This window comes from Ferroplasma sp. Type II, assembly GCF_000496155.1.
In genome coordinates this window covers 1,619-45,657 of the sequence record NZ_KI542687.1, presented here as the reverse complement: position 1 = coordinate 45,657, position 44,039 = coordinate 1,619, and the positions used below count along the sequence as shown (strand labels likewise).

General features: G+C 37.1%; 48 protein-coding genes, 2 tRNA genes and 2 pseudogenes. 26 read left to right on the top strand and 26 right to left on the bottom strand.

From position 1 onward, the window contains the following. The first annotated feature begins 38 nt into the window (after positions 1-38). Positions 39-311, top strand: coding sequence for a topoisomerase DNA-binding C4 zinc finger domain-containing protein (locus AMDU4_RS02065; protein WP_290703911.1), 273 nt, complete (start codon positions 39-41; stop codon positions 309-311). Further along, on the top strand, positions 286-1,155 hold the full coding sequence (locus AMDU4_RS02060; RefSeq protein WP_290703908.1) for a presenilin family intramembrane aspartyl protease PSH: 870 nt from the start codon (positions 286-288) through the stop codon (positions 1,153-1,155). Before AMDU4_RS02065 ends, AMDU4_RS02060 begins: the two co-directional genes overlap by 26 nt. On the opposite strand, the gene purH is transcribed toward AMDU4_RS02060, so the two are convergent. After that, positions 1,152-2,654 carry a bifunctional phosphoribosylaminoimidazolecarboxamide formyltransferase/IMP cyclohydrolase gene (gene purH / locus AMDU4_RS02055; RefSeq protein ID WP_021786314.1) on the bottom strand — a complete coding sequence of 501 codons (1,503 nt, stop codon included), beginning with the start codon at positions 2,652-2,654 and terminating at the stop codon, positions 1,152-1,154. The genes AMDU4_RS02060 and purH overlap by 4 nt on opposite strands. A 162-nt stretch (positions 2,655-2,816) precedes the next feature. On the opposite strand from purH, the gene AMDU4_RS02050 reads away from it, so the two are divergent. The 4 genes from AMDU4_RS02050 (at position 2,817) to AMDU4_RS02035 (ending at position 6,567) form a co-directional block, all read left to right on the top strand. Next, positions 2,817-3,209 carry a hypothetical protein gene (locus tag AMDU4_RS02050; protein WP_021786313.1) on the top strand — a complete coding sequence of 131 codons (393 nt, stop codon included), beginning with the start codon at positions 2,817-2,819 and terminating at the stop codon, positions 3,207-3,209. A 26-nt stretch (positions 3,210-3,235) separates the two neighbouring features. Then, positions 3,236-3,736: a DUF5680 domain-containing protein gene (locus AMDU4_RS02045; RefSeq protein ID WP_021786312.1), complete on the top strand. Its 501-nt coding sequence runs from the start codon at positions 3,236-3,238 to the stop codon at positions 3,734-3,736. Between the two features lie 69 nt (positions 3,737-3,805). After that, positions 3,806-5,221 carry an RNA-guided endonuclease IscB gene (iscB, locus tag AMDU4_RS02040; RefSeq protein WP_290703905.1) on the top strand — a complete coding sequence of 472 codons (1,416 nt, stop codon included), beginning with the start codon at positions 3,806-3,808 and terminating at the stop codon, positions 5,219-5,221. A 131-nt stretch (positions 5,222-5,352) separates the two neighbouring features. Beyond that, complete coding sequence (locus AMDU4_RS02035) at positions 5,353-6,567, top strand: methionine adenosyltransferase (RefSeq protein WP_021786310.1); 1,215 nt, start codon at positions 5,353-5,355, stop codon at positions 6,565-6,567. A 4-nt stretch (positions 6,568-6,571) separates the two neighbouring features. Here AMDU4_RS02035 and rimI read toward each other — a convergent pair whose 3' ends face one another. The 3 genes from rimI to AMDU4_RS02020 are packed head-to-tail and all read right to left on the bottom strand — an operon-like array spanning position 6,572 to position 8,447. After that, positions 6,572-7,030 carry a ribosomal protein S18-alanine N-acetyltransferase gene (gene rimI, locus AMDU4_RS02030; RefSeq protein ID WP_021786309.1) on the bottom strand — a complete coding sequence of 153 codons (459 nt, stop codon included), beginning with the start codon at positions 7,028-7,030 and terminating at the stop codon, positions 6,572-6,574. Positions 7,031-7,069: 39 nt separating this feature from the next. Beyond that, a complete protein-coding gene (locus tag AMDU4_RS02025; protein WP_021786308.1) occupies positions 7,070-7,471 on the bottom strand; it encodes a DUF1634 domain-containing protein in 402 nt (133 codons plus the stop codon). After that, entirely contained in the window at positions 7,455-8,447 is a 993-nt protein-coding gene (locus AMDU4_RS02020; RefSeq protein WP_021786307.1) for a sulfite exporter TauE/SafE family protein, read from the bottom strand. The genes AMDU4_RS02025 and AMDU4_RS02020 overlap by 17 nt, the downstream gene beginning before the upstream one ends. A 339-nt stretch (positions 8,448-8,786) precedes the next feature. Between AMDU4_RS02020 and argF the strand changes: the two genes are divergently transcribed. Further along, entirely contained in the window at positions 8,787-9,839 is a 1,053-nt protein-coding gene (gene argF / locus AMDU4_RS02015; RefSeq protein ID WP_021786306.1) for an ornithine carbamoyltransferase, read from the top strand. A gap of 4 nt (positions 9,840-9,843) precedes the next feature. Beyond that, positions 9,844-10,701, top strand: coding sequence for a carbamate kinase (locus AMDU4_RS02010; protein ID WP_290703902.1), 858 nt, complete (start codon positions 9,844-9,846; stop codon positions 10,699-10,701). A 127-nt stretch (positions 10,702-10,828) separates the two neighbouring features. On the opposite strand, the gene AMDU4_RS02005 is transcribed toward AMDU4_RS02010, so the two are convergent. The 3 genes from AMDU4_RS02005 to acs all read right to left on the bottom strand — a co-directional run bounded on the left by AMDU4_RS02005 (position 10,829) and on the right by acs (position 14,712). Further along, a complete protein-coding gene (locus AMDU4_RS02005) occupies positions 10,829-12,016 on the bottom strand; it encodes an MFS transporter (protein ID WP_021786304.1) in 1,188 nt (395 codons plus the stop codon). A gap of 111 nt (positions 12,017-12,127) precedes the next feature. Beyond that, entirely contained in the window at positions 12,128-12,784 is a 657-nt protein-coding gene (locus AMDU4_RS02000) for an acetate uptake transporter (protein ID WP_021786303.1), read from the bottom strand. Positions 12,785-12,786: 2 nt separating this feature from the next. Next, positions 12,787-14,712, bottom strand: a complete 1,926-nt coding sequence (gene acs, locus AMDU4_RS01995; RefSeq protein WP_021786302.1) for an acetate--CoA ligase — start codon at positions 14,710-14,712, stop codon at positions 12,787-12,789. Between the two features lie 383 nt (positions 14,713-15,095). Here acs and AMDU4_RS01990 point away from each other — a divergent pair, with 383 nt between their 5' ends. Further along, positions 15,096-15,422 carry a hypothetical protein gene (locus AMDU4_RS01990; RefSeq protein WP_021786301.1) on the top strand — a complete coding sequence of 109 codons (327 nt, stop codon included), beginning with the start codon at positions 15,096-15,098 and terminating at the stop codon, positions 15,420-15,422. 39 nt (positions 15,423-15,461) lie between these two features. Here the strand turns inward: AMDU4_RS01990 and AMDU4_RS01985 are convergent, their stop codons facing one another. Next, complete coding sequence (locus AMDU4_RS01985; RefSeq protein WP_021786300.1) at positions 15,462-16,607, bottom strand: cytochrome P450; 1,146 nt, start codon at positions 16,605-16,607, stop codon at positions 15,462-15,464. 114 nt (positions 16,608-16,721) lie between these two features. Here AMDU4_RS01985 and AMDU4_RS01980 point away from each other — a divergent pair, with 114 nt between their 5' ends. Both AMDU4_RS01980 and AMDU4_RS01975 read left to right on the top strand, forming a co-directional pair. Then, on the top strand, positions 16,722-17,498 hold the full coding sequence (locus tag AMDU4_RS01980; RefSeq protein ID WP_021786299.1) for a GtrA family protein: 777 nt from the start codon (positions 16,722-16,724) through the stop codon (positions 17,496-17,498). A gap of 1 nt (position 17,499) precedes the next feature. Then, the gene (locus AMDU4_RS01975; RefSeq protein WP_021786298.1) at positions 17,500-19,353 is read left to right on the top strand and encodes a hypothetical protein; all 1,854 of its coding nucleotides are present in this window, start codon (positions 17,500-17,502) and stop codon (positions 19,351-19,353) included. On the opposite strand, the gene hemB is transcribed toward AMDU4_RS01975, so the two are convergent. The 3 genes from hemB to AMDU4_RS01960 all read right to left on the bottom strand — a co-directional run bounded on the left by hemB (position 19,283) and on the right by AMDU4_RS01960 (position 22,052). Beyond that, positions 19,283-20,251, bottom strand: coding sequence for a porphobilinogen synthase (gene hemB / locus AMDU4_RS01970; protein WP_021786297.1), 969 nt, complete (start codon positions 20,249-20,251; stop codon positions 19,283-19,285). The genes AMDU4_RS01975 and hemB overlap by 71 nt on opposite strands. 123 nt (positions 20,252-20,374) lie before the next feature. Beyond that, complete coding sequence (gene queC, locus AMDU4_RS01965) at positions 20,375-21,094, bottom strand: 7-cyano-7-deazaguanine synthase QueC (protein ID WP_021786296.1); 720 nt, start codon at positions 21,092-21,094, stop codon at positions 20,375-20,377. A 22-nt stretch (positions 21,095-21,116) separates the two neighbouring features. Then, positions 21,117-22,052 carry a D-glycerate dehydrogenase gene (locus AMDU4_RS01960; protein ID WP_021786295.1) on the bottom strand — a complete coding sequence of 312 codons (936 nt, stop codon included), beginning with the start codon at positions 22,050-22,052 and terminating at the stop codon, positions 21,117-21,119. Between the two features lie 102 nt (positions 22,053-22,154). Between AMDU4_RS01960 and AMDU4_RS01955 the strand changes: the two genes are divergently transcribed. Beyond that, positions 22,155-22,817 carry a DedA family protein gene (locus AMDU4_RS01955; RefSeq protein ID WP_021786294.1) on the top strand — a complete coding sequence of 221 codons (663 nt, stop codon included), beginning with the start codon at positions 22,155-22,157 and terminating at the stop codon, positions 22,815-22,817. A 31-nt stretch (positions 22,818-22,848) separates the two neighbouring features. Further along, positions 22,849-24,087 (top strand): MFS transporter, encoded by a 1,239-nt coding sequence (locus AMDU4_RS01950; protein ID WP_021786293.1) that lies wholly within the window; start codon positions 22,849-22,851, stop codon positions 24,085-24,087. Here the strand turns inward: AMDU4_RS01950 and AMDU4_RS01945 are convergent. Further along, a complete protein-coding gene (locus AMDU4_RS01945; RefSeq protein WP_021786292.1) occupies positions 24,084-24,683 on the bottom strand; it encodes a 2,3-diphosphoglycerate-dependent phosphoglycerate mutase in 600 nt (199 codons plus the stop codon). The genes AMDU4_RS01950 and AMDU4_RS01945 overlap by 4 nt on opposite strands. 452 nt (positions 24,684-25,135) lie before the next feature. On the opposite strand from AMDU4_RS01945, the pseudogene AMDU4_RS14115 reads away from it, so the two are divergent. Next, positions 25,136-25,366: pseudogene (locus tag AMDU4_RS14115) on the top strand (zinc ribbon domain-containing protein); the annotation flags it as partial. Here AMDU4_RS14115 and AMDU4_RS01940 read toward each other — a convergent pair. Beyond that, a complete protein-coding gene (locus tag AMDU4_RS01940; protein ID WP_021786291.1) occupies positions 25,301-25,480 on the bottom strand; it encodes a hypothetical protein in 180 nt (59 codons plus the stop codon). The pseudogene AMDU4_RS14115 and the gene AMDU4_RS01940 overlap by 66 nt on opposite strands. A 49-nt stretch (positions 25,481-25,529) precedes the next feature. Here AMDU4_RS01940 and AMDU4_RS01935 point away from each other — a divergent pair. Beyond that, positions 25,530-25,758, top strand: a pseudogene (locus AMDU4_RS01935) (IS1634 family transposase); the annotation flags it as partial. Positions 25,759-25,766: 8 nt separating this feature from the next. Here the strand turns inward: AMDU4_RS01935 and AMDU4_RS01930 are convergent. From AMDU4_RS01930 to AMDU4_RS01915, 4 genes are all read right to left on the bottom strand, one after another. After that, positions 25,767-25,997 carry a hypothetical protein gene (locus AMDU4_RS01930; RefSeq protein WP_021786290.1) on the bottom strand — a complete coding sequence of 77 codons (231 nt, stop codon included), beginning with the start codon at positions 25,995-25,997 and terminating at the stop codon, positions 25,767-25,769. A 50-nt stretch (positions 25,998-26,047) separates the two neighbouring features. Next, the gene (locus AMDU4_RS01925; RefSeq protein WP_021786289.1) at positions 26,048-26,269 is read right to left on the bottom strand and encodes a hypothetical protein; all 222 of its coding nucleotides are present in this window, start codon (positions 26,267-26,269) and stop codon (positions 26,048-26,050) included. Then, the gene (locus tag AMDU4_RS01920; RefSeq protein WP_021786288.1) at positions 26,266-27,120 is read right to left on the bottom strand and encodes a hypothetical protein; all 855 of its coding nucleotides are present in this window, start codon (positions 27,118-27,120) and stop codon (positions 26,266-26,268) included. Before AMDU4_RS01920 ends, AMDU4_RS01925 begins: the two co-directional genes overlap by 4 nt. Before the next feature lie 253 nt (positions 27,121-27,373). Next, positions 27,374-27,448 (bottom strand) — tRNA-Arg (locus AMDU4_RS01915). A 91-nt stretch (positions 27,449-27,539) separates the two neighbouring features. Between AMDU4_RS01915 and AMDU4_RS01910 the strand changes: the two genes are divergently transcribed. Then, a complete protein-coding gene (locus tag AMDU4_RS01910) occupies positions 27,540-28,250 on the top strand; it encodes a J domain-containing protein (RefSeq protein WP_021786286.1) in 711 nt (236 codons plus the stop codon). A gap of 1 nt (position 28,251) precedes the next feature. Here AMDU4_RS01910 and AMDU4_RS01905 read toward each other — a convergent pair whose 3' ends face one another. The 3 genes from AMDU4_RS01905 to AMDU4_RS01895 are packed head-to-tail and all read right to left on the bottom strand — an operon-like array spanning position 28,252 to position 31,031. Then, positions 28,252-29,481: an MBL fold metallo-hydrolase gene (locus AMDU4_RS01905; RefSeq protein ID WP_021786285.1), complete on the bottom strand. Its 1,230-nt coding sequence runs from the start codon at positions 29,479-29,481 to the stop codon at positions 28,252-28,254. Between the two features lie 6 nt (positions 29,482-29,487). Continuing rightward, entirely contained in the window at positions 29,488-30,261 is a 774-nt protein-coding gene (locus AMDU4_RS01900) for an S-methyl-5'-thioadenosine phosphorylase (RefSeq protein WP_021786284.1), read from the bottom strand. 41 nt (positions 30,262-30,302) lie between these two features. Continuing rightward, complete coding sequence (locus AMDU4_RS01895) at positions 30,303-31,031, bottom strand: asparagine synthase C-terminal domain-containing protein (protein WP_021786283.1); 729 nt, start codon at positions 31,029-31,031, stop codon at positions 30,303-30,305. A gap of 120 nt (positions 31,032-31,151) precedes the next feature. On the opposite strand from AMDU4_RS01895, the gene AMDU4_RS01890 reads away from it, so the two are divergent. Continuing rightward, a complete protein-coding gene (locus AMDU4_RS01890) occupies positions 31,152-31,571 on the top strand; it encodes an adenylyltransferase/cytidyltransferase family protein (RefSeq protein ID WP_021786282.1) in 420 nt (139 codons plus the stop codon). Between the two features lie 272 nt (positions 31,572-31,843). Then, entirely contained in the window at positions 31,844-33,106 is a 1,263-nt protein-coding gene (locus tag AMDU4_RS01885) for an ATP-binding protein (RefSeq protein ID WP_021786281.1), read from the top strand. Positions 33,107-33,128: 22 nt separating this feature from the next. Here AMDU4_RS01885 and AMDU4_RS01880 read toward each other — a convergent pair whose 3' ends face one another. After that, on the bottom strand, positions 33,129-33,512 hold the full coding sequence (locus AMDU4_RS01880) for a prefoldin subunit beta (protein WP_021786280.1): 384 nt from the start codon (positions 33,510-33,512) through the stop codon (positions 33,129-33,131). Next, positions 33,506-33,739: a KEOPS complex subunit Pcc1 gene (locus AMDU4_RS01875; protein WP_021786279.1), complete on the bottom strand. Its 234-nt coding sequence runs from the start codon at positions 33,737-33,739 to the stop codon at positions 33,506-33,508. Before AMDU4_RS01875 ends, AMDU4_RS01880 begins: the two co-directional genes overlap by 7 nt. A gap of 197 nt (positions 33,740-33,936) precedes the next feature. On the opposite strand from AMDU4_RS01875, the gene AMDU4_RS01870 reads away from it, so the two are divergent. Then, positions 33,937-34,437, top strand: coding sequence for a DUF1453 family protein (locus tag AMDU4_RS01870; RefSeq protein ID WP_021786278.1), 501 nt, complete (start codon positions 33,937-33,939; stop codon positions 34,435-34,437). Here the strand turns inward: AMDU4_RS01870 and AMDU4_RS01865 are convergent. Together AMDU4_RS01865 and AMDU4_RS01860 are read right to left on the bottom strand one after the other, a co-directional pair. Then, positions 34,431-35,066: an endonuclease III domain-containing protein gene (locus AMDU4_RS01865; RefSeq protein WP_021786277.1), complete on the bottom strand. Its 636-nt coding sequence runs from the start codon at positions 35,064-35,066 to the stop codon at positions 34,431-34,433. The genes AMDU4_RS01870 and AMDU4_RS01865 overlap by 7 nt on opposite strands. 94 nt (positions 35,067-35,160) lie before the next feature. Further along, a complete protein-coding gene (locus AMDU4_RS01860) occupies positions 35,161-35,763 on the bottom strand; it encodes a MarC family protein (RefSeq protein ID WP_021786276.1) in 603 nt (200 codons plus the stop codon). Between the two features lie 145 nt (positions 35,764-35,908). Between AMDU4_RS01860 and AMDU4_RS01855 the strand changes: the two genes are divergently transcribed. Continuing rightward, complete coding sequence (locus AMDU4_RS01855; protein ID WP_021786275.1) at positions 35,909-37,048, top strand: NAD-dependent epimerase/dehydratase family protein; 1,140 nt, start codon at positions 35,909-35,911, stop codon at positions 37,046-37,048. Here the strand turns inward: AMDU4_RS01855 and AMDU4_RS01850 are convergent. Then, the gene (locus AMDU4_RS01850; RefSeq protein WP_021786274.1) at positions 37,035-37,757 is read right to left on the bottom strand and encodes a sugar phosphate nucleotidyltransferase; all 723 of its coding nucleotides are present in this window, start codon (positions 37,755-37,757) and stop codon (positions 37,035-37,037) included. The two genes, AMDU4_RS01855 and AMDU4_RS01850, sit on opposite strands and share 14 nt — an antisense overlap. An 84-nt stretch (positions 37,758-37,841) precedes the next feature. Between AMDU4_RS01850 and AMDU4_RS01845 the strand changes: the two genes are divergently transcribed. The 3 genes from AMDU4_RS01845 to AMDU4_RS01835 all read left to right on the top strand — a co-directional run bounded on the left by AMDU4_RS01845 (position 37,842) and on the right by AMDU4_RS01835 (position 39,583). Continuing rightward, positions 37,842-38,777 (top strand): TIGR00269 family protein, encoded by a 936-nt coding sequence (locus AMDU4_RS01845; RefSeq protein ID WP_021786273.1) that lies wholly within the window; start codon positions 37,842-37,844, stop codon positions 38,775-38,777. A gap of 36 nt (positions 38,778-38,813) precedes the next feature. Next, a tRNA-Ile gene (locus AMDU4_RS01840) sits at positions 38,814-38,888 on the top strand. 23 nt (positions 38,889-38,911) lie between these two features. Further along, positions 38,912-39,583 carry a hypothetical protein gene (locus AMDU4_RS01835; RefSeq protein WP_021786272.1) on the top strand — a complete coding sequence of 224 codons (672 nt, stop codon included), beginning with the start codon at positions 38,912-38,914 and terminating at the stop codon, positions 39,581-39,583. On the opposite strand, the gene AMDU4_RS01830 is transcribed toward AMDU4_RS01835, so the two are convergent. Next, positions 39,580-40,224: a hypothetical protein gene (locus AMDU4_RS01830; protein WP_021786271.1), complete on the bottom strand. Its 645-nt coding sequence runs from the start codon at positions 40,222-40,224 to the stop codon at positions 39,580-39,582. The genes AMDU4_RS01835 and AMDU4_RS01830 overlap by 4 nt on opposite strands. A gap of 217 nt (positions 40,225-40,441) precedes the next feature. On the opposite strand from AMDU4_RS01830, the gene AMDU4_RS01825 reads away from it, so the two are divergent. The 3 genes from AMDU4_RS01825 (at position 40,442) to AMDU4_RS01815 (ending at position 43,839) form a co-directional block, all read left to right on the top strand. Continuing rightward, the gene (locus tag AMDU4_RS01825) at positions 40,442-41,014 is read left to right on the top strand and encodes a hypothetical protein (protein ID WP_287950733.1); all 573 of its coding nucleotides are present in this window, start codon (positions 40,442-40,444) and stop codon (positions 41,012-41,014) included. Further along, complete coding sequence (locus tag AMDU4_RS01820) at positions 41,011-41,769, top strand: nucleotidyl transferase AbiEii/AbiGii toxin family protein (RefSeq protein ID WP_021786269.1); 759 nt, start codon at positions 41,011-41,013, stop codon at positions 41,767-41,769. The genes AMDU4_RS01825 and AMDU4_RS01820 overlap by 4 nt, the downstream gene beginning before the upstream one ends. Positions 41,770-42,084: 315 nt before the next feature. Further along, complete coding sequence (locus AMDU4_RS01815; protein WP_021786267.1) at positions 42,085-43,839, top strand: prolyl oligopeptidase family serine peptidase; 1,755 nt, start codon at positions 42,085-42,087, stop codon at positions 43,837-43,839. The last annotated feature ends 200 nt before the right edge of the window (positions 43,840-44,039 follow it).

Here is a 44,039-nt window from a genome sequence, read left to right as displayed (position 1 = left end):
ATTGATCCCACTGCGAGTACAACAAAAAGAAGCTTTCAGTGGGCAAATGCCCCTCTGACGGAGGAGATCTGATAATCAGGCAGTCAAGGTACGGGAAGCGTTTTCTTGGATGCTCAAATTATCCAAAATGCACCGTTACATACCCACTTCCGCAGAAGGGGATCATAGTGCCCACAGGTGAAATGTGCCAGTACTGTGGTGCACCGCTGCTTGTAATGGTAAATGGAAAGAGAAAATGGAAGTTTTGCCCCAACATGAAATGTGAATACAACAGGAAGGATAAGGTTGAAAAAAACAAATCAGAGAATTAACAGCGAGCTATTCGGGATTATACTGTTCGTGCTTTCCACGGCATTTGCACTTTACCTGTCCTTCAATTTGAATCAGGTTCCGGGAATAGCTCAGGAATCAAAGGGAATATCGTTCCTGTTTGTAATTTATTATATAGTTTTCATTGTCATATTTACAGCTGCAGCACTGTACATAATAAAAAGGCATGCACAGGTAATGAAGGCAATATTTATTGTATTAATCCTCTATATGATTTTCCTTGTATCATCCATAATTGCTGGCATAGTCTCAGTAAATCTACCGGAATACTATACAATAATAACAGTAATAACAGGATTCTTTGCATATATGCTCATATTCAGAAATGAATGGTATATAACGGATGCTGCCGGCCTTATCATGATTTCAGGTGCAGCAGGCATACTTGGAATACTGTTAAGGCCAGATATTGCAACAGCATTGCTTGTCGTCTTTGCCTTATATGATTATATCTCTGTTTACAAGACAAAACATATGGTCACCCTTGCCAAGGCTGCAGTGGACAACCAGTATCCCCTCATGTTTACATTGCCCTCTAACAGGAATATGAAAATAAAGGATTTGACATTCGACAACCGTGGCACACATTCAGTAATAATGCTGGGATTCGGGGACATGGCAATACCGGAGATACTCATAGTCTCATCGGCAATATACAATCCTCTTCACATTGCACTTTTTGCACTTCTAACCCTTGCAGGTGCAATCGGAGCCCTTGTGTTTTTATTTTTCTTTAACCACGGAAAGCCTGCCCCTGGGCTTCCATATATCAATACTGGAGTAATAATAGGTTTTCTCATTGCCATTGCAATAATAAGGATTTAATGCAGGAAAACCCTCTTACCTGTGAAATACAGCGGTATTTTGTATTCATTGCACCGTTTAATTACATCCTCATCCCTGATGGATCCTCCGGGCTGTATGATGGCATCTATACCATTTTTATAGCATTCAATCACAGAATCGTCGAATGGAAGGTATGCATCAGATGCCAGAACAGACCCCTTGACATTGGTTCCTCCACGCTCGATTGCAATTTTTAATGCCTCGATCCTCGATGTCTGCCCTGCACCTATGCCCACTGTCGTCCTGTTCTTCGCAAGAACCATGGCATTGCTCTTTGTATGTGCAACAACCTTCCATGCAAATTCGAGGTCTTTCAATTTTTCTTTGCCCGCTTCAGTACCGGATTTCAATTCCAGTTTTCCGTACCTGTAATCCAGCCTTGACTGCACAAGAACTCCGCCTGATACAGAGGAAATAGCCTTTTCAGGATCCTTCTCCATAGAGCATTTCAGTATCCTCATGTTCTTTTTCTTCTTTAAAAGATTTAATGCATCGCGGTCATATTCCGGAGCTATCAGAACCTCAATGAATTTTTTCTGCATTTCCCTTGCAGTGTCCATGTCCAGCTTCCTGTTCAGTGCAACCACAAATCCGTATGCCGATTCAGGGTCTGCATTGTATGAATTTATAAATGCTTCCTTCAATGTGTCCGCACTGGATATTCCGGAAGGGGTCCGGTGTTTCACTATAATAGATGTAATGTCGTCAAAATCCTGAACAGTTTCCAGTGCTGCATTTGCATCCAGTATATTGTTATACGAAAGTTCTTTCCCATTGAGCTGTATGCCATTGGGTATTCCATATTTTTCATTGAGTTTGAACATGTATGCCTCCTGATCCGGGTTTTCACCGTATCTGAGGTCTGACCTCTCATAACCATGTATGAACAGTTCCTCGGGCTGGCACCCATTCAATTTCCTGTAAAGCCTGTTATATATCTCTATATCATAGTTTGCAGATCTTGAAAATGCCCGGAGTCCAAGCAACTCACGGATTTTCATGTCTATTTCCCGGTTTTTCAATAATGCATTTTTTACCATACTGTAATCATCTGGATGTGAAAGCACTGCAACATTTTTATAATTCTTTGCTGCTGCCCTTATGAGTGATAATCCCCCTATGTCTATGTTTTCTATCATTGCCTGAAGATCTCCTGACTTGGAAGCTTCCACAAATGGATAAAGGTTGCATATAACCATATCAAAATCTTTGTACCCATATTTTGATAATTGTTCATTGCTCTCACCGTCCCTCTTTGAAAGTACTCCTGAAAATATGGCAGGATGCAGTGTTTTCACCCTTCCACCAAGAAGATCGTCAAAACCGGTAAGCTGGGAGGAATTGTTTGCACTAATATTATTATCTTTCAGGAATTTCACAGTACCCTCAGTACCATAAATTTCATCAATGTAATTTCCTATTGAACTTAAAAAATCTACCAGCCCAGTTTTATCATAGACACTTATAAGAACTCTCATAGAACCCTATTAAAAAATGTCTTAAATATTTATTGCAGGAAAATATGGCAATTTAAAAGCCTGTATAAAAAGAGCACATGCAGAATATAATTTTGCTTTCCTGTTGATATCTTTTCTGTCGTTATTCAAAGCCCTTTTATACCTGATTCTAATAGTTTGCCTATGGAAATATTCAAAAAGGAAAGAATTCTTGACACTACCAAAAGCCTGGATGATCTGGTTAAAGCGTTCTCAACCTATTTAACTAACAATGGGTGGAGGGTACAGAGCAACGTAGAATCTGAGAAGGCGATTTTACAGGCACAGAAGTTCGGAATTCTCAGAGGCTTGATAGCAGCTAACAGGGCATTAACCTTTGTATTCACCTCAGATGGTTCGCAAGTTAAAGTAGAAGTTGGTGTTGGCAAATTGCTAGGGGATATTGCAGTAACCGCAATAGAAGTAATCCTTCTTTCTGAAATATTTATCATTGTTGATGTCCCGGAAATAGCATGGTCAGACCATGTGGAGAAGGAACTATTGAATGAGCTGCAGAACATTGCAACACAACAATAATATTATTGATTTAAAATAAACTAAAAATGTTATCTGCCATATCACCATGCACATCCATGGATGAGGAGGATGTTATTAAATTTCTAGGTGAAGCCAGGATAAAAGGATATGCGTCCGGAAAACCCTATTCTCCAGGCAGAATAGAAGGATTCAAGGAATTTTCATATGCAGATGGAAAACTGAAATACACAGATATGTATTCCGGTTCTATTTTCTTTATCGGTCAGGAAACCATATTTGACAATAATACTCCGGTATGGGGCATGGTATATTACGGCGGAATTCTAAATGATGATTATGATGCCGGTGAAGTATATGACTTTCTTAGAAAGGCTTTAAGGGATATTCCAGAGGATCTGCCATTGAGAGGAAAAGAACTTTTCTCTGGCACTAAATTTGTATACAAAAATTCAGTACAGGGCGATATCTGGCATTTCATTGGCTATGAGGAAATTGAACATATGGAAAATACCATCTATGAACTGCATTATTCTGGAGGATATATCGAGTCAACTACCCCTCCCTAACGGAAGGGCATGTCCCGTGAGGAACAGCGCAAGAGTTGATTAGGGGGCTTTAAAAACATGGAGAAAAACATGAAAGAAAGGCAGAAGTTAGATCGGAGAGATACATACACACCTGCGGATGCTCCACAAGTCCGTGGCAACTGTGATCATACATTAAACAGAGAGGAAACTCTCAGTGTGCATGGTTTAAAAACCCCTTCTAACAACCCCGATGTGAAACTACAGTCAGGCATGACTGGACATGACCTGAGGGTTCCCGTCATAAACATGCGCAACGAACCTTTAATGCCGACAACACCAGGAAAGGCGAGAAAACTTTTAAAACATAACAGGGCAAGGGTGATAAGTTCCAATCCATTCACTATTCAGCTCCTCTATGCAACTGGAGAGACAAAGCAGCCAGTAACATTAGGTATAGATGCAGGATATAAGCACATTGGATTCTCTGCAGTCACAGAAAAAAGAGAATTGATCTCAGGAGAAGCTGTCATAAGAACGGATATACCGAAACTGAACGTGGAGAAATCCATGTATCGCAGGAACAGGAGAAACAGGCTGTGGTACAGGCAACCACGGTTCATGAACCGGGGAAATAATAGTAAGGGATGGTTTGCACCTAGCATAGATCATAAACTACAGACACACATAAGACTGATTGAGAAACTGAAGAGGATCCTTCCCGTATCCAAGGTTATTATTGAGGTTGCTTCATTCGATCAGCAGAAGATGAAGAATCCTGAGATAAGTGGGATAGAATACCAGCAGGGAGAACTTCAGGGATATGAAATCAGGGAATACCTCCTTGAAAAGTTCCATAGAAAGTGTGTGTACTGTGGAAAGACCAATGTACCCCTGGAGATTGAGCATCTCACACCTAAATCCAGAGGCGGTTCCAATACAGTAGACAACCTTGCCATCTCATGCCATGAATGCAATCAAAGGAAGAATAATTTAACAGCAGAAGAGTTTGGATATCCTGAAGTGAGAAAAACGGCATCGATGCCATTGAGAGATGCAACATTCATGAACACCGTAAGGTGGAAACTCACTCAGCTTACGGAAGCAATACATACATTCGGGTACATAACAAAGAAGAACCGCATATCCCCTGGGCTGGATAAGAGCCATGCCAACGATGCATTTGTGATTGCTGGAGGAACCACGCAGGCAAGATCCACTGTTTTTAATGTAACACAGAGAAGGAGAAATAACCGTTCTCTTCAAATAAACAGAAAGGGATTCAGGCCATCAATAAGAAGGAGAAGATACCCCTTACAACCCGGTGATGTAGTGGAATTCGGGGAGAGCAGATACGGCGTTGTTGGGGTTCATAGTTATGGAAATTATGTAATAATAAGGAATGGTGAAAAGAAGATGGATGTTAACATAAAGAAGGTAAAGTTGGTAAAATACGGCAAGGGACTGAGGTTCACTACCCAATTCCTCCACAAGCTATTGCATGGGATCTCTTTGGGGGGGAGTTAGATGAATATGGGAAATTAAATTTACGGTTAGGTACTATCCATAAAAATGATTCATGGTAATATTTATCAATAATCAGTAATTTCTATATCCTGTAGACAAAAGGTTTAAAAACATATATCCATGTGAGCCTTATGGAGTCACAATTAAAAATTGAAAGAAATATCCAGGTAGAGGCAATAAAGCAGAGCCCTACAATGAGCAGGGAAGTTGAAATTGTGGAGAGAAAGGGAATTGGCCATCCGGACAGCGTTGCCGATGGAATTGCCGAATCAGTAAGCAGGGCACTGAGCAAATATTATTTAAAGCAGTACGGCAGGATACTGCACCATAACACAGACCAGGTAGAGGTAGTTGGAGGACAGGCCGATCCAAAATTCAAGGGGGGAAATGTCCTTGAGCCAACATACATTTTATTGAGCGGGCGTGCAACTGCATCCGTTGGGGATGACAGGATACCGGTCAAATCACTTGCAATAAAATCCGCTAAGGATTATTTGAGAGACCATTTTCCAGATCTTGACATAGATTCGGATGTCATGATAGATTCAAGGATAGGAAATGGCTCTGTTGATCTAAGAGGGTTGTACGATACAAGAAAATTTAAGGCAAACGACACATCATTTGGGGTTGGATTTGCTCCATTCACAGATACTGAAACACTTGTTAAGCTTACAGAGAAATATATTAACGGTGACCTAAAAAAATCATTGCCTGCAATCGGCTATGATATAAAGGTTATGGGATTCAGGAAGGGAAAAACAATAAACCTCACAGTTGCAGCGGCATATGTGGACAAATACGTCAAAGACGCCTCTGAATATAACTCAATAAAGGATGAACTGGTAAGCAAAATAAAGGACAATGCTGTAAAATACACAGACAACGATGTGCAGGTATATGTAAATACCGGAGATATAAAATCAGACAGTGTTTATTACCTTACAGTGACAGGACTGTCCATGGAAAACGGCGATGACGGATCCGTGGGAAGAGGAAACAGGGTAAATGGAATAATTACCCCATACAGACCCATGAGCATGGAGGCAGCAGCAGGGAAAAACCCAGTAACACATGTTGGTAAGTTATACAATGTATTGTCAAACCAGATAGCAGACCAGGTAGTGAGCGAAGAGGGTGGAGACATAAAGGAAGTACTTGTCAGGATAGTTTCCCAGATAGGAAGACCTGTTGATGAGCCCCATGTGGCCTCACTCCAACTTATCTACGAAGACAATGTGGATCCATCAAAGCATAAAAACAACATCAGGGCAATAGCCGATGAAAAATTGGCACATATGGACAAATTGACACAGATGTTTGTTGATGGAAAAGCAGAAGTATTTTAATTTTTTATATTATTTTCCACATAAGGTATGCATCGGAGAGATCCGAATAATAATTTTTTAAAGTAGAAATAATGGAAAAGCCGTTCTTTTTGTAGAACTTGATTGCATCCTCATTGTCTGTACGCACCTCCAGCCTTATGGTGGAAAGCCCTGAACCCATCATGACATTAAGTTCCTGTGTCAGGAGCATTTTTCCAATTCCTGAACCACGGAATTCCTTTTTCACCGCAAATAAAAGAATTCGTCCTTCCGTTCCAGAATATTTTGCCCCTATGATAAAGCCCGAAACAGAGTCAAAATTATCGTATACTATGAATGCCTGTGGCCATGCCCTGTAAAGGTCAAGTATCAGGGATTTTGTATAATATTCTGACAGGGAACACTTTATTATATCCATTATGGTTTCACTATCCCTTATCTCGAATCCCCTTGCGTAACCAAAAAATGAGTTACCTGCGGCCATACTGCCATATATTGGTATAAAATATTATAATCTTTCCAATCACACTATGAATCTTGGTATAACCAGCATTGCAAAGAATAAATTGAATAGAACAATTGATGCCATTCCAACGTAAAGGTAGTTTTTGTCCTCAAGAAATGAAAGCCATCCTATGAATACCACGGTAATAGGGGTAAATATCAATACCCAGAGACCAACTGTTATGAAATAAAGCCCATCAATTTCCGAAAGTCCTGACAAAATTTTATTCAGTGAAACGGATCTTGAATCAATTCCGTGCGCAAGTGCATAATGATAATCGGACATCTGCGCAAGTGTGTATCCGTCTCCACCGTTTTTTGCGAATAATAGTATAACGCCTACTATAATAAATGACACACTTATCATTACACCTGCTTTAAGGAAATAGCTTATTATTATTTCATCATCGTGATTTTTCATTATTATCCCTCCACTCTTTTCTCTTAGAATTATAATACAGTAGAGATATTAAGACTATGGATATTATAATTGATATAAAGAACTGTATCATCAGTGAGAAAGTTATAATGAAATTTATCAGGTGAAGTCCCTTGAATACCATATCAAACCCGAGGAAAGACAGGATTGCAAAGAATATCCACCTTATATTTTCATTTGAAATCTTCACAAGAACCTTTGCACCGAAAAATGCGCCGATAAGTACACCTATTGCAGTGGCTGCGGCTATGAACAGATTTATATATCCCTCATACCAGTAAATGGAACTTCCAGTTGCTGCTGTTATTCCTATCATGAAATTGCTGGAAGTGGTTGTAACTTTCATGGGAAGATTCATTGCCCAGTCCATGCCCAGTACCTTTAATGCTCCGGAACCTATTCCCAGGAGCCCCGATACAAATCCTGCGAAGAACATTACTATTTCTCCCAGCCACCATCTGATGCCATGGTATTTTATTGTCTTTCTCAGCCTTTCGTCATAATAGGATCCGGTTAACTGAAATAATTTAGTGCTCCAGTCTGGTTTTGTCTCCGGTGGAATCTCCTTTCCTATTTTTTTTATTGTCGGTATTAATGAAAATAAAAGCACAAGACCAAAAATAACATAAACACTCCATATGAGTGAATGTTTATCTATAAAAATCAATGTCAGTGAGCCTACTATTGCACCTGTGGTGGTGGCAATTTCCAGTCCTATTCCTATTTTTATGTTAGCTATTTTTTTCTTTGTATATGCGCTTGCAGAACCGGCAGATGTTGCTATGGTTGATATAAGGCTTGCTCCAGCAGCAAAAATAAAAGGAATGCCGTAGAATAAAGTTAGAACAGGAACTAAGACGGTACCACCACCTAAACCTGTTAATGAACCGATAAATCCAGCAATAATAGAACCGAATACTATCAGGAGAAACTTCAACGCTATTAAAATTAAAGTCATTTAATCTTTATTACTTTACCATATTTATCGTTTGTTGATAGTAATTATGTTTATGATATGTGTGAAAATGTTCCAGTTATCTGGTTACTTATCCGTGAAACATTTATTTTAGGCAAGGCACTGATGCTCCTGGGAATATTCGAAATCAATTCGACAGAATTACATCGAGAAGTTTTTATTCCATATTTTCAGGAAGCGACCATAAAACTTACGCTGATCAGGAAAATAACTGAATGAATCACTGAAATCAAAAGACCTGGAGTACCTGAATGGCAGTGGGGTCTCATAAAGACAAAATTCAAATAGGAAGGATATTCAAAATTCATCTGGTCAGAATGTATGTTCCCATCCAAAAAAGAAATGTACGAGAACAGGATAGACACCTATGTCCTCAACCTTGAGAACATAACAGGCGGGTACGGTATAGTACACTGCATGACCGCCGCTATGGAAGTGATTAAAATGGCAAGATCGTTTTTGACATTGAAAGATGTGGATTCGGAAGAATTTATAGGAATGGTAAACAGAGCGTTGTATTATAAATCAATGATTGGTACAAAGAAAGCTGTAGTTCCAATATTGAAGGGAAAATATGCAGGACTTCTATTTGAGAAACCCTCAACAAGGACAAGGACTTCCTTTGAAGTGGCGTCTGAAAGAATGGGTGCACATACATTATATTTGTCATCAGACCAGATACACCTTTCAGGGGGAGAACCAGTAAAGGATGTTGCAAGAATGCTTGGTGGATGGCTGGATATACTTGTAGCCAGGGTTTTTGCACAGTCCACATTAACTGAACTTGCGAAGTATTCAGGGCTTCCGGTGATAAATGCATTGAGTGATTCCGAGCATCCAACACAGATGATATCTGATTTCCTTACGATAATGGAAAAGAAAAAAAATTTTAAGGGGTTAAAAATGACATTTATAGGAGACGGAACTAATAATATAACAAATTCTCTCATGATGACGTGCTCCATGACCGGAATTAATCTAACAATAGCTACCCCGGATGGCTACCAGCCGGATGCATCATACAAATCTGTAGCCGAAAAGATTGCTGCGAAGCAGGGCAGCACAGTAACTGTGACCCATGATGTTGCAGGAGGAGCAAAAGGATCGGATATACTTTATACCGATGTGTGGGTCAGCATGGGTGAGGAGGCACAAAGGCAGCAGAGAATTAAAGATTTCCAGGGATTCCAGATCAACAGTGATGTGCTGAAACTGGCAAAACCCGATGCAATAGTAATGCACTGCCTTCCGGCTGAGAGGGGACTTGAAATAACAGATGATGTCATAGAGGGAAAACAATCCGTGGCATGGCAACAGGGTGTCAATAAGATATACGGTGCTGCAAGCAGCATTGAATGGGCAATGAGGGATTGATACTGTGGACCGTATAGTGATAGCCCTTGGTGGCAATGCACTAGATACTGGAAAATCAAGCATAATGGAACAGATAGGAAAAGCCTCTGAAACATTTATCAGATTGTCAAATGTCATAAACAGCAATGAAGCCGTGATAACCTACGGGAATGGGCCACAGATAGGGGAAATATACCACAAAACATCTTATCCTCTGGACATAAGCGGAAGCATGTCACAGGGACTCCTCCTGCACATTCTTTCCATGGCATACAATCCACTCCAGCTTTCAGGAAAACTCAAAAAGAGCGCTGTTCCTATTCTGACACATACTTTTATTGATAAGGATAAATACACATTAAAACCAATCGGCCCTTTTTATGACCATAAAATTGATGATTCCTATGCCATGGAAATTAACAAGGGTTACAGAAAAATGGTGAAGTCCCCTGAACCCACAGGCATAATGGAAATAGATTCAATAACATATTTAATGTCCAATGGCTATTTACCACTTGCTGTTGGGGGAGGAGGTGTCCCCGTGGAGAAATTAGATACAGGATATGCAGGCTTTGAAGGTGTCGTTGACAAGGATTTGAGCTCATCCCTCCTTGCAAACCAGTTAGCGGCAAAGAAGCTTATCATTATTACAGATGTAAATAATATATACCTGGACTTCAAAAATAAAATCGACCCTATCAACAAAATAGGCTACAGTGAATTACTCTCTTATTACAATAAAATAAACTTTGAAGAAGGTACAATTAAGCCAAAAATTCTTGCTTCACTTAAATTCATAGAAAACGGTGGAGAAAAGGTCTATATTACATCTATTGACAATATAGATAATATGGAAACTGGAACAGTCATTGAAAAGGGATAAAACAAATTAGGGTCCTCCAACATCTGAGGTGATGTTTAGAGTAAATAAAATCCAGATAATCCTGATATTATTGAAATCAAGTTTAATGATGAAGGATGTATGTTATGAAAGTCCGGTGGTTCATTGATTATTTTATTAATGCTTTGTTACTTCCCATTAAATCGTTATCTTTCCAGTATTTTTTTATTATTATAGATAAGGAAATTACAATTGGTATTATAAGTATGGCAAAGGTTTTCTCGAAACCTATGTATGGTATTATTGCTGCAAATATCAGGGGTATAACCATAAAAAGGCTCATATTATATGCATAGTAATAGGAATTTACTGCATTCCTTTCCTCGATTGTAGACCCTCTTGCAATTTGTACCGTTGATATTGGGAATATGGAACCATGAGGTATGCCGAGAACCATCATAAGGATCAGAAAATCTGTATAGTTCGGAAGGAATGGAAAGAGTGCAAGGGCAACAATTGTAATTCCTGGAGCAATTATCAATGGTATCCGGAGATTTCTTATAGGTCTTATACTCAAATATATTCTTGTGAATAGTGAAACGGTAAAAAAGAACACAAATGGAAGATAAGCCATATAACTGCTCACGTGAAACCTTGTTTCCGCAAATATTGCAAGAAATACGGTCAGTGCTGCGAACGGCACATTATAGGTTGTAATGGTAAGAACAGATGAAATGAAACCCTTATTATGCCATACATATCCACCATGCGTTTCCTTTTTGTTCTCTGGGAATTCCATGAAAAACGATGTTATAATCCCTATAATGCCAAGAGGAACAAAAAATAAAAAGAGCGTTCTGTAATATATTATGGTAAGTAGATAAGTCTCCAGTGAAGGTCCGAATACAAGGCTGAAGCTTAGTCCAACAGCATATATGCCAAGCAATCTTTCCCTGCCCCTTTCATTGGGATATAATGAAGCGGAGGTTATTATATTCGGCAATATTATGCCATATGCAATTCCTATAAGGAAAGATATTATAAAGACGCTGACATCCCCGGATAAATAATACAGTAAAAGAAAGCCTGTAAGTGCAAAATTGGCTATAATAAAAATTTTTTTTCTGAGCCCAGACTTCAAGAGTGGATTCAGAAACGCTGTTGCCAGCACAGTGCCCAGATATATGATTGCGGTCACCAGTGCAGTGGCAATATATGAGAAGTTAAGGACATATTTGGAGAAGAGTGGCACAGTGGTGACAACCATGTTATTGGTAGACCTCATCGATATTCCCATGAGTATTAACACTGTTGAATAGAGAATGAATAACTTTTTGCCTGCCACCTGATTATTCATGTATGATTAGTGCTTGATTTTATTTATATGATTTCTTGTCAGCTAGAAGAACATTTAATCTTCTGTGAAGGGAATGGAATTCCCTGTGTTAAACGTTAAAAAAAAATAAAATTATTTTTTAAACAGAGCAGGTCCTAATGGAACTAAGCCTTCTTTTACAGAATTACTGACTATGGCAAAGCTTGTGTAAACTGCAAAGAATGCTGTCAGGAATCCAAACACCCCTCCCAGGCGGGTCAATGTGGTAGATGAATAATATGCTCCGAACCCAAGCATAAAGAATGCAAGCCACAGAAACAGAAATGTGAGATTCAACGACAGGTTCAATCTAATAGCACTGGCCCACATATATAGTGTAAACAGTCCCCATAATATCAAAGCAATACCGAGGGCGGTTGCAGGTATGGTTATTATTTTCATTGAGGCAAATAAGACAAGGAATCCATAAAATAACCAGAATGACCCATAACTGGTGAAGGCAGTGAAGCCAAATGTATTTCCACGACGCATTTCAAATGCCCCTGTGAGCAACTGGGCAAATCCTCCATAACTAAAAGCCAGTGGCATTACCACTGAAACTGCAGCTACTGAAAGTATCCCAGCATTGACAAAGCTTAGCAAAAAGGTTGTAAATCCGAATGCCGCAAGCCCTAATGGTGCAGGATCAGCCAGAAACGATTTATTTATCTGATTTACATTCAGGGGGTCTTCTGTCTTAATTTTATTTATTGCTACGTTCTCATTTTTTATGTCTTTATTGTTTTCCATGATTAATCACCTTCCTCCTTTTTTATTATTTCAACAGCTTTTTTTATTTCCTCAACTGATGCTTCGTTTTCAAGGGTGCTTATATCTCCCGGAAGCTGATTCAGATAAACTGCCTTTATGACCCTTCTCATTATTTTCCCAGATCTCGTTTTTGGAACAGCGTCTACTATATGTATCTCCTCAGGAACCATAATTGGGCCAAGGTCCGCCCGCACCCTTTTTTTAATGCTGTTTATAACCTCAACGCTTTTTTCATATCCATCCTTCAGGGTTACAAAAGCGATTATTGTATCACCTTTTACAGTATCTGGCTTTCCAAAAACTGCTGCCTCTGCGACCTCTTTCATTGCAACGAGTTCATCTTCCACCTCTATGGTTCCTATTCTGTGCCCGGAAACCTTCAAAACCTCATCGCTTCTCCCCAGTAACCAGTAATATCCATCTTTGTCCTTAATTGCATAATCACCCATCAGATATTGTTCCGGGAATTTAGAGAAGTACACATCCATGTATCTTTTCTCATCGCGGTTCACAGTGAGCATTAATCCAGGCCATGGTTTCCTCAATACTATATATCCTTTCTCCCCATCTTTGACCTCTTTTCCATCATCACCATATATTACTGGGTCTATTCCAGGCATTGGAAACGTTGCCGAACCAGGCTTTAGATCTGGTAAACCAAGATGTGCTGAGGGGGCAATGGTAAAACCACCGGTTTCTGTCTGCCAGTAAGTATCTATTATGGGGCATCTGCTTTTACCTATGACATCATAATACCAGTGCCATGCTGCAGGATTTATGGGTTCGCCAACAGTTCCCAGAGTCTTAAGGGAAGAAAGGTCATGAGATAGGGGGTATTTCTCTCCGTATTTCATTAAGAGCCTTATTGCTGTGGGAGATGTATATAATATATTCACACCATATCTTTCTATAATGTCCCACATACGGTCGGGCTTAGGGTAATCTATAGCCCCTTCGTACATTATTGATGTCATTCCCAGAAGAAGCGGAGCAAAAACAATATAACTGTGCCCGGTTATCCATCCTATATCAGCTGCACACCACCAGCGATCTTCGTCCTTTGGATTAAAGCCCCATTTTAGCGTGTTTGCAACCCATACAGGATATCCACCATTACCATGTACTATTCCCTTGGGCTTTCCTGTAGTGCCTGATGTGTAGAGAATAAATAGGGGATCACTGGAATCAAGTTCTTCCGGTTTCACGTATCCATCCTCAAGAATTTGATCATAGTAATAATCCCTGCCAGATTCCATATTTATTTTGTTATTGGCGTTTTTCACCACTATTACATTATCCACGCCCTTACTGAGATCAATTGCTGCATCCACTATTTTTTTCAGTTCTATAATTTTACCCTTTCTGAATCCCCCATCGGCTGTGATTACAGTTTTTGAATTGGAATCATCAATCCTCTGTGCAAGTGCTTCTTCACCGAATCCGGAGAATACGACATTGAATACTGCTCCGATTCTTGCACAGGCAAGCATGGCTATTGGAGCCTCCAGTATCATGGGAAGGTATATTGTAACCCCATCCCCTTTTTTTATGCCAAGGTTAAGCAGTGCCTTTGCAAATGCATTCACACGTCTGTACAGACCGTAGTATGTAACAACTTTTTCCTCCCCTTTTTCTGGAACCCATATATAAGCAACCTTATTTCTCTTTTCATTGTTGGCATACCTGTCCAGGCAGTTATATGACATATTGGTTTTTCCATTTATAAACCATCTGTAAAATGGCTTCTTTGAGTCATCAAGAACCTTATCAAAGGGACTGAACCAGTCTATGATTTTGGCTTTCTCTTTCCAGAAGCTTTCAGGATTTTCCAGCGATTCCTTATATTCCTGTCTATATCTGGCGAGGCCTACCCGATATTTTTCATCCATGGGCAATGTTTCGTTCATAATAAAATATACACTTATACATTATTTAAATATTTCTATAGTATTATAAATACGTCATATGTCTATTTATTCATACTAAAAATGCTAGTTTAACTTTTTAAACTATACATAAAATTACCATTTTGTCGAGCTTTCTTTAATTTAGCAGATTTAGAACTTTTAATGGAAAGACAGTGTATTTCTAAATTAATATGCCTTAACAATCGTGAATTTTTAACCTATATTAAATAAATGCAACAACTAAATCTTATATCGACATTTGATATATAAGAAATTTGTATTTATCCAATATGATAATATTTCAATAGTGTGATAGTATAGTATACTTTGGAAATGTTTAAATATTATAATGAAATACTCTTATGCTTAAGGAGGTGTTTAGTATGGAAACTGAAAATACTCAGATAGAAAGAAAAATGCCTGCCAAAAAGGAAAACAGATATGATTTCCAGAAATCTGACATAGAAAAGGAACCTATGGTCAGAATGGAGGAAATTGCCAAACAAATATCTGTTACATGGAAAAATGCCAGTCTAAGGATTGCAGATGTGAAGAGGCTTATACCATATCTTGCTGCCCAGGCTTTTGTCCAGACAGGGGAATCCGAGGATGACATACTGGATTATATAGACGGATATTTCAAGCCTGCGCTACTTGAATATGTATACAGCATACGCAATTCAGCCAAATTCAATCTAATTGAGAATTAAATTTTATTGAGTTTTTTATTTGCCGGTTCATCCCGGTATCTAATTTTCATTTATTTTTAAATTAAGTTTTCTGAAACCATACATTATATCACTGTCTATCCGGTCATCTGGAGAGGGCTTTATGATACTGTATGAAGGCACCGCCTTTGAAAATTCCTCTAGTGCTATTCTTGCTTCCAGCCTTGCAAGTGGTGCCCCGAGACAAAAATGCACACCATGTCCGAAGGCTATGTGCCTTTTTTCAACCCGGTGCGGATTGAATGCATCCCCTTCCCTGAATATCTCCTCATCCCTGTTTGCAGAACCAAGGTATAATGCCAGTATGTCATTTTTAATAATCTCCACTCCACCTATCTCTGTATCTATTTTAGAATATCTCCTGGTTGATTGCACCGGTGACCGGTATCTCAAGGTTTCTTCCACAACCCATGGTATAATGGAGGGATTCTGTCTCATTTCGGGGTATATGCCTGGATTTTCATATAATGAGAATATGGCATTTGTTATGAGATTTGTTGTGGTTTCATTTCCTGCTACCAGAAGCAGAATTGCAAATCCGGCAATTTCCATGTCGGAGAGTTTTCTGCCGTCCATTTCAATGGTGGACAGTCTCGATATAAGATCGTTCTTATCAGAGTTTCTGTCAATCTTCTTATAGAAATAATCCGCCATCTGATTCTGTGTTTCAATATCAGGTCCCCTGCCAAGAGATGTGGCAAGCTTATCCGACCAGTCACGGAAGAATACGGAATCCGACTCAGGCACACCCATCATCTCTGAGATAACCGTTATGGGCAACAGGTATGAAAGATCTGAAACTATGTCTGAATTATGTTTTTCAACAATTTCGTGGACAAGTTTTCCCGCAATTTTCCTTATACGGGGTTCAAAGAGATCTATGCTTCTGGGGGTAAATGCACCACTGACAAGGTTCCTCAAAGTTGTATGCATTGGTGGATCCAGAAGGAGAATGCTTGGTGTTGTTTTCTCATTAAGCAATTCTGCCAGTTCCCCACCCAGAAGGTCCCTGAACTGTGATGAAAAGTTCTGATGGTCTGAAAGAATTCTGGAAATATCACTGTATTTGAAAATGTGTATCATATTCCCCTCTCTGAATACCGGTGAATTCTGCCTCATTTCACGGTACCATTCAAATGGCTCTTCTTTATAAGTGGGTATATGCATGATTTAATATTGCCATTTCATATATTATATTGCTCATAAAGAAATTGAGGAAATTATCCCTGAATTTTTTATTTAATCAATAAAAATAAAAAGGATTGTACTATCACTTTATAAATGATTCAGAAATATTACAATGGCAAACCGTCATACGGCGATGATTTTGACTATATCCTCATATCACGCATGAAGCTGGATAAGGAGACATCAGACAATATCCTCCATGATGTTTACTCCAACAATTACGACATGGCATTACTGTTTGGCAGACAAGGAATTATTGCGTTCATCTATGGCATACTGATAAAACTCTCACTTTCGGTCAAAAAGGGGAAAATACTTCCATTCGGCACAATTTACTCGAAAAATGCCTATGATTATCTTCTTTCAAAAAATATTATCCCAGACATGGAAAAAAATATGATACTGGGAAATGTGCTTCTAATAAAAAACCGCAGCTTTCAGTACAAATCATTCTATACGAATCTGAAATGCACTGAAAATATACGCTTTAAGGATTTCCTTGACCTCACAATTAAGCGGGGAAATATGTTCAAATATGTTATTGTAGGGATTTCTGGGGTGTTTGTTAACGAGGGCATGCTATTACTCCTTCATGTCCCACTTGGACGGGTTTTGAGCATCATACCTGCAATAGAGGTTTCAATCGTCTATAACTTTGTTTTGAACAATAGATTTACATTTCACGGAAGGGGCCATTTTTACCTGAGGCTCACAAAATACAATTTATTCAATCTCATAGGCTTTGGCGCTAACCTTGGCGTTTACTATTCCGCACTGTACTATAAAACCAATATATATGTAGCAGATTTCCTTGGCATACTGGTGGCGTTCATAATAACATATACAACTGCCACCATGATAGTGTGGTAATATGGAAAAAACAGAAAGCATGGAAAGAATACAGCGTATTATAATAAACGAAACAGCGACAGTTCTTATTATTTCCGCTTTTGCTGCGTTCGGACTATTCGGGTATCTTAACATTTTTGCCATAGCTCTGGAAACCACATTGCTTGTATTTGCATTCATATTGCTGCTCATATCCAACCTCAATGGCAGATATAAATTCAACCCATTGTACATCCAGGCCTTTGTATATTCTACCATGCTGGAGGCTGATCTGGTAATCATGATGGCTATTTCCAATCCATTTTTTAAGTATACCCTTATTGCAGTAGCAACCATATCCCTCATATTTGCTTCCTATAAGTTCTATAAAGACCCTTATTCCTACGATATCTTAAGAAATATAGAAAACAGGGTAAAACAATTATACATTATTATAGCAGCTGCATTCCTTATAGCTGTATCAGCAATAGCCATGCTAGCAGTATTTGCGCCCACAGATGAATTTCTGATAGACCTCTACTCCGCAATGCAATTCATGCATGGGTTAAATCCATACAATCCTGCAACCACAGCTGGCGTGTTTCTTTACTTCAAAAGCTTCAATATGGATCTGAATGTTACGCCCACAATGTACGGGAAAGACATAACTCTTCTGGGATATCCTTCACTGGCATTTCTGATTTACATACCATATGTCTATGTGGGAAAATTTGCAAACCTTATAATCTCTGCCGTGGCTTTCATACCATTTATTATTATATATAGAAAATTTAATGACAAAAAGATGGGGCTGTACGCCATGCTGGCACTGCTTGTCAACGTAATATTCCTTTACAGTGCGGCATTTTCACTGGTCGGGCTTGTGTGGGTTGTATTCCTGATGGCATCATATTACTTCAGAAATGAGCCAACGTACTCCGGGATATTTTTTGGACTGTCCCTATCTGCAAAACAGTTTCCTGCACTGATTTTTCCCTTCATGTTTTATATGATCTACAGGGAAAAAGGCATTCTTGAAGCCATTAAATGGACTGTGTCAGCATTCCTTATATTCATGCTAATCAATGGTTATTTCATTATAAGGTCTCCAGCACTCTATTTTAAAGACATACTTTCTCCAGAAATAATGAAGCTCATAGGAATAGGATTCGGGCCATCCCAGCTTTCATTCCTTAATTTTGTTCATATTCCACCTCAACTGTTCACTATTATTATGGTGCTTTCATTAGTGGCATTTTTTGTTCTATATATTAGACATTATGACACCTTGAAATTTGATCTCTTTGTATTTCCTGTATTGATACTTTTATTTAATTACAGGCTTCTCATAACCTATGTGGCTTTCTGGCCTCTTATATCCATAATATCCATAGAGGACATAGATTATGGCAGAAAACTTTCCATTAACAGGAAAATTATCAGGCACTATGCAACCTATGCTCTTGCCATACTGATTGCTATCCTTGTTGTTGGAGCCTATTTCGGGGTGCATCCGGAAGAAAATGTGAAAGTTAATTCTATAAGCCTTGATTTGTTTCATGGAAAGGTAAAAAAGATATTTGTGAGTGTTGCATATACGGGCAAAAAATCCGAGAATATATATTTCAGGGGTATAATAAACGAAACCAGCTATAACGGGCTGCTGTTCAACTATTCGGGAAATAAATTAATTCCGGGTGCCACAACAAATATAACACTTTATCCGGTACGGGGTGAAACAATTCCCGATAATATTACCATCGATCTGATTGCATACAATGGCACAATACAGGGGTCATCAACATACAGCATATACCAATGGAAGGTTATGCCCTACCATGATTTGCTATATAATCCTCCGCAAAATAAGTTATCGCTAAATCAGAGCCTGCCCTGAATAGTGCAATTAAAGCCTCGTTTATGGCATCCGGAGCCAGGCTTCCTGATAATACCGCATTTTTTATCATGCTGTATTCCCCGCTAACCATATATGTTGCCAGGGGTTTTTTATAGAGTTGTTTTGCACGGTAAATCACGTCAAGGTAAAATAAAGCAGGTTTTACCATTATTATATCTGCCCCTTCCTTTATGTCAAGGCTTATTTCATTCATGGCCTCATCTCCATTTCTGTAATCCATCTGGTAGCTCTTTCTGTCACCGAATTGTGGGGCGGAATCGGCAGCATCCCTGAAAGGCCCATAGAGATTGGAGGCGAATTTGGAGCTGTATGCCATAATAATTGTATTAATGTATCCACTGGTGTCCAGGGCTTTGCGTATGGTTCCTACCTGGCCGTCCATCATTCCAGATGGAGCAATGATGTCCACGCCCGCTTCGGCATAGCTTATAGCCTCTTTTCCATAGATATCAAGTGTTTTATCGTTGTCCACATATCCATTGGATATTATTCCACAGTGCCCAGTATCCGTATACTCGCACAGGCACAAGTCGGCTATAACATTCAATTTTGTATTGGCCTTTGCTGATCTGATGGCTTTCTGTACTATGCCATTATGGTCATAGGATGCTGTCCCTGAGGAGTCTTTTTGTGCAGGAATTCCAAAAAGTATGATATTTTTCACACCTATATCCTCTAAATGCCCTATATATTTTTCATATTCCTTCAATGAATATCTGTATATGCCTGGCATGGATTTTATTGCAGTTTTACTTTTTGCTGTCTCATCCACAAACACAGGCATTATGAGCTTGTCAGGATTTATGGAGGTTTCGGTGAAGATATCCCTTATATTGCTATTTAATCTGTATCTTCTCATTCGTTCAACTGGAAACATAAGCATAAATATGGTTAATTGCTAATTAAATATTTTCAATTACGATAAGAGTATATAAAACAGTATAAAATTGGCTGGAATTAAATCAATATCATTTCATTTTTGAAATAAAGCATTCCAGGATTAGAGTTTTCCATTCAATTTAAGATATTTTTCATAGAATTCCGGATATGCCTCATATTCTACATCGTCGAAATCATTTGCTTCCATGAACCCTTTCAACCGCAGTATGCAGGAATCACATTTCCCACATGCCTTTTCTCTTCCATTGTAACATGACCATGTAAGATGATAAGGAACTCCAAGTTTTCTGCCCAGCCTTACTATATCTGCCTTTGTTAGGTATTGTAAGGGCACCCTTATCCTGAATCCCTTTTCTATGCCATATTCAGTGCCAAGATTCAGGGTTTTCTCCATGGAGTTAAAGAATTCGGGTCTGCAGTCCGGGTATCCGGAATAATCTATTGCATTTGCACCTATAAAGATAGAAGAAGCCTCTATGGTTTCCCCGTATGCAGCTGCAAGTGCCAGAAATGTGGTATTTCTTGCCGGAACATAGGTGACCGGTATTTCCTTTTCAATATTTTCCATATCCCGTTCAGGAACTTTTATGTTATCGGTGAGTGCAGATCCACCTATTTGCTTCATATCCATGCTAATTTTCTTGAGTTTCAATCCATAGTGCCTGCATATTTCCTCAGAGCTCCTTAATTCTCTTATATGTCTCTGGCCGTAATCAAAGCTCAAAGGATAAACAGTGTAACCACTATCTATTGCATATGCCAGTACAGTCGGAGAGTCAAGCCCACCTGAAATTAATACAACAGCCTTTCTGTTTTCCATGGAGGATAATTATGGAAAGGTATTATAATTTATATAGAGGTTCCCTGCCATTGAGCACATTTACCAGGTTTGTTACAGCAGTTTCAGCCATTTTGTCTCTGGTTTCATATGTTGCACTTCCCAGGTGTGGCGTGGCAACAACATTGGGAAATGCGAGAAGTGGGTTTGAATTTGTCACGGGCTCACTTTCGAAAACATCAAGGGCAGCTCCCCTAATAATGCCCTCTTTCAATGCCCTTGCCAGATCGTATTCGTCTACAATTTTGCCTCTTGTGCCATTTATGAGAAATGCTGTTTTCTTCATCTTTGATAATTTTGCATAGTCAATAAAATGGTATGTTTCCTCGTTCAGGTCAAGTGCTATTGCCACATAATCTGATTGGGAAAGCAGGGAATCAAGACTGGTGAAATCAGCAGCAACATCATGCCTGTGCCTGCTATAGTATATAATATTCATATCAAAACCGGATGCCCTTTTAACAAGGGCTTTCCCTATTCTTCCCATGCCTATTATTCCCAGTGTTTTTCCATGTATTTCGCTGCCAAGCATGAATGTGGGATTCCATCCTGCTTTCCAGCCATTTTCCCGGATAAGGTTATTTCCTGATACAATATTCCTGGCAACAGCAATCATAATCCCAAAAATTAGATCTGCTGTGGCATCTGTAAGAACCTCAGGTGTATATGTCACCATTATCCCCCTTTCCCTGGCGTAGTCAACATCTATGTGGTCATAACCTACGCTATAAGTGCTTATGACCTTTAATTTTCTTCCTCTGTCTATTATTTCCTTATCTATTTTTTCATTAAGTGTTATGAGCATCCCCTCAGCATTTTCTATGTTAGAAAGTATCCATTCCCTCATATCACCCGTTCCAGGAAAAAATTCGACTTGAATATTCTTCTCACTGGCAAGATAATTTCCGGGTATATGTCTTGTGGCAATAACGTTGTACATAGAACAATAATTAGCAAAGGCAATAAAGAATTTTCCATGGATTAATTATTTATCTTTTATTAACGTAAAGATTAATTATATGGTATAAATGTACCTAATAAATTGAGCTTACTTACACCAATTACAATAGAACTTGTTAAATTCGTTGAGATAATAATCATTAAAATGGGGCTTTTAGGTGTATTTTTTCTGATGCTCCTTGAAGGAATGTTATTACCGGTCCCATCTGAGGTTGTCATGACGTTTTCTGGATATCTGGCTTTTTATGGATTACTTGATCCATTTGGATCGTATTTTTCTGTTATACTTCTTCTACTTGCAGGTTCTATAGGTGATCTTATAGGGGCATGGATAGCATACTGGATTGGAAAATATGGCGGAGACCCCTTCATATTAAGATATGGCAAATACTTCTTCCTTAAAAGTGATACTATTGACAGAACAAAGATGTGGTTTAACAGATATGGTGACATCTCAGTTTTCACAACAAGATTCTTGCCTGTCCTCCGTACTTTTATATCAATACCTGCAGGAATAGCTACCATGGACTTCAGGAAATTTTCACTGTATACACTCACTGGTGATATTATGTATAATATTGTCCTTATATATCTAGGAATATTATTTGGGTCTAACTGGAAAGTTCTTCTGAAGTACTTTACAGAACTTTCATATGTGGGTGGGGCAGCATTTATGGTGGTTATAGTGTATTTTATATTCAGAATTCTAAAGAACAGGAATAAGGGCATAAAGTTAGACAAATAAATAATATACTAATAAACACTATAGGAATTATATGTTTTCTGACTCTGCAAACATAGTAAATAAGTCTTTTCGTTATTTGCTTATTTCAAGAGCAATGAGGAGTTCAGCTCTAATATTTGTTACTCTTGCCCTTCCTTTATATCTTCACTTCCTTCATTTTTCTCTAATTTTCATAAGTCTGATTTATATTCCAATAATATTATTTAATGTAGTTCTTGTATTGATTCTGGGCAGACTCGGAGATACTATAGGATATTCCAAAATACTGTTTATCAGTGAAGCATTTCCAGTTGTAGGCCTATTGATGCTCTCCATATCCACTAATATATATATCATAGCAATAGGTGCTATAATAGCAGGAATAACCGGTGGGGCAGGTGGAATGAGAGGGGCATTTTCACCTGGCATGATGGCTTTTGTCGCAAACAATTATCCTGGAGAGAGTGAGCGTGTTGACAGGATTTCCCTCCTTACAGCCACGGCATCCTTCTTTTCGATCTTTGGCGGATTATTCATGGCACTATATGGGTTCATATCGAACATAATAGGCGTTCTTGGATTTTACCGGCTTTTCTTCATAGTATCATTTCTGCTCATTCTTGGATCACTTATAGCCCTGTCAAGGCTACATGAGTACAGAAGGCCGAAAAAAACTACCAGAATAATGAAAAAAGCCAGTTTCAAGTATCTTATACGGATTCTACTGCCAAACAGCGTAAATGCCGCCGCCATCGGAATAGCAATGCCCCTGCTTCCCCTTTTCTTTGCATTAAAATTCCATATAGATCCGGGGATGATTGGGTATATATATACTGTGGCATACATCTCCACGGCAATAGGTTCCTTTGTTTCAGGCAGATATATTAATGGCAACATTGATTCTCTCAAAATGGCATCTATAGCACATATACTTCAGGGAGCCTTATTTATTGTAATAGCCTTTACACCTTTTCTGCTAATTGCCGCTGCCATATATGTGGGAAGAATGGCAGTAGCCGGAATAGGCGCCCCAATGAGAGGTGCAATAAACGTTAGAGGCATAGATAAGGAAGATTATGGTACTTCCACATCACTACAGGGAGTTTCAGGCAGAGGCTCTCAGCTCACAACGGGTGCATCCGGTTATCTTATGGATATTAATCTTGCATTTCCATTGATAATTGGGGGTAGTATACAGGCCATTGGTGGAGTCCTTTACTACGTTATGGTTAAAACCTGGCATCCTGACAAAAGTTCTGGTGGCAGAAAACATCATGCAAAAGTAAATTAAGAAAATACGGATTTTATTTTTTCATCTAGGTTTATAGCACCAAGGCATAATAATTTCATAGGTTCTTTCCCAACAACGGTCATTGATGCATTCTTAATGGCCATCCCAAAGCTTTCTCCCTCAGAAAATCCGAGGTAATATGAAGCTATAGCCCTTATGGGATCTGAATGAGAAACAAATATGTATTTCCCTTTATAATCATCCATACAGGATTTCACACGTTCCTGGAGATGTTCCCAGGTTTCCATGCCAAGTGTTTCCCTGATATTGCCTGTTATATGTGAATTTGGGTAGAGACTATCCAAAAATTCGTTAATACTATGTCCCTGTGCCTTGCCAAGGTAAACCTCCTTTAGCCTGTCATCAATACTAATATCTAATCCCACATACTTTGAAATGATGTTAGCGGTGTCGTAGGCTCTCTTAATGGGACTGCTCACTATTCCATCAAATTTAAGTCCACTTAACTGTTGAGCAGTCCGTTCCGCCTGTTTTTTACCAGTGTCTGTGAGTGTATTGTCATCTACATCATCCGATAGTATTTTTGCCACGTTTATGTTGCTTTCACCATGTCTGATAAATATGTATGAGTTCATAGACATGGATAAATTAGCTATTAATAAATATGTTTAAAGAATGTTACCGTACCCACATATACTGTAATTCCATAATTGTTTCCATTTTAAACGAAAAAATAGACCGATAAATCGTGCCTAAATTTATGCCTGATTTTGTGCATTTATATTTTTCACTGAATGTCTGTATGAGATTGCCAATAATCAAACAATTCTAATTAACCCCCAGGAAGGAAGCTGGATTTTTTTTTATTTATAAGATTCAAAAGTCATGGTATACGGTATTTACGTTTCAGTGCATCTATCAATACACTGAAGCTTTCATAGGCTCTTTTAAGTTTGAAATTATCGATCATGATAGGGGTGTCATGACAGTTAAAGTAAAATATTATTAGAAAAACATAAGGAAATTTACGAAACCTCATACCAAAAAACTCAGAACTTACCTCAACAGATAGTGTTATAATGAATTCCAGAAGATGATAGAGTACAAATCGCAGAAAAAGGGCAGTATATATGTGAATTCAGGATGGACTTCCTCAGAATGCCCCCTGTCTGGTGAAAAAATAAAGCACCCAATCTGGAAGATATTCAGATGTGAAACCTGTAATCAAGACTATGAGAGGGACAGGTTAGTGTTACTGGCTATAACCCCCCATGGTCTTGATCTGTTCGGTAATCTCTTTGCCATCTATGATGGGTGAATACCTGTACACCAGAAGCATGCCTAATGTTTCTGGATCAGATCTGACTGAGGTAGTGCATAAGATTGCATAATCTTTCGAGAACGGTATAGTTTCCTTATCTTTATTTCCCATAGAATTTATATATTGTGCTGGATTAATAATGCTATGATCAAATGCTCTCTCTTACATGTTCATGAACCTGCTGTCGCTGTACCTTCATTTTCGGATACTGAATATGATAGATAGGAAATGTAGCGTCATGACTGTCATATTGATACTTCCAGGATAAAGGTTTATAGAGTGAGAAAGGAGAGACCATGAGTAAGATACCAAAGGAAGTAGATGATTTGGTGTCAATTCTAAAGATAAATCTCGACCTATTACGTAAAAAAAGGAAGGTTAAGGATTAAATATAATTCTAAAACTCATTTTTGTGACTTATTCCTTTTTTATTTAGTTTTGATGCAAAATACATTCCATATATATCCACACCAACGGCACAAAATAAAGAAAACATTGCACCATAAACAAATAACGGATGTCCAATCAAATTGTATGGAGTAAGAAGTGAGCCCAACCATACAATCTCCTCCGGCAATATTAAAATTACACCTATTATTAGATATTTCCGTGGCATCTTATTGTTCATTGTAAATCACCATTGTATAAAGTTATAGGGGATGGCCAGTAATTTTAAGATCATTTTGTGGTTTCTCCATTTTTATTTAGTTTTGATGCAACATACATTCCATATATATCTACACACATGAATGCGCATATAGAGAATAACATACCATTCTCAAATAATGGATTTATCAGCAAATTATAGGGTGTAAGGAGTGAGACCAACGGCATAATCATCAATGGCAATGATAAAATAACAAGAATTATTCTATATTTCATTGGCATCTTATTCTTCATTGTAAATCACCACTATATAAAATTACAGGGGATGACCCGTAATTTTTAAGATCATTTGGGACCTGATTATATGGTGAATTTATCCATGCATATTGATATAATATACCTGTATGCGTAAAGAAAAACACACCATTTCCCCCACCCAATTCATCGTATAGGAGAATTGTACCCATACCTATACCTATTATCAGTGCCACCAAACCAGCGGTCGCAAAAGCGGATATGGCTACGCCAACACCTAGTACATACAATAACACATATGTCATTTCCTGGTTAAATGCAAGTGCCTCTCCTCCACTACCTAATGAATATATTGCCTGAAGATCTACATATACATTAGGATTATTGCCTGTTGCGTTCGTATTATTGGTATTATTGGTATTATTGGTATTATTGGTAGTATTGGTAGTATTGGTAGTATTGGTATTTAATACAGTTACATTATAGTTTCCAGATTTAGAATATAACGGTACCACTGTAAAATTATTATTTAATTCTGTACTGTTGATTAGTAATGATCTATGTTCCAATTTTCCATTAACGTAAACATTTAAAAGTTCTCCAGTTACATTATTATTTCCCCTATATAATGTATAATTCATAATTATTGTGTTATTGCCTGTTGTATTGCTTCCATTTGTTGCAGGTGTTTCATTTCTAAATGTGTTTCTGTGGCTTACACTGCCTGTATCCTTTAAATTATATTCATGAACATAATGCCCTAATTTGGGTATATTTATATGATTATAATTATCACTATGGATTTCTGGGTTATAGTAAACCAATCCTACAAGGCCAGCAGCTACCATAATAGTAGCAAATGAAAATGCTATAATAGTTTTTCGATCCATAATGATATTAATACATGAATATATATATAAATTTTGATAGTAATATTGATAAATAATTTATTGGAAAACCATTTGTATTATTTATTATGGGAAGAGATAACAATGACCTACACGGAATGTTGCCACATAGAAGATATACAAACAGCATAAGACATGTAATTGTTTCAGAGATGACCATCGTGATAAAATGTATATTATATACGGTTTCAGAGGGAAAAAATGTTATAAAACCTTATTTGTACTTCATGTACAGCGGGCTCGGTGGGATTTGGACCCACGATCACCGACTTAGAAGGACGGTGCCTTATCCATACTAGGCCACGAGCCCGCTTCCAATATTTTAGGATATAATATAAGTATTTCTATGAATAATTCATAAGGCTGCAAATTTTTATAGTATGCCCTGATGACTAACTCCTATGGCGGTACCTGAAGACATACCATTCTTCGATTTTGGCAAACCTGAAAAAATTAAGAAACAGAATCACAGACTTTTCTTCGACAATGACCTTTCCGGTTTCAAGGGGAAAAAGGTTTACCAGTATATATTTTTATACTGGATTTCAGATGATTCAATAATTTACAACGGAAAGAAGATAGCAAAAATATCTGTAAATGGAAATATTATGCAGAGAAAAGTGCTTTTCAGGCAGAGTGTTTTCGACAAGTTCGGTGACACACAGTGGACATTCAGCCTCTCAGATAAAATCAACAATGGGATAATACTTTGCTATTATCACAATAATGATGGACATAAATCCTTTGCACATATATTTATTGACAATACTCTTAAGCGTAAAATTGCCAAAAAGGTTGCAGAAACACTCATTGAGGCAGCCGGGAAGTATGGTATGGCTATAAAGGAAGGATATGTTTTTTATGAATACATAGATAAGGAGAATTACAGGGAAAGCGTCTCGGAACAGGGAGAAAACGAGGACGAAAAATTATTTAAAATACTGGAAATTGAACCAACCAATAATCCTGAAGCAATTAAAAATGCATACAGAAAAATGGCAAAGGTATATCATCCAGACCTGACAACGCCTGAAAATGAGGAAGATTATTCTGAAAAAATGAAAAATATAAATTATGCCTATGAAAAATTATATAAAAAATACTACAGGTAGATTATTTAACTTCAAACTCATGCCCGTTAAATGGCAGAATGAATTTGTACTCTGGTAATGATTCCTGCAGTTTTTCTCTCTGATCGCCATGGCATAATACTATGGTTTCGGGATCAACGGCCTTAACAAATTTTACAAGGTCAGAATGCCCGGCATGTGCAGAAAGGTCAAAGAAATCTATCTTCATTGCAGGTTTTATGGTTGCACCTGCTATCTGTATTGTTCCATTCTCTATAAGGCTCCTTCCATTTGTTCCATCTACCTGGTATCCAGTAAGGAATATTGCAGATTTTGGATCTTCGGCAAAGGCATCTATATATCCAAGAACCGGCCCTCCATCGAGCATACCGGAAGTTGTTATAATTACATCTGCCTCCCTTATGGCTTCCTGCCTCATTCTGTTGTTTCTCACCTGTATTACACGACCCAGGGACTTTCTGAACATCTTTGGGTCCTTAAGGAATCCGGGTGTGTCCATATATATTCCGGATATCCTGTTTCCCATGCCATCCACATAGATTCTATAATCCATGTCCTTCAGGGTCATGATCATCTCCTGTGTTCTTCCTATGGCAAAGGTTGGAAGTATTACCTTTCCACCGTTTTCTACGGTTTCCTTTATACTTTCCTTTAACCTCTGTATTACCTCATCACGGTCTTCATGGTCTCTTCCAGCATATGTGCTTTCCATTATAAGTGTATCCGTCTTTACGGGCTTTGCACCGTATAATAGATTTGTGTCTCTTGTATACAGGTCTCCTGTAATCATGAATGATTTAGAGTCCTGGAACCACCACATTGTCGATCCGGGTATGTGTCCCGCACTATGTGCCACGGCTGTAAGGTTATCTACCTGAAATGGCTGTTCATATTTTGCAGTCATCATGGACTTGAAAAGGTTATCAACATCCTCTTCGTTGAACATTTTAGTGTAGTTCTCAAGCCTCATGATTTTCAGTGAGTCCATAAGTATGGGCTTTATACTGTTCGCAGTCATCGCTGTGGCATGGAAATTTGCCTGAAAACTATGGTAATAAACCGGCAGTGCCCCGGTATGATCCAGATGGGCATGTGTCAGGAATATGTCATTCACCTTTTCAGGTGGAAGTGGGTATTCCGGTGGTTTTTCAGGCTCTATTCCATAGTCTATCATTATCTTGCTCTGCTTATCCTCTATCTTTATTGCTAGTCTTCCGACTTCTTCGGCTCCGCCGAGAAATTTTATTTTCATTTTATATCACGCTTTTGCATTTTCTAATCTCAAAGAACATTTGCAATTCCTTTGACCGTTAATTTCTGGAACTAAATTATATAACATTTTTGATACCTTTTCCTCGCTTTCCTTCATTATCTGCATAACATCTGAAGCTTCTACCGCTTCATCCTTCCATGCATCATAATCTGTAACAGTTGCCAGCATGCCGTAGCACATTGACAGTTCAGCTGCGAGGTTTATTTCAGGGACCAGTGTCATCCCTATAATATCGGCAAAATTTCTGAACATTTTTGATTCAGCCCTTGTGGAGAATCTTGGACCCTCTATGCAGAGGTATGCACCATTTTTATGGACCGGAAATGACAGACTTTTGCCTGTTTCATAAGCCTTTGCACTTATATCGTTGCAGAATGGGTCTGCCATTGAAATATGGTAAACATCAGGTCCATTATAATATGTAAGTTCCCTGCGCTTGGTGAAATCTATAAACTGGTCAGGTATTACTATATCTCCTGGTTTATATTCATCCTTCAAAGAACCTACTGCATTAAGACCTATGATCCTCTCAACGCCAACCTTATGAAGGGCGAAAATATTTGCTTTGTAATTAACCATGTGAGGGGGTACTGTATGCTTTTTCCCGTGCCTTGGCAAAAACGCTACTTCAACACCATTTATTTCACCAATTTCAAGTGGTGCCGATGGTTTTCCATATGGTGTATCCACATCCATTGTTTTCCGGGTTTCCATTATACTGTAAAGACCACTGCCTCCTATTATTCCTATGTAAGTCATTGCTTATCCCATTGATTATATACTATATCATTCAATAATATTTATTCATTTCTATATATTTTATCCGACTGCCTTAAAAGATATTTATTTATGCCCGAACCATACTGGGCTGCCGTTTTGCTCCGGTTGTATATCTCTTCCGGCAGTGCAACCTTCTGGGCTATTTCCCTGAGAATTATCTTGTTCCTGTTTCCCTGTATATTATTCTCCCTAGTTATATTGTGCCTGATCCTCATAATTCCCGGAGAGAGGTATGGAGTTATAAGTTCCTTGTCATAGTATTCTGCCATTTTTCTTTCCCTTGGGAGTGTAACATTGAAAAGCCTGTTCATGTAAGTATCGTTTTTGAGCCTTGGATTGTCAATAAATCTTCTGTACCCATAAAATATTTCATCTGCGCCCTGTCCTGTCACAACATATTTTTCTGGTATAAAATCCATTAAAATGAAAAGCACTAGTTCGTATCCCATCTCCATTCTGGTGATTTTTGGGTCGATTTTTAACAGCTGATCTATATAGCTTTGTATGTCCATATCGTCCAGTATTATTTTTTTTACCTGGAGTTTTAAAATCATTGATGCATCATCAACATTCTCTATATCTCTTGAATCAGAGAATCCGAGGGTATATGGTATGTATTTATAATCTGAAATGGCTAGCAGAAGTGAGCTGTCAAGACCCCCTGAATAGGCTATGGCACAGGGTTTTCCGGCTGTTTTTTCAACTGCAGCCTTTAATTCTTCATAAACATCGTCCACTATATTCTGCATATACACAATTATTGATAATGATTATTTAAACTTAAGGTTGTCCATTTTTCTTAGCGTTGCATGGAATTCACAGATATTGATCAACGAATTGTTTATAACTTGCAAAGCATTTAACCTCCAATGATAAAAGTTATGGCGTCCGGAGTTTTTGATATACTGCATTTAGGCCACGTACATTACTTAAAAGAGTCAAAATCATTCGGTGATTATCTAGTAGTTGTAATAGCCTCAGATTATACTGCGAAAAAGCATGGAAAGGAATTGATATTCAATGAAAAAGAGCGATCTGCACTTATATCAGAACTAAAGATAGTGGATGAGGTAATGATCGGGCATAGTGATGACAATATATTCAAAACCGTAGCAGAGTTAAAACCGGATATAATCACATTAGGATATGACCAGAAATTTAATGATTCTTACATTGAAAATGAATGTAGAAAACTTGGTTTGAATACAAAAGTGAAACGAACCACACCATTTGACGGTAACATAAACAGTTCCTCCAAGATAAAGAAAAAAATTCTTGAGTCCATGTAGGAATGCATCTTAGGTCTATAATTCAGGAATAAAAATTTTATTATGGCTGGTTTTTAACTCCTGTAGTACGCATAATGAGTTTTTTTGCTCTATAGATTAGCAAGCCATTTTATTTTTATGTGCTAATAAACAATTTTAAACGCATTAAAAACAAATTAGTATCATTACAATGCTACTATGATTATAAAATAATAACATTCTAATGTATCTAAATATAGAAATTAATGACATTGTAATGTAATTATTTTTATATTATTTATGTATATACATTCATGGACTTATCTGAACTTGAGAAATTCAATACATGGTGGAAAATAGGTAAAGTGAAACCATCATTGACAAAAGAGTATAAGAGAATCGTATACAATCAAATTATGAAGTATATTGACAAAAGATTAATTATATTATTATACGGGTTAAGGAGAATGGGGAAAACTACTATAATGTACCAGATTATTTCTGAGTTGTTAGAACATACTGAAGGCAAAAATATACTGTATTTTTCATTTGATGAATATGCATACAATATTGATGACGTGCTTAATGAGTATAAGAATAGTGTATTGCATAAAACCTTTGATAATACGGAGAAAAATGTCTATATATTTCTGGATGAAATTCAGAAATTGCAGCACTGGGAAGATAAAATAAAATTATATTATGATTTATACCCAAATTTAAAATTTATACTGTCAGGATCAGCTTCTGTATCACTGAGAAAAAAATCCAGTGAAAGCCTGGCAGGGAGAATAATTACTATTGCCGTAGAGCCTTTGAACTTCACAGAATTTCTGGAAATGAACGGATTAAACGTTATAAAAATAAAGGAAAATCCAGATCTTTATAAAAGGGATATAATGCCTTTCCTTGATAGGTACATGAAATATGGAACATTTCCAGAATTGTCAAGGAACGAGGATGATGATTACGCAAGGTTATATATTAGAGAAACGGTAATAGATAGCATAATTTATAAAGATATAGAGAGGGAATTTAGGGTAAATGATGGGGATTTATTAAAAACCCTGATAAAAATGATTTCAAATAGGCCTGGCATGACATTGAACTTTAAGGCAATATCTGAAAATATTGGAAGGGATCAGCGGACAATATCAAATTATTTCGAGTATCTTGAATTTGGATTGTTGGCGAAAATTATTTATAATTATAGAGAAAATGAATTTATAAGCCTCAGAAAATTGAAAAAATGCTATCCAGTAACGCCAAATATTGTATTTGCATTATCTGATAAATTCTACGAATTAATGCCATATATAATGGAAAATTTAGTGCTGATGAATATCAGGACAAATTATTTTTACAAAAATAATTATGAAATAGATTTTATTTCAATTAAAAAAGACAAAATCATGCCAGTAGCAGTCAAAAAAACTGACAGAACTGAAAAGCAGTTAAAACTATTCATAAAAAAATATGGGAATAAGGTGGAAAATCCATTAATGGTAACCTATGATAATGAGTCAAATGATAATATAAATGTGATTCCATTATGGAAATTTCTCCTTGAATTTTAAAATATAGGATAAAGTTGGGAAATTAATTTATTCCCTGGTTGTTCTGGTTTCTTGTGGATTCTTCATACCTTTTCTGAATTGCCTGTTCAAGATCCTTGTATTTTTCCTCTAATGATTTTTGCTGATTCTCCAGAGTTTTAAGCCTCATCTGGCTGAGCTCTTTCTGTTCTTCAAGATCTGCAACAAGTTTTTCTTTGTCATCAATTCTGTAAATAACAGGACCCACATTTTTATACACCGGGACATCAGTTCCAACTGCACTCAATTCCTTAAGTGTTTTTTCCAGTTCCTTGACCTTCATGTCAATCTGGTACCGCTGGCTTGCCACCTGCTCTATCTGTGCCTGCATGTCCTGTGCCTGTTTTATCTGGTTCTGTAAATATGCATTTAAATTAGGTTCTACCATACATCTACCTCCATTATTTTTTTGGTTACGTTCAATACCCTTGTTATGGATGAAACACTGGCCCTCAGGGAGGGAGCGTCAGGAGCGTCTATTATTATATAAATATTAGAATCATCCTCTTCAAGGATCACTCTTGACCTGCCGAATGTTTCCGTGACCTCTGGCCTTATGGCCTCCAGGTATTTCATGTACTCTGATTTCTTCAGAGTAATCTTGACCCTGAACATCTCTAATTCATTATGATATATTATTATATAACTATTTGTTAGATTTGCAGTACTGATGAATGTATAGTTTTCATCATACAAAGCTTTGTTTTCTATGCTGAATGGTATCTTTCCTAATGGATTGGTTATAGCTGGAGGCTATTTGTTTTTGAAAGAATATGCTATTATTTTTATATATACATAATCTATGGGCTGATATGAGCAGTTTAAACCTTTCAAACACATTTCTGGTTGTTGTAATTGCACTGATACTGATACGCATAATGTACAGGAGGATAAAACAGGGGCTTAATGGAAGATCGTTCAAAACATTCAGGCTGTTCACGACACCTGTTATATATTTCCTGCTTCTTCTTTTTTTCATAGCGGCATTTATAGGTAATATCGATTATATAACCGTAGTTATCCTACTATGCGGCATTGGAATTATTCCAGGATTTATTTACGGAGAACATGTGTCATTTTTTGAGAAGGATGGAAAAATTTTCTATAAAAGATCTCCATATATACTTACTATCTGGGCTTCCGGATTCATGGTAAGAATATTGCTGGAATTTCTGTATCCATCCAACCTTGAAATACAGTTCATAGTTGATGCCCTTCTTGCCGTAACACTTGGGCTAATAATGGGCGAGTCTATTAAAACCTATATAAAATACAGAGAATATATCGAGGAAAGCCATTTACCTGTTTATTGATTTTTGCCGTATAAACAGTTACTTTTCAGAAAGCAAGATTTGCATACGGGAGTTTTTTTGCAGAAGTCCTTTCCGAGATTTATTATCATTCCATGAAAATTTTTCAGTTCATCAATTCCATGAAACTCTTCTTCTGCATGGGCTCTTATTTCCTTTCTTGAAAAATCTTTGCCGTAGTACCGTTTAAGAAATCTAAATGTATAGGCATCAACCACAAATACGGGATAATCAAGAGCATAAAGCATTATGGACTCCATAGTTTCATTCCCCACTCCTGGAAGCCCGGAAATAAAAGATGCTACCTCCTCATGATTCTGATTTTTCATATTCTCCAGGCTTCCGTATTTTTCAATAATTGCCCTTGCAACCGCTGAAAGGTATCTGCTTTTCTGGTTATAAAATCCTGAGCTCCTTATAAGATCCTTTAATTTTTCATTATCCGTCCTGGTTATTTCAATTAAAGTATCAATATGTTCTGATTTCATTTTTTCTATAGCCTTTTCAACATTTTTCCATGAGGTGTTCTGTGTCAGTATGCATCCGATTACTGTTTCGTCATCGGTTTCCGAAGGCCACCATTTCAGATTTCCGTAGTAAGCATACAATAGGTTGTAGAGATTTCTAAACATATTTATCTGGCATAGCGGAATTATTAAAAAATATTATTATTCCAGTATTTCTTCTTATTAGGGTTAAATAATACATGAAAGCCTGTGAATTTGGCTATTTTATCACGCTCAAAGCAATAAGTGCATCCAGAAAATACTGTATGGCAAATCCAGCTACAAGGAGACCAAAAATTCTTGTGATGGCTGTCATGATCTTATCTCCCAGGACGCTTAATATCTTTGAGGAATATATGAAGAAGAAATATACTATGGCAAGCACAAGAAGCACCGATACTATGGTTAGCATTTTTGTCATCAAATCTCCCTTCATGAGTATAATAACAAGAGATATGGCTCCAGGGCCTGCCAGTAATGGAGTTGCAAATGGCACTATCCCCATATTTTTTGAACTTTCCACAGAAGTATCTGGCTTTGCACCCTGCCTCACCATTTCTATTCCCATGAGCAGAAGTATAATGCCACCTGCAATTTCAAGTGCCTCTATTGAAATTCCGAAAAATTGTATTATAATTCCACCTGCAAGTGCAAAAAGTATGATTATAATTCCTGCATAAAGAACAGCATCCTTCGATATTGTTCTCCTGGTATCACGATTGAAGGAACCCGCCATACCGACAAATATTGCAAGACTCCCGAATGGGTCTATTACCACAAGAAGGGGCATAAAAACCTTTAGGAAATCAGCAATAAATGTCATATTACTGTATAGTAATTATATATATAAATTGAATTTTTTTACCAGATCACTTAAATTATAAATTAGGGTATGTAGGGGATCTGATAAAAGCTATAAAGAGAATGAAAAAGCAAAAAATATTATAGGATTTTTATATGAGTCAAAAATGAAAGTACTGATACTTGGCATCGACGGATACATAGGTTTTCCCCTGGCCCTGAGGCTACTTGATCGGGGATACGAAGTATACGGTGCCGATAATTTTTACACAAGAAACAGGGTAAAAAATGTGGGTTCAAAATCCGCAATAAAAATAAATTCCTTTGCCACAAGAAACAAGAAACTGAATAATGCCATAAAATTTTATAAGGGTGATGTCAGCAATTCAAAGTTTGTTTATGACATAATACGTGATTCCAAGCCAGATGCCATAGTGCACCTGGCAGAGCAGCGGTCAGCACCATATTCAATGATTTCACTTAAAACTGCAACAGAAACACTGGACAAGAACATTGAAAGCACAATGAATATAATATATGCAGTTAAGGACCTGAACAGGGATATTCACATAGTAAAACTTGGATCAATGGGGGAATATGGAACGCCAAATATAGACATACCAGAAGGATTTTTAAACCTGTCATACAACGGAAGAAATGACACTCTTCCTTTTCCCAGAATGGGTCAGTCATGGTACCATCTTTCCAAGATTTTTGACACATACAATCTTATGCTTGCAAATCGCATATGGGACTTAAACGTCAGCGATGTGATGCAGGGCGTAGTCTATGGTACAAGAACCGAAGAAATCACAAAATACAAACTTTTTACAAGATTCGATATAGACCAGGTATACGGAACAGTGCTTAACAGATTCATATCCCAGGCCGTGATAGGGTATCCATTGACAGTATATGGAAAAGGCGACCAGAAGCGTGCATTCCTGTCTCTACAGGACAGTGTCGAATGCCTTAACCTTATACTGGACCATCCTGCAGAAAGGGAATATAAAGTGTATAACCAGTTTGATGAGTATTATCCATTGAATTACATTGCAGAGACGGTTAAAAGCCAGTATGAAACCATCTATGGAAAGAGCATAAGCATAGATCATGTTCCTAACCCAAGAGTGGAAATGGAAGACCATTATTACAATCCAGTTAACCAGAACTTAAAGGATATTGGCTACAGAAGGCAAATGTCCCTGGACGAAGAGATGCCGGTAATGATCAGCGATGTCAGAAAAAACATCAACATGGTTTATGGGCTGAAAAATGTAATAAAGCCCTCAACTAACTGGAGATGATTCTGGTACAGAAATTGTATGTCCTTCTAAGGACTTTATAGTAATCATCGCTGTTTCCAATGCTTGCCCAGTCACTTCTCCTTATTTTAAATGGCAGGACTTCATTTCCGTTTATAATGTGCTGATTTATTGCAGGGGTTAATTCTGGGCCAGCAATACGGTTCATTACATCCCTTTTAAAAACATAAAAGGCAGCAAGTGCATATTTTGACTCTGGATGTTTAGGCTTTTCAACAACTTTTTTAACAAGTCCATTCGTTATATTTGCAACACCATATCTTTCAGGATTTGGAACAGACATTACACTTAGCATGGTTTTCCCAGTTGATTTGAAAAGATCTATCATTTTCTTTGTTTTGCCCATGTCCATTATGAGACCGTCCCCGGCATTGAGTATAAAATCATCTTTTATGTATTCCTCTGCAAGTGCCACTGCTTTGCCGTATCCCTCTGGCTTTTTCTGGTATATGTATTCGATTTTCATTCCCAGAGTTGACAGATAATCCGCTGTATGAATGTCATTTTTGTCAAGGACAACAAAAAATCTGTCAGCACCAGATAGTGAGAGATTATGTATTATACATTCAAGAATGGGCCTCAGAACTATTTTGCCGTGCCTCGCTGCGTAAACCGGAAGCATTTCTTTTCGCATGCCATTAGGAAGATTGGCACGGGTTCCAAGCCCGGCTGCTGTTATCAGTGCATCCATAACCAGTAATCGAATACTTTTTATTAATAATGTTGCAAGAAACAGTTCGATATAATATTAATACCTCTAAGCAATTATATATCAATGGAATGTTCAATATGCGGCACCACTGCTATATATGAGGTAAAATACAATGGTTCCGCACTATGTAAAAAACACTTTATGGAATACGTAGAAAAAAGGGTGAAACGTGAGATACGGGGACAGATAGATTTCAGTAAAGGAAAGGTAAAAATTTCCGTTGCTATTTCTGGCGGCAAGGACAGTTCCGTAACACTGTTTCTAATGCACAAGATATTATCAGAAAGAAGAAATTTAGAGCTTACTGCATTCACTGTAGATGAGGGCATAGAAGGATACAGAAGTTCTGGACTGGAAAAAGCTAAAAAATTAAGCAAAACTTTGGGAATAAAGCATGAAGTGATATCATACAAGGAAAATTACGGATATACTCTGGATGAAATAATGAAAATTGACAGAAAAACTATTTCATGTTCACACTGTGGCCCCATGAGACGACAACTAATGAACAGAATTTCAGAATATAATGGATCAGATTATGTTGCACTGGGAATTAACCTTGATGACTATGCGCAGTCAATTCTGATGAATATTGCAAAGGGGGACGTTGCACGTTATGCAAGAATGGCCCCCCATTCCTATACAAGGGAAGGTTTGGTGCCAAGAATACTGCCATTAAGGAAAATACCTGAAAAAGAGGTTGTGCTTTATGCAATATTAAGTGGCATAGACTTTGACTCTAGCTGGTGCCCTTACTACAGCATGGCACAGAGAAATTCATTCAGGGATATTATAGAAAAGCTTGAAAAGGAAACTCCCGGGACAAAATTTGCTATAGTAAAGTTCTTTGATGAGACAAGGCCGGCCATAAGAGATAGTTATGTTAATGAAAATATGAAATTGAATTCCTGCAGGACATGTGGTGCGCCCACTCCCGGTGATATGTGTGAGGTATGCACTGACCTTGGACAGATAAGGAAAATAGATAGGGATACATAGAAATATTTATTTAATTTCTAACAATAAGGGTCTCACGGGGCTGTAGCTTAGCTTGGTTGGAGCACCCGGCTGATAACCGGGAGGTCACCGGTTCAAATCCGGTCAGCCCCATTTATAGTTGGGGGATATAGTATATGAAGAATAAAATAATAATTATCATAATAGCCATAGCAATAGCAGTTATAGTAATTGCTGGAATAGAATTTGCAGGTGTCCAGAAATTTAATTTCGGTAATAATAGTGCTTTTGCCGTTGAAATAGAAGACCCAAGTTTTAATTTATCTCATATGAATACTTCAAAATTAAAAATATTTCTTAATCATGGATTAACAAATTATTCTATCAAAAATAATTTAATAAATATGAATTTTCATAATAGTGGGAATAATTCAGGATTAGTGTTATATGGTCTTATTTCTATGTATAATTCATTAAACTATTCAATAAAACTTAATTTTACAGGAACAGCATTTAACTCTTCAGATATTCTTTATGGATATTTCTTTTCTAATTTTCATGATGAAGAATTAGGAGGAAATACATCGTATTATTGTGTTCATGATACTCAGTATCCAAATGGCACTATAATAACTACTAATACTTCCTCTCCACCACAATTAAAAGGAAATGGTGACAGCTATTATCTTGGAACAGGGCTTCCTATTTTTAAAAATGAAACAATATCTATTCCACCTCATGAAATTATCCGAATATCAATATCATATCTTTCTCATTTACAAATTTCATGTGATATATCAAATACTACAACTATACCATATATTGTAAGTGAAAATATTAGTATTTAAATTTGCAATAATTCTACTGCATATCCATAATTAATGGTATACGTTCCACTTGCACCTGTTACGTATCTGTTAGTTGTTGTCCCACCCTCTGCATATACAAATCCTATTTTTGTTTGCCACGTCCCTTCACCGATATTATTGCCGTTAAGAAAAGTTTCTGTATATCTATTTCCAGATAAATCGGTAGCTGAAACATTAAGCGATGGGAGAGATAATCCGGTAGAGCTAAAACTATCTACATAATAAAAATATGATATTCGCAACATATAATTACCACCATTATAAAAACTCCATAACTGGAAATCTCCAAGACCATTTGAATAAGTACCCCCACCAGTATCGATAATATATGCTATTCCAAGACCCTGAGGGGTAAATCCGTTATGTGCCACTTGCCCAGATATAGTTAACCCACCAGCTATACTCAAATCTCCAGCATTACCGACACCAATACCAAGAGTTAAAAGCTGTGTTGAACCATTAGTTATATTCCAAGTATAAGTGCTGGTAGCGTTTGGAAAATGAAAATTTAAGTTATGACCAATATAAGCACCACCTTGACCAGTAAAGGTTATTACCTGTCCTGAAGTGGTAGTCATTGCAAGGGTATGTGCAACATTTAAATTACCAGCTATACTCATATTGCCACAACCATCATCCGATACATTTCTGACACTGCCATTTACATTTCTGTTGTGGTTAAAGAGCTTGTAGTTCCTGATATATAGATTTCACCATATTTTGTAATTTGTAAAATAATAAACAAATATTTATATCATTTCAACATAACAATATTGTTATATTGATGTGACAATTGGTATTCGTTAAATAACTTCCAGACTTCCTCAGAGGTTTAAAATGAAAGAATTATCCTTATACAAAATTCGTGATATGGCTTTAAATTCGGGATTAAGCGTTTATAGTGTACAAGAGATTTCAAATCTTATCAATAAGAATAAAAATATTGCGAGAGTTTATATGAACAGACTTGTTCAAAACGGTCTTGCCACAAGGCTTGTTAATGGAAAGATATCATTTATCAATGATGACTTTATTATAGCATCACAGTTGATTTCTCCCTCGTATATATCAATAAATTCTGCATTACTATACCATAAGATAACTTATCAGGTTCCACAATATATTGAATGTGTAAGTACTAGAAACTCCATGAATTATTATAAACTTGGTATAATATACCATAAAATAAGGCCTGAATTATTTTTTGGATACAAAAGATATAACAAGAACGGAAGTTTTATATTTGTTGCAAATCCGGATAAGGCAATTTTCGATGGATTATATTTCAGTATATTTTCCAAATTTGATGTGAACGATTTTAAAAAGGAAATAGACTTTTCTGAAGTAATAACTATGCTAAAAAATTTAAAAATAAAAAAAATAGAAAAGATAGTGGGGATGCTTAAATGATTTCTAAAAATGATATAATATCATTATCAAAACTCCATGGATTAAGACCATGGCAGGAAGAGAAAAGATATATGCAAGTTTTAATGTTGAACTCATTATTTAATTATCCATTAATATTGAAGGGTGGAACTTATTTATGGCTATTTCACGGGTTAAGAAGATTTTCCGAGGATTTGGATTTTACAGCAAACGATAAAATAACCGATGATGTTTCAAATACCGTGCATCAAAATTTATCTTTAATAGGAATAAACAACGAATTGAAAGTTCTTAAAAATAATAATGTAACACTTTCGTTCAGGATACTATCTAATGGACCTTTATATACAGGAGTTTTGGACCGTACACCTGTATATATTGAAATTAGCAGAAGAGAAAAAATAATAAAAAAGCCTATTGCATTGAAATTTGATTTTCCAGAATATGACCTACCTGTAAGAATATTATCTGGGATGTCACTGGATGAGGTTGCCTCAGAAAAGATAAGAGCCATTTATACAAGAAAAAAACCAAGGGATATCTATGATTTATTTTATTTGGTTACCAAGAAAAATGCAAAATTCGACTTAGAAATGGTAAACAAAAAACTCGAATATTATAATATTATATTTGATAAAGAAGATTTACTCGGCGAAATGCTTAAACAACAAGATTTTTTCAGGAATACACTTAGAAATATTGTAATGGATGAATTACCTGATATTAATGATATAATAAAAATAATTTCAATATGGGTAAGCGACCTGATGCCATGATAATGTGGATCCCTGTTTCACTTCCAGAGCTTGCAATTACATATAGAATTATATTAAATCCTTTGAGTGTAGAGGTATGACCTTTGAGGCTTGAATTCCCTGTGCGCTCCAGGCTAGTATTAGAGATGGACTTGCTTTACCAGAACAAACTCTGATAGCAGATTGATCAAGAAAATTAATAGAAATGATATGGCCTGATAAGTCGGTCAACATCGAATACACTTTAATAAGCTGTATATTCTGAATACAACTTTGTTCTATTCCAATAAATTCAAACATAGAAGGGGATATATAGATTAATTGATTGCATATTTAATGGAAGAAATTGATTTTGAGAATATGAATGATGATGTAAAAGAATATGCCCTAAAAGAAACGGAAAAAACAGAAAATTATCTAAAGTCAGATTACGATAAAATATTGGACATACTTAAACCATATATTCACCAGAAAAAGGTGAAACTTGTCAAAGTCACTAAAAGTATTGAATGTTTTGTAACCATTGAGCACGGCATGAACAAGGTCATAGTTAACAATTCCCTTATATATTCAACAACTGGAATTATTGTATGGGTAAAACCTGAGAAGAATGGAAATAGGATAGCATTATTTGAAACAAATGGTTCTGATTATGGAGTCCTTAAGATTTTTAAGGGTAAAGAAATAATTTATACGGAAAAGGGTGTGATAAATGATATTTTATTTACACAAAATGGTTTCTATATTATAAGAGAGAAAAGAAATCAAATGGTAAACGAAGATATGCATTCTGGAAATGCCGTTTATTTGAATGGAAATTACGTTTTTGGAAATGAAATAAAATCGGGGGAGGGAATAGAAGGAGAGATTTATGGAGATAAGGTTATACTGGTTTCAGGGGATAATATATCTTCTTCCATATATACCGGTCTGGCAGATAATCCCTCCTCATGGAAACTGTATAGAAAATTTGAATGCCAGGTTAAGATCCTGGGATACAGGCATGGTACTCTTTATACTCTGCTTTATAAAGGATTTGGCATTATTAGTGATGGAAAAAATGAATTTTCCATGGAAGACCCGGTCGAGGATGCAACCATTGTGAAAGAGGGATTTCTTGTCATTCATATGCGAGATGCAAAGGCAATACCTGTAATATATGACTTTGATGGCAGGAAAATAAAAGAATTTGATCTTGGTGAGCCATATGGCCTTATTTCCATGGATTCTGACGGTGAAAAAGCTACTGTTATTATGGGATCATTTGGGGTTCCATACGCTATTTTCTCTTATAGTGATATGGAGTTGAAACTTTTGGAACAGAACATTGTTTCAAAACCTAAAATATCTGAAGAGTATGTTGAAAACAGCTTCGGGAGAGTACATTATTTCTTTCTGGAACCCAATAAAAAAACACAGAACACAATTGTTTATGGCTATGGTGGTTTCAATATATCCATTGTGCCTTCCTATTACAATCTTTTTGCATATCTTCTGAACAATGGTGTCAATGTGGTAATCTGCAACCTTCCTGGAGGAGGAGAATACGGTGAGGAATGGCACAGGCTGGGCATGAAGGAAAATAAGAAAAATGTTTATTCGGCTTTTCAATCCATAATAAAGAAATTAAGTGCTCAGGGGAAGAATATTATTTGTTATGGTGTCAGTAACGGAGGGCTTCTTGCAGCTTATACCCTGGATAAAATTCCCGAATATCTTGCAGGAGCAATAATCGGAAACCCTGTTATAGACCTCATGAGATTTCACAGGCTGCTTGCAGGACAATACTGGGTAAGCGAATATGGAAATCCTGATAATCAGGAAGATGTAAAATTCCTAAGAAATTATTCTGCATATGAACAGCTGAAACCCGGAAAATATCCGCCCTCACTGATATACTCAAGAATGAATGATGACCGGGTTCATCCGGCACACGCCCTGAAATTCTATAAAAAGTTAAGAGATTTTGGAAATGAATCATATATCCTTATTGGCACTGGTGGCCACCTGGGCTCTGGGATAGAAGATATGCTTTCCGAAACGGCTTATATTGCAAGTTTCATTAACACTGTGTTTAAAGAATCTACGTAAGGGTTCCATAATCTTGTGTCTCATTATAACAATAAAATTAATTTATTTCCTGGAGAAAAGTACTCTGTTATCCAGATATTGCCATATTATACCAACAGAATCAAATCCACATCTGTTCAAAATGTCAATATGCTCTTCCAAAGTAATGTTCTGATCGTGTGATCCTGAGGTATAACGCCTTGACCTTTCCATCAGTTCCT

Excerpts from the sequence above, each read along its gene's own strand:
- AMDU4_RS01825 (WP_287950733.1), top strand. The coding sequence starts at position 40,442 with ATGAAAGAATTATCCTTATACAAAATTCGTGATATGGCTTTAAATTCG.
- AMDU4_RS01855 (WP_021786275.1), top strand. The coding sequence starts at position 35,909 with ATGAAAGTACTGATACTTGGCATCGACGGATACATAGGTTTTCCCCTG.
- AMDU4_RS01850 (WP_021786274.1), bottom strand. The coding sequence starts at position 37,757 with ATGGATGCACTGATAACAGCAGCCGGGCTTGGAACCCGTGCCAATCTT.
- purH (WP_021786314.1), bottom strand. The coding sequence starts at position 2,654 with ATGAGAGTTCTTATAAGTGTCTATGATAAAACTGGGCTGGTAGATTTT.
- AMDU4_RS01885 (WP_021786281.1), top strand. The coding sequence starts at position 31,844 with ATGGACTTATCTGAACTTGAGAAATTCAATACATGGTGGAAAATAGGT.
- AMDU4_RS01900 (WP_021786284.1), bottom strand. The coding sequence starts at position 30,261 with ATGACTTACATAGGAATAATAGGAGGCAGTGGTCTTTACAGTATAATG.
- AMDU4_RS01930 (WP_021786290.1), bottom strand. The coding sequence starts at position 25,997 with ATGAACAATAAGATGCCACGGAAATATCTAATAATAGGTGTAATTTTA.
- AMDU4_RS02025 (WP_021786308.1), bottom strand. The coding sequence starts at position 7,471 with ATGAAAAATCACGATGATGAAATAATAATAAGCTATTTCCTTAAAGCA.
- AMDU4_RS01945 (WP_021786292.1), bottom strand. The coding sequence starts at position 24,683 with ATGAACTCATACATATTTATCAGACATGGTGAAAGCAACATAAACGTG.
- AMDU4_RS02045 (WP_021786312.1), top strand. The coding sequence starts at position 3,236 with ATGTTATCTGCCATATCACCATGCACATCCATGGATGAGGAGGATGTT.
- argF (WP_021786306.1), top strand. The coding sequence starts at position 8,787 with ATGTTCCCATCCAAAAAAGAAATGTACGAGAACAGGATAGACACCTAT.
- AMDU4_RS01890 (WP_021786282.1), top strand. The coding sequence starts at position 31,152 with ATGATAAAAGTTATGGCGTCCGGAGTTTTTGATATACTGCATTTAGGC.
- AMDU4_RS01940 (WP_021786291.1), bottom strand. The coding sequence starts at position 25,480 with ATGGGAAATAAAGATAAGGAAACTATACCGTTCTCGAAAGATTATGCA.
- AMDU4_RS01820 (WP_021786269.1), top strand. The coding sequence starts at position 41,011 with ATGATTTCTAAAAATGATATAATATCATTATCAAAACTCCATGGATTA.
- AMDU4_RS01830 (WP_021786271.1), bottom strand. The coding sequence starts at position 40,224 with ATGAGTATAGCTGGTAATTTAAATGTTGCACATACCCTTGCAATGACT.
- AMDU4_RS01865 (WP_021786277.1), bottom strand. The coding sequence starts at position 35,066 with ATGTTTAGAAATCTCTACAACCTATTGTATGCTTACTACGGAAATCTG.
- AMDU4_RS02050 (WP_021786313.1), top strand. The coding sequence starts at position 2,817 with ATGGAAATATTCAAAAAGGAAAGAATTCTTGACACTACCAAAAGCCTG.
- hemB (WP_021786297.1), bottom strand. The coding sequence starts at position 20,251 with ATGTTTCCAGTTGAACGAATGAGAAGATACAGATTAAATAGCAATATA.
- AMDU4_RS01905 (WP_021786285.1), bottom strand. The coding sequence starts at position 29,481 with ATGAAAATAAAATTTCTCGGCGGAGCCGAAGAAGTCGGAAGACTAGCA.
- AMDU4_RS02000 (WP_021786303.1), bottom strand. The coding sequence starts at position 12,784 with ATGGAAAACAATAAAGACATAAAAAATGAGAACGTAGCAATAAATAAA.
- rimI (WP_021786309.1), bottom strand. The coding sequence starts at position 7,030 with ATGGCCGCAGGTAACTCATTTTTTGGTTACGCAAGGGGATTCGAGATA.
- AMDU4_RS01985 (WP_021786300.1), bottom strand. The coding sequence starts at position 16,607 with ATGCATATACCCACTTATAAAGAAGAGCCATTTGAATGGTACCGTGAA.
- AMDU4_RS01815 (WP_021786267.1), top strand. The coding sequence starts at position 42,085 with ATGGAAGAAATTGATTTTGAGAATATGAATGATGATGTAAAAGAATAT.
- AMDU4_RS01875 (WP_021786279.1), bottom strand. The coding sequence starts at position 33,739 with ATGTTCAGGGTCAAGATTACTCTGAAGAAATCAGAGTACATGAAATAC.
- AMDU4_RS02035 (WP_021786310.1), top strand. The coding sequence starts at position 5,353 with ATGGAGTCACAATTAAAAATTGAAAGAAATATCCAGGTAGAGGCAATA.
- AMDU4_RS02005 (WP_021786304.1), bottom strand. The coding sequence starts at position 12,016 with ATGAATAATCAGGTGGCAGGCAAAAAGTTATTCATTCTCTATTCAACA.
- AMDU4_RS01920 (WP_021786288.1), bottom strand. The coding sequence starts at position 27,120 with ATGGATCGAAAAACTATTATAGCATTTTCATTTGCTACTATTATGGTA.
- AMDU4_RS01980 (WP_021786299.1), top strand. The coding sequence starts at position 16,722 with ATGATTCAGAAATATTACAATGGCAAACCGTCATACGGCGATGATTTT.
- AMDU4_RS01870 (WP_021786278.1), top strand. The coding sequence starts at position 33,937 with ATGAGCAGTTTAAACCTTTCAAACACATTTCTGGTTGTTGTAATTGCA.
- iscB (WP_290703905.1), top strand. The coding sequence starts at position 3,806 with ATGAAAGAAAGGCAGAAGTTAGATCGGAGAGATACATACACACCTGCG.
- AMDU4_RS01950 (WP_021786293.1), top strand. The coding sequence starts at position 22,849 with ATGTTTTCTGACTCTGCAAACATAGTAAATAAGTCTTTTCGTTATTTG.
- AMDU4_RS01910 (WP_021786286.1), top strand. The coding sequence starts at position 27,540 with ATGGCGGTACCTGAAGACATACCATTCTTCGATTTTGGCAAACCTGAA.
- AMDU4_RS01960 (WP_021786295.1), bottom strand. The coding sequence starts at position 22,052 with ATGTACAACGTTATTGCCACAAGACATATACCCGGAAATTATCTTGCC.
- AMDU4_RS02020 (WP_021786307.1), bottom strand. The coding sequence starts at position 8,447 with ATGACTTTAATTTTAATAGCGTTGAAGTTTCTCCTGATAGTATTCGGT.
- AMDU4_RS01835 (WP_021786272.1), top strand. The coding sequence starts at position 38,912 with ATGAAGAATAAAATAATAATTATCATAATAGCCATAGCAATAGCAGTT.
- AMDU4_RS01990 (WP_021786301.1), top strand. The coding sequence starts at position 15,096 with ATGGAAACTGAAAATACTCAGATAGAAAGAAAAATGCCTGCCAAAAAG.
- AMDU4_RS01860 (WP_021786276.1), bottom strand. The coding sequence starts at position 35,763 with ATGACATTTATTGCTGATTTCCTAAAGGTTTTTATGCCCCTTCTTGTG.
- AMDU4_RS01880 (WP_021786280.1), bottom strand. The coding sequence starts at position 33,512 with ATGGTAGAACCTAATTTAAATGCATATTTACAGAACCAGATAAAACAG.
- AMDU4_RS01975 (WP_021786298.1), top strand. The coding sequence starts at position 17,500 with ATGGAAAAAACAGAAAGCATGGAAAGAATACAGCGTATTATAATAAAC.
- acs (WP_021786302.1), bottom strand. The coding sequence starts at position 14,712 with ATGAACGAAACATTGCCCATGGATGAAAAATATCGGGTAGGCCTCGCC.
- AMDU4_RS01925 (WP_021786289.1), bottom strand. The coding sequence starts at position 26,269 with ATGAAGAATAAGATGCCAATGAAATATAGAATAATTCTTGTTATTTTA.
- AMDU4_RS01895 (WP_021786283.1), bottom strand. The coding sequence starts at position 31,031 with ATGCAGAATATAGTGGACGATGTTTATGAAGAATTAAAGGCTGCAGTT.
- AMDU4_RS01845 (WP_021786273.1), top strand. The coding sequence starts at position 37,842 with ATGGAATGTTCAATATGCGGCACCACTGCTATATATGAGGTAAAATAC.
- queC (WP_021786296.1), bottom strand. The coding sequence starts at position 21,094 with ATGGAAAACAGAAAGGCTGTTGTATTAATTTCAGGTGGGCTTGACTCT.